Origin of the sequence: Pseudoalteromonas luteoviolacea DSM 6061, assembly GCF_001625655.1 — a bacterium.
GTDB classification, from domain to species: Bacteria; Pseudomonadota; Gammaproteobacteria; order Enterobacterales; family Alteromonadaceae; genus Pseudoalteromonas; species Pseudoalteromonas luteoviolacea.
Genome location: NZ_AUYB01000103.1, coordinates 1 through 57,671, shown reverse-complemented (window position 1 = coordinate 57,671; position 57,671 = coordinate 1). Strand labels below are relative to the sequence as shown.

The window sequence follows — 57,671 nt, the reverse complement described above, 5'->3', positions numbered from 1 at the left end:
GATAATGCCTGTTTTGCCTTCTCATCAATCGACTTAGTATGGCGCAATAAGATAAACGGGAAATTATCCGCTTCACATAATTGAATGTGGCTTACACTTTTGAATTGTGAATCGCTATTGAGGGCAACTCTTAATATAGAGAAGACCTCTTGATACACCTCATTTAGTACTGCACAGTCTCGCACCTCGACTATTTTTTTCGACTTTGAAGCGCGAAATCCGAGCTTTAATGATTTAGCGCTCTTGTCCAAATAAGTCGCTATTCTTCCGGCTCTGCGATAGTGAAGGCTTTCGCTAACAATCGCTTCGTGCCAAGGCAATGCTTGAATACCTGCAAACTTCGCAAAAAGCTTTTCTACCGCAAGCTGTTTGTGGCTTACTTGCGCGCTCTTTTCCAAATGCTGCAGCGAACATCCGCCGCACTCACGGTAATGCTGACAAAATGGTTTAACCCTATCAGCACTTGGTGTGACTACTTTTTCTATGACCCCTTCAAAAAGCTTGGCTTTTTGCTGCAGTACACGCACTTTAACTTGTTCGCTGGGCAATGCCCCTTCTATAAAGCCAACCTTGCCTTGGTGCTTCGTCACGCCGCGTCCAGTATGATCTAAAGACTCAATTGAAACTTCAAAGACCTGCCCTTTACCTGTTGTTTTTTTAGCACGAAAAAATTGTGCCATGTATCGCCCCTTTTACATTGCTAAACACCAGTGAACTCGCTACTCTAGAGTTCATAATTATCAAAGTTTTATGTCGCTAAATATGTCCAAATTGAGCTTACGCGATAGCGTTTTATTGCTTACTCTGATCCCGACGGTGTTAATCGGTCTAATACTTGGCGGGTATTTTACTATAAATCGCTACGTAGAGCTTGAACAAATCCTGAAGCAACAAGGTACCAGCATTGCCAATGCACTAGCGATGACTGTAGAGCAGCCACTTGCAACCAAAGATAAAGCCAAACTACATGGCATTATCACTAAAGCACACAATCAGCATGCCTCTTTAGTTAACAGTATCGCGGTTTTTGACAAGCATAATCAGCTCGTTATGACGAGTAATTATCACGGTGACTTTAATAATCTCCACTACAGAGGTAATGTCGTTGCACTTCATGCCACAGAAGTGCAGAAGCTGCGTAACAATTACGTGATATTTTCTCCCGTCAAACATTATGGCACCAGTGATACGTGGCAAGAAGCACATGCGCAGACCACCGCGGTGCTGATGGTGGAAATCAGCCAAGATCAGGCCATTATAGGTCAACAAAAAGCACTGTTATTTAGCAGTGCAATTATTCTTGTCGCGTTATTTCTGAGTGCCTTGCTTTCGACACGGCTGAGTCGCATGTTTTCAAGACCGCTGTCACAGCTTCAGCTTGCTACAGACAAACTCATTGAAGGCAAAACAGATATTGGTGTTGATAACCCAATGCAGGGGGAGTTTGACATGATGCGCCAAGGTCTGATCACTATAAGTGAGAAGATGGTTGGGCAAAGGGACGAAATGCAAAAGCATATCGATCAGGCGACCAGCGACTACCGAGAAACGCTGGAACAGTACGAAACACAAAATATCCAATTAAATATCGCCAAAAAGGAAGCACAAGTAGCAAACCGAGTAAAATCAGATTTCCTTGCCAAAATGAGTCATGAGTTAAGAACACCATTAAATGGGGTTATTGGATTTACTCGACAGCTATATAAAACGCCTCTTAATAAACATCAAAAAGACTATTTAGATACCATAGAGCTCTCTGCAAACAGCCTCTTAACCATCATTAGCGATATTTTGGATTTCTCCAAACTTGAAGCTGGCGCAATGGAGCTTGAGAACATTCAATTCCAATTACGAGACGCGGTGAATGAGGTTATGACGCTGCTCGCCCCCAGTGCGTATGAGAAACAGTTAGAACTCTCCATTGCAGTTAACCGGCAAGTACCAGACAACTTGGTCGGTGACCCAACGCGCTTCAAGCAAGTGCTCATAAACCTAATTAGCAATGCCATCAAATTTACCGAGAAAGGCTCCGTTAAAGTGGACATTAGCCACCGCTTAAAAGGGGACACTCAAACTTCTTTATTAGTCTCGGTAAGTGACACCGGCTTGGGTATTGCCCAAGAAAAACAAGACACCCTATTCACGCCTTTTGCTCAAGCAGATACCAGTATTACTCGTAAGTTTGGTGGTACAGGCCTAGGTTTGATCATCACCAAGCATATTGTAGAAGTCATGCAAGGGCGAATCACATTAAATTCAGCACTTGGCAGCGGCTCTTGTTTTACCTTCAACGCAATATTTAATTTACCAAACCGATTATTTAACGACGACTTACCTTGTAAACCTTTAGAAAATAAACGCGTGCTTTATTTCGAACCGCAAGAACATACACGCAATGCGGTGTGTGCCCAAATAGAAAGCTGGCACATGCAAGTGACGGTATGTGACAGCGATGAAGCCTTCCTAAACGCACTCTCTCAAGAGTTTAGCTATGATATCTGCCTAGTTGGTAACATGGCCACAGTCGATGATATGCAGACAGTAAAAGGATACATTAACCAAGCTCGTAATAAGGCCGACTATCTGTATTTAATGGTTAATACTATTTCTCACAACATGCGTGAGTCCTTAATAGGCAGTGGCGCCGATGCTTGTATCAGCAAACCTCTTCATCATAGAAAACTGTGTGAAATGTTGGCTGCACCGTATCGCTTAGACCACCCTGACTTATCAATTGAAACCGACAACCCAACACATCTGCCTTTAAAAGTCCTGATTGCTGATGACAACGATGCAAATCTTAAATTGCTGTATACATTACTTGAAGAGCAAGTAGAAACGATAGAAACAGCCCATAATGGTGCGCAGGCAGTCGGGTTATGTAAAACTCACAAGTACGACTTAATCTTTATGGATATTCAAATGCCTATCATGGACGGTATTACTGCGTGCAAAAGCATTAAAGAGTCGTCAATGAATGATGATACGCCAATTATTGCCGTTACAGCTCACGCACTTGCCGGAGAGAAAGAGCAACTGGTAAAAGATGGTTTTAGCGGCTATATGACGAAGCCCATTGATGAGGATATGCTTAAGCAAATCATTTGTGATCACAGTGCAGCTTCACCTGTTGAAAGGGAGCAAAAAGAAGAGCTATTGGTAAGCAGTGTAGCACCATTTGAAAGCCACTTATTAGACTGGAGTTTGGCACTCCAACGGGCGGGCAATAAACCTCACCTAGCGCTCGAAATGCTCAATATGTTACTACAAAGTGTGCCCGAGACTATAGACTTACTCAATGCTGCAAGCGAGTGTGAAGATCCAGAACAATTATTAAAAATTGTTCATAAGTTCCATGGTGCATGCTGCTACACAGGTGTACCTAAGCTTAAGCAACTTGCTGAAACAATTGAAACAGCATTGAAACAAGATAAAGGGTTCAATTTCGTTGAACCAGAGGTTTTAGACTTGATAGACGAGCTTACCAACTTAAATAATGATGCTGAAATTACAACGGTATCAAGCTTATAGTGCTGATTTTAGGAAATAAAAAAGGCGCCTAAGGCGCCCTTAACATTCCGATTTTTCAATTATAGTGCAGCGAATACTTCGTCTGTTTTAGCAGCACAAATGAAATCGTTCTTGTGAAGACCTTTGATTGAGTGGCTCCACCAAGTTACTGTCACTTTGCCCCACTCGGTAAGTAGACCTGGGTGGTGACCTTCTTCTTCAGCCATATCGCCTACTTTATTAGTAAACTCCAATGCCAGTTTAAAGTTTTTGAACTTGTAAACTCTTTCTAGTTGCATGATCCCGTCACGTACTTCAGGTACCCAATCAGGGATCTGTTTAATTAATACGGCTAACTCTTCATCTGACACTTTAGGCGCATCCGCACGACACGCTTCACATTTTTGTGCACTTAAAGACATGGATGGTTCCTTAACTTGCTAATTTGTTTTTAGGTGGAAATTTAGGTTCAAACAGACCCAGCTCTTTCGCTCTTTGTACCAAAGACATAATGTCCATTTGAGAAATATCAAACAGATCATCAATCGAGTTTATTGTGTAGTACAGGGGCTGCATTATATCAATTCGATATGGAGTACGAAGTACATCTAATACTTCTAATTTATTTATCTCTGGTTTGTCAGAGTAAACATATTGAGTTTCACCTGGGCTAGATAAAATCCCGCCGCCATAGATGCGTAAACCATTGTCGGTCTGCATCAATCCAAACTCAACTGTAAACCAGTATAGACGCGCTAAATAAACACGGTCTTTTTTCTCAGCGGCATAGCCTAGCTGACCGTACTTATGTGTAAATTCAGCAAATGCAGGATTAGTTAGCATTGCACAGTGACCAAAAATTTCATGGAAAATATCTGGTTCTTGCAGGTAATCAAATTCTTCACGAGAACGAATAAAGGTCGCTACAGGGAATTGCTTGTTCGCCAATAAACGGAAAAACTCGTCGAAATCAATTAACGCTGGCACTGGGGCAACTTGCCAACCAGTTTCTTTTTCAAGCACAGCATTAATTTCATGTAGCTGTGGAATACGGTCATGTGGTAAGTCTATTTTTTTAAGACCTTCCATATACTCATCACACGCTTTTCCTTCAATACATTTCAGTTGTCTAGCAACCAATTCGGACCAGATCTTATTCTCTTCTTCGCTCCACTCAATGACGCCTTGATCGTTTGGCTGCTTGGAGGTGTATTTACTAGATTTAGCCATAGTAACCTTCTTAAATTTTGATCCCCACTTCTGCTGGTGGAGCCTTCAAACCTGTTATCTGGATACTATGTAAAAGTGAGCAAAATATTAATAGTAGGGACGCAAATGCCCCTACTCAAAACCCGGCTTTTTGTACATATAAAATTACACTTTTGGACAATAAATAATACACACCTTATTTAATAGTGCCTACAGACATCTACAGTGTAAATCTTTATATACACAAAAATGCTTTTTCAAGGTCTTCAATAATATCCTCCGCGGCTTCTAACCCCACTGATATTCGGATCAGCCCGTCGGAAATACCAGCTGCTAATCGCTCTTCTTGTGTATATGGTGAGTGTGTCATTGATGCTGGATGTTGGATTAGCGTTTCTGGATCACCGAGACTGACAGCCAATGTACATAACTCTGTTGCATTGATAAATTGCTCTCCATCTGAAAGTGTTCCTTTGATTTCAAAGGCTATTACACCACCTGCAGCTTTCATCTGATTACCAATAAAACGATGCCCTGGATGAGATTCAAGACCCGGATAGTAAACACGCTCAACTTTGGAGTGAGACTCAAGGTATTGGGCAACCTTTTGTGCGCTTTCACAGTGCCTTTCCATACGAATGTGCAGCGTTTTCAAGCCACGGTTAATAAGCCATGCGTCGTGTGGACTGATTGTCGCACCAATGTCTTTTAAAACTGTCAACTTGATTGTTTCGATATGCTCTTTGCTGCCACAAACAACACCCGCAACCACGTCACCATGGCCATTTAAATACTTAGTGGCACTATGAATAACAATATCAATTCCGAAATGCTTGGGCTTTTGAAGTAAAGGCGTCATAAAGGTGTTGTCTATAACGCTAATTAATCCGTGCTGCTGGGCAAATTGACCTAGCATAGCTAAGTCTAACACTGTCATGTTTGGGTTAATTGGGGTTTCAGCAAACAGCATTTTACTATTTGGTTTAAGGGCAGCTTTGACTGCGTCGAGATCAGTCATGTCCACAAAACTGACTTCGATACCAAATTTAGGCAACATATGAGCAAAGAGAGCAAAGCTACACCCATACAAAGCACTAGATGCGATTAGATGGTCACCTTGTTGTAAAAAGCTCAGTACCGAAGCCGATACGGCTCCCATTCCTGTGGCCGTTGCCGCGGCATCTTCCATTTCTTCTAATTGCGCGAGCTTTTCCTCTAACTCCCGAGTCGTAGGGTTACCTAGTCGCGTATAAATATAGCCGGCCTCTTCACCTGCGAACCGAGCAGCACCTTGTGCGGCATTCGCAAATTTGAATGTTGAACTTTGATATAAAGGCGCGGTCAGCGCACCATGTGGATCTTCAAAGTGGTTGGGACCATGGATACAATTAGTTTGATCGTGTAACTTCTTCATTGCTTGCCTGTTGTTATTATTCAAAATTTAAATATCTTATGTAATTAGATATTCTATGAATGATAATTGCACAAGCATGCCGGAAGTTCAGATGGCCATGTGAGAAAGATTAATATTCGAAAGCTGTACACATATCTTGTCACTTAAGCAGGCGCAAGGTATGTGTACATTGTTTATTAGTTTTGCTTAAGCAGCTGATTGGTCAGTCTTTTGGCCAGTGTTGTTAGGAAGTTTGCCTTGTTTTCTAAACGAGGAATTGGTCTACATAGCTCCATCGCTTTGTAACCAAGCCTAGCGGTAAATACCCCCGCACTGAGGCCCTGTGCAGAGCGCGCAGATAACTTTCCGAGTAACTCGGCACCTAAACTTGTGGCAGCCAAATCACTGAGCAACTCCGCAGCCCCCACAAATACAATCTGCTTAGCCAGTAGCTTATATAGCTTAATACGGCTACGGTATCCTAGTTCAATGCCATAGTGTTGGCTGAGTTTTTCCACCAAACTTACACCGCGCCACAAAACAGCGAGCATATCTGTAATGGCCATAGGACTTAGAGCAACCATCAAAGCAGAAGTTGTCGCATATTCAGAGATGATGTTTTTTGCGTCATCATCTTGTTTTTTTAAAACACTTTGTTCATATAGCTGAATAACTTCTTTGTCTGTGTAGTGACTCTTTAAACTGGCTTCAAACGCACTTACAGTCTCTTTTGGTAACTTTTTTAATATTGGAGTAAGCCAAGCCTGTGCTTCACCAATTTGATTACTATTGAGCAGCCGTGACGCCTGCTCTCGCCTCGCTTCTAGGCGTTTCAACGTGCGTAGTGCACTAACTTCCTTTACTAAAAAATTACCAGCCCAGCCGATTGCTGATACCACGCACACAATGTAAATACCTGCCAGTAAAATACTCTGCTGTAACGCTGTATAAACAGCCATTCCCATCTCTATTGGAATAAGCACTAATAAACTTAATAGTAAAACATGGCGCCAACCGAGGCGTTTCTTGCCCCCTTGCAAACTAGCTTGTACTTGCTCATCTACCTCTTTATTATCAAGTTCACTAATATCTGCAACAGAAAATACCTGGTCATTCTCAAACCTTTCGCTTTGACGACTAAACTTTTTTTCTGTGGTGGCTTCTTCTGTATTTGGTTCAAGATCAATTCTACGCCCTGCCTGCCATTGTTTTGATTTCGTCATCTAAGTTTATCTCCAATCAAAAACTCTAATGTGTGGTCTAGACGAATATGCTCAAGTTGCCCTTGATATGCAGGAAACGGATAAAATGATAAAAATTCAAATCCTTGCTCTGGCCAGTTCGAGGGCGACAACACATGGTCAGGCGGTTCAGGTGGCAAAAATGTTATAAATTCAGACTCTTTCAATGGCTTTCCATAAACACAATTCAATGTACTGCCTTGTTCTTTTATAGACTTATGTTGACAACTTTTTACTGAAGAAATCGTCATTGTATCCACCTCTACACCTGCAAACTTGAGCTCATTTTCATGTTCGCAGAGTAGCTCGTGCAATAATCGTGTTAAGTTGTCTTGCTCCGTGATAGCCACCGCATCACATTTGTTGGCAGCGAATAACACTTTATCAATTTTAGGCCTAAATAACCTTTGCAACACACCACTTTTACCATGCTGAAACATCCCCATAGTCTCTCTCAAAGCATGCTGAGTTTGGGTAAGTGTCGCAGGCCCATCATTCAACGCGCCAAGCAAATCAACAAGAACTAGCTGCCTATCAAATTCACAAAAGTACTCCTTATAAAAAGGCTCAATTACTTGTTTTTTATAGGCTTCGAATCGCTGCTCAAGCTGCTGGTATTGCGTTCCATCTTTGTCAATTAAATCATGATCAGGTATTGGGAAGAATTGAATGATTGGTGCACCAGCCAAATCACCTGGGATCAACATCCGACCCGGCTGTAACTTAGCCACCTTGGTTTCACGCTTTAGGGTTTGCAATAACTCACAGTACTGCTCTGACAGCGTATTTAAGGTATTTGTGTCAACGGGCGCAATGACGTCAAACTCGTTTAACTGCGATAATAACGGCTGACTATATTGACTATATGCTGGCTCTGACAAAACGGCTAATTGAGAGCGGCTCCACTGCTCATAGTTCATATTGAGCATTGGTAAATCCATAAGCCACTCACCAGGATAATCAATCAATTCCAAGTAAACGGTGTGATCAGCGGAAAAATGTTGGCGAACACCACTATTACTTTGGAATTTAAGTGCCAACGTCAATGTATTGATCCGCTCAGTTGAAGGCGGCCATATGGGTTCCTCTGCCAGCAAACACCTCGCTGCACTCACATAATCAAAAGTCGGAATATCTAATGCTTTTTGTGGCACTAGTTTGCATGCAATTAAACGTTGTTCACGTACAACTTCAAAAAAAGGTAGGTTTTGGCTATTTGCTTGCGTGGTAAGATGTTTTACCAGCGCGGTGATAAATGCTGTTTTACCGCTGCCGCTAAAGCCCGTTACGGCAAGCTTTATATGTTGGTCTAGCGAGCGTTGTAATGTTTTTTTCGCCTTTTGCTGAATTTTTTCCAACGTTTTTCTGGTTGCTAATTTTACGCTCATTTAAAAGTCGTTTCCTAACACAGTCGGCGTGGCGAATAGTCGCCACTTGCCGTTAAAGCTTATTAATTTCCCTTTTTACAGTAAATTCAGTCGACGTCACATGGCGTTCCATGTTCTGAATCCTGCTATCTAGTCGGCCCAGTCTATCTTTAAGGTCAAACAGTGCTTGCCTTGGTGGCTCACCCTTTTGCCAAACTTTAAACTTCACTGAAACCGGGTCGGTGTCATGATCGTGGGCAACGTGTTCAAGCTCAGCTTCCTTTTTATCCAAAATAAACCAGCATGCAATGTAAATGACCACAAATAATGGTCCACCTGATAACAAGACCGCAGTCACAAATAAGATTCGTACTAACCACAGCTCCATATTGAAGTAATCGCTTAGCCCTGCACAAACTCCAGCTAACTTACCTCGTTTGGGGTCTCGATATAGCTCTCTTCGCTTCTGACTCATACCTTACGTCTCCATTCTGGTGACTCTTGATCTAGTAGTGCCTCTAATGTTTCGACACGCTCAGCCATTTTTTCAGCCTTGTGAGCAAGCTCAAGCAACTGGCGGTGCTCATGCTCACTTAAACCCTGGCTCAATTGTTTTTTGCTTTTGTAATGAAGAATGAGCCACAGCGGTGCTACCACAATTAAAAATAAAACAACTGGGGCAACTAGTATTTCTGCGTCAAACATAATCTTCTCCTGTTTATTTCGGTCTTGGCAGCGTAGTTATTATTCTAAGCACCTACTTTAACAGTAGGTGCATCTAGGTTCACTTATTTGCCAGTTTTTTCTTTAATGCTTCTAATTCATCATCTACTTTTTCATTTTTTTGTAGATCTGCAATTTCATCAGCTAATGATTTTTTACCAAGATCATACGCTTCTACTTGAGACTCTAGACCATCAATTTTGTTCTCGTAACGTTCAAAACGGTTTAATGCATCTTCAACTTTTGAGCTATCTAGTGCCTTTTTGACATCTAATCGAGACTCCGCTGAACGCTGTCTCAATACAATTGCTTGTTGGCGAGCTTTCGCATCAGCTAATTTTTCTTGTAGTGTCGTAACTTCTTGTTGCAATTTTTCAATGTGTGACTCTACATGGCTTAATTCGTCAGCAACGCTTTGCGCAGCATCAGACGCTTTTTGCTTTTCCAGTAGCGCAGCACGTGCTAAATCTTCACGGTCTTTAGTCAATGCAAGCTCTGCTTTTTCTTGCCAATCATCAGCTTGCGAATTTAACTGTTCAACTCTTCTCTCTAGCTCTTTTTTCTCTGCTAGCGTTTTCGCTGAAGTAGAACGTACTTCTACTAACGTGTCTTCCATTTCCTGAATGATAAGACGAACCATTTTTTCAGGATCTTCAGCTTTATCTAAGATGGCATTAATATTAGAATTAACGATGTCAGCAAAACGTGAAAAAATTCCCATAATCTTTTACCTCGTTGGTTATGATTTGTGTTACTGGGTACTATGTATCAAATAGCTTGCCAACTTTACAAAAAGAATTAAACATTAAATTTCAATAACTTATAAATATAACAAAAAGCTTCCTATCACTATTTTTTTCAAATAAACTATAACTTAGTCAAAAACACTAAGAGTTAGGCAAATATGAGTCAGTTCCGCCAACAAGATAATCTATTAGGCCAATCAGACAGCTTTTTAGCCGTACTTGATCAAGTCTCACAACTTGCACCACTGGAAAAACCAGTACTCATCATAGGTGAGCGCGGAACAGGTAAGGAATTGATTGCCGCTCGACTTCATTTTCTGTCTGATAGATGGGATCAAAACTATGTCAAACTCAACTGTGCAGCCCTCAATGAGAATCTGCTAGAGAGTGAGTTATTCGGACATGAATCAGGCGCATTCACTGGCGCAAGTAAGCGCCATGAAGGCCGCTTTGAACGCGCAAATAGTGGCACTTTGTTTTTAGACGAACTAGCCAATACCTCTGCAATGGTGCAAGAAAAATTGCTCAGAGTGATTGAATACGGTGAATTTGAACGAGTAGGCGGTAAACAAACTGTAAAAGTAGACACCAGACTCGTTTGCGCGACCAATGAAGACTTGCCGAGCTTGGCCGAAAACGGTGAGTTTAGGCATGACTTATTAGATAGACTCGCGTTTGATGTAATAACGCTACCGCCGCTTAGAGCACGTAAAGAAGATATCCTGTTATTGGCAGAGCATTTTGCCATTAACATGGCTCGGGATCTCGGATGGTCATTATTCAGTGGCTTTACTAGAAAAGCCACTGAAACGCTTTTGGATTACGAATGGCCAGGAAACATTCGAGAACTCAAAAATGTCATAGAGCGCAGTCTTTATCGCCATGGCAATGAAAACCTACCAGTGCACCAAATAAATTTTGACCCCTTTGATAGCCCTTATCGTCCGCAACAAAGGATTAAGGCTGTGAAGAGTGCAGAGCCAGTTCAGCACGAACCTTCTGTGACCCCTCTTCAAGAATCAACAGATTTAGGTGAAGGTAATATCTCCGCTAGTATGCAATTCGACTTCCCATGTGATTTAAAATCATTATCCAGTGACTATGAAATAGAATTGCTTAAAAAAGCACTGGAATTCAGCCAATTTAATCAAAAGAAAACTGCACAAAACTTAGGATTAACGTATCATCAGCTAAGAGGCTATTTGAAAAAATACAATTTGTTAGACTCACAACAAGAGGTTTAACTGTGGTCACTGCGATGACTGATTTAATAACTAAACACCAGCAATACATTAATCATTTATGGATTTCTACTTTTGCGTTATTTGCGACAGCTTGCAGTGACATAGAGCAAGTTGAAAGTGCCAGCAAAACGCAAGGGATAGTCTATTGTGCTGAGGCAAACCCAGTGTCGTTTAACCCACAGGTAACAACTACGGGTTCAACGATAGATATTATCGCCAACCAGTTATACAACTCGCTTATCAGCATAGATCCGGTCACCGCAGAGTTTAAACCTGAGCTAGCAACTGAATGGCATATCAGTGATGATGGCAAAAAAATCACTTTTAAGCTTCGTAAAGGCGTTGAATTCCACTCTACAGATTATTTTAGCCCAACCAGAACAATGAACGCAGACGATGTCATTTTTTCGTTTAGTCGCCTGTTCGATGTTTATAACCCTTATCACTTTGTTCAAGATGCGAGTTACCCGTATTTTCAAAGTGTCGGTATGGACCAACTGATCAGAAAGATTGTTAAAGTTGACGATTACACTGTGCGGTTTGAACTATTTAGTGCAGAAAGTAGCTTACTGTCGAATATTGCTACTGACTTTGCGGTAATTTTATCTGAAGAGTACGCTATACAACGTGCTTCAAAAAATGAAAAGCACCTATTTGACAACATGCCAATTGGCACTGGGCCTTATAAGTACAAACATTTTTTGCGTGATAATTTAGTGCGTTTTCATAAGCATGAACGCTATTGGAAACATGATTACGCAGTAGATCAACTGGTCTACGATATTACGACAAATAACACGACCCGCATCGCAAAAATGCTCACCAAAGAGTGTGATATTACATCCCACCCTAGCGCTACTCAGCTTGAAGCACTCTCTGCTCGAAAAGATATTGTGGTAGATAAAGCAGTTAATCTCAATGTTGGTTACTGGGCCTTTAACACAGAAAAGCCACCTTTTAATAATGTGTTAGTGAGAAAGGCGCTGGCCCATAGTATTGATTTCAATAAGATCATGCAGGCTGTATTTTATGGTAATGGGATCCCAGCTAAGTCAATTTTGCCACCTTCTTCTTGGGCGTTTGCCGCGCAAAACATGCCGGTCTATGACCCAGCAAAAGCAAAAGCGTACTTATCTGAGGCTGGGTTTCCAAATGGCTTTGAGATGACCTTGTGGGCAATGCCCGTATCTAGAATTTACAACCCCAATGCAAGGAAAATGGCCGAACTAATTCAAAGTGACTTACGCCAAATAGGTATTCGTACCCGTATTGTTGAATTTGAGTGGAACACTTTTATAGAGCGTATTGGTCGACATGAACACGATAGTGTTTTGCTTGGCTGGGCGGCTGACACCCCAGATCCTGATAACTTTTTTAGTCCGCTTTTAAGCTGTACTGCAACTTTTACAGGAAAAAACCCAGCAAACTGGTGCAACCCGGAATTTGATTTGTTACTGACACAGGCACTAGATACAAATGAACTGTCAATGCGCAAAAAATATTATCTACAAGCGCAAGCAATGCTTATAGAAGAAATGCCACTTGTTCCTATTGCTCATGGAGTTCGCTTTCAAGCCCGTGGTTCAGATATTCAAGGTGCACAGCTTAGACCATTTGGCGGTGTTTCGCTGGCTAACGTAAGGAAGGGCGAAAAGTAATGCTTGATTATCTTTTACGTCGCTTCAGCCTACTTTTGTTTATGCTTTTCGCCCTATCTGCATTTACATTTGGTTTGAACTACCTCTTTCCCGGCGATTTGTTAACCAACTTCAGTGGGCAAATCAATACCAGCTTTAGCCAATCCCAGATGCTTGAAGAGAAATACCGTATCAATGAGAATATCTTAGTTCAATATGGTGCGTTTCTCGGCCGTTTGGTAGAAGGGGACTGGGGAGTTTCTCTGTCTTCTGGGCAAACCGTATTCTCACATGTCGCCTTACTTTTACCTGCCACACTAGAATTGTGTTTTTACGCATTAGTAATGGCTGTTTTGTTGGGTATTCCAGCGGGGATAATAACCAGTGCCTACCACAAAAAATGGCCAGATAGGATAATCAGTTCCCTCACCTTACTTGGCTTTTCTATTCCAGTTTTTTGGCTGGCACTATTGCTCATCATGGTATTTTGTTTAGGCTTTGGTTGGTTTCCAATGTCGGGGCGAATCGGCTTGCTCTATGAAATACCAGCTGTGACCAATTTTATTCTCGTGGATATTTGGCTACTCAATTTTCCTTATGGCGGGCAAGCATTTCTTGATGCACTGCACCACCTAGCATTGCCGACAATCGTCTTAGCTATGTATCCAACAACAGTACTAACGCGATTTACACGCGATTCGATGCTTAATGTTCTAGAGCAAAACTATATAAAAACAGCCAGAGCAAAAGGCCTCAACCGCCGACAAATCATCTTAGACCATGCTCTACGCAATGCCTTACTCCCAGTAATCAAACAAATTGGATTACAATTTAGCACCCTCATTACACTAGCAATGGTAACTGAAGTCATTTTTTCTTGGCCTGGTATTGGCCGATGGTTGATCGACAGTATTTATCAACGTGATTATCCAGCAATTCAAGGTGGACTGTTGGCCGTGTCAATGTTTGTTATTTTCGCGAATATGTTAGCTGATTTGACACACTCTCTACTCGACCCTGTATCAAGGAACCAGTCTCATGGCAAAGTTTAGCTTATACAGTGAAGAGTCAAACCGTTCACCATTATCTCGACTTTGGCGCAACTTTAAAGCAAATCACCTCGCTCTTGTGGGGCTTTGGATGTTCATAGGCTTGACTCTGCTCGCTATGACAGCGCCTCTATTAGCTCCCTATGGTATTGACCAACAGCATAGCGATGCGTTGCTTCTACCGCCATCTTGGCATGACGAAGGGGATGTACACTTTATACTGGGCACAGATGATCTCGGACGAGATGTACTCTCTCGCCTAATGAATGGCGCTACATACACATTTGGTTTATCCATTATTGCGGCGTTGATGACGACTGTTATTGGTGTGGTACTCGGCACCCTTGCAGGTATAAACCGCGGGTTTAAATCTAGTATCCTAAATCATCTACTAGATATAACGTTGGCAATCCCTTCCTTGCTATTAGCGATTATTATTATTGCCATCTTAGGGCCTGGTCTGCTTAACACAGTTTGGGCAATTATTTTAGCCCTACTACCACAGCATATTCATTCAGTTCGCAACCTTGTAGTTGAAGAATTGAATAAAGACTATGTGGGCGCATACCGATTAGATGGCGCAAATAGAGCCCATATCTTGTTTAGAGGGATTTTTCCTAATATTTATGAACATATTGTAGTTATCTTCACGTTAGCGCTCTCTACAGCAATACTCGATATTGCCGCACTCGGTTTTCTCAAGCTTGGTGCGCAACCACCAACAACAGAATGGGGCGCTATGCTTGCAGAAAACCTCGGATTAATTTATATCGCACCTTGGACTGTAGGACTACCTGGTGCACTGTTGTTTTTGTCGGTTTTAGCCACTAATCTAGTGGGTGATGGGCTCAGAAATGCGCTGCAAGCAAGAAAGGCAACCTAATGCAATTACTAGACATCAAAAACCTCACCATAGAGCTACCTACTGAAGACGGTATAATACGCGCGGTCGATAAAGTTAACCTGAGCCTTAAAGAAGGTGAAGTACACGCTTTAGTTGGAGAGTCAGGTTCTGGAAAAAGTCTTATTGCAAAAGCAATTGTTGGTGTATTAAACGCACGTTGGCGGGTGACAGCTGACAGAATGCACTGGCAAGGTGTAGATTTGATGCGCCTAAGTCCCGAAAAGCGTCGTAAAATTGTTGGCCGAGATATGGCCATGATTTATCAAGAGCCAAGGCGAAGTCTGGACCCTACAGCCAAAATTTTTGAACAAGTTGCAGAATCTTTACCGGATGACTGTTTCAAGGGAGGCTTTTTTGGCAGGAAAAAAGAGCGACAAAACAAAGTAAAGGCACTGCTTCACAAGGTTGGTATAAGGGAAGATGAAAAAGTCTCGAGCAGCTATCCACATGAATTGTCTGAAGGAGTCTGCCAAAAAGTCATGATTGCCATGGCTATTGCCAGAAGCCCTAAGCTGTTGATTGCTGATGAACCAACAACAGCCCTTGAAAGTACCACTCGCGCTCAAGTATTTAGACTTTTGAAAAGCCTAAACCAGCTTAAAAACATGTCTATTTTGATGATTTCCCATGAACTTGAAGAAATCACCCAGTGGTCCCATGCTATGCACGTACTTTACTGCGGTCAAATGGTAGAAGCAGGTCCCACTAAAAAAGTATTTACAGGACCTTACCACCCTTATACGCAGGCACTGGTTAAGTCATTGCCAGACTATGCGCACGGTATCGGCCATAAAGCGCCTTTTTACGCACTTAAAGGGACAATACCTCCCTTACAACATTTGCCTATCGGTTGTCGCTTGGGGCCTCGCTGTCCACAGGCTCAAAAAGAGTGTGTTGCAACGCCGACGCTTGTTAAATCCCACGGTCATTCATATGCATGCCACTTTCCACTAAATAGAGAGAAAAAGAAATGCAACCCGTGCTAAAAGTGCAAGCACTGAACAAATCATTTAAAACGCGAGCTGGGCTGTTCAAACGTCAGAAAACTCAGGTTTTAAAAAGTGTTTCATTTGCAGTTACTCCAGGTCAGACTCTGGCCGTAATTGGTGAAACCGGCTCTGGAAAAAGTACATTAGCAAAAGTGCTAGCAGGTGCGGAAGAAGTCGATTCAGGACAAATTTTGTTGAATGGCAATATGATTGTGGACGATGGCATAAAAAATCGAGAGTGTCGTCATATCAGGCTTATCTTCCAAGATCCCACACGCTCTCTAAATCCGGGTTTAACGATTGGCGAAATGCTTGATGACTGCTTGCGATTTAATACCAAACTCACTGAGCAACAAAGAGAGAGTAAAATCGAATTAACCCTATCTCGAGTAGGCCTGCTGTCAGAACATTACGATTATTACCCACATATGTTTAGTGGCGGCCAATTGCAACGTGTGGCACTTGCAAGAGCACTGATACTCGACCCGAAAGTTGTAGTGCTAGACGAAGCGCTCTCATCTTTGGATCCATCAGTGCGTGCTCAAATCGTTAATTTACTCTTAAAACTGCAAAAAGAAACAGCCCTAAGTTATATCTTAATAACCCACCATCTCAGTCTCGTAAAACATATGAGTGACAAACTATTGGTGTTAGATAAAGGCGAGGTTGTTGAATACGGAGCCAGTGCAGCTATTTTTGGGAACCCAAAATCTAAAGTAACCCAGAAACTGCTTTCAGTATAAGCGTTTAAATTTTAGGTAAATCTCTAGTATAAAAAAAGGCGCCTAAGCGCCTATTTTTAATTTTCTTCAGTAATGTTGAAGGAACTTGGTTTGTTCACTTCAGCTGTACTTTCAAGCGCACTCAAAAGTGCTAAGTAATTTTTATTGACCTGCGTTCTGGTAATGCTCTGCTTTTGTTGAGGCTGAATTTCGTCCTCAATCTCAGCTCGTTTAACCGCTTTCACAACCAGTAACGCTGCATCACCATTGTTTAGCTCAACCATCGCTTTAGAAGCGTTATCAGCTGTAGGATGAGGCAATTTGAAAGCTTGGCTCACAAGTGCAGGCTGCACAGCATAACTTTGACGCGCCAAAGCTTCTTGCGATTGAACTTCTAATGACTGTTCAGCTGCAATATCCGCAAGCGCTGTACCCTGCTCAAGCTTGGCAAATAGTTCTGTCGCTTTGTCTTTAGTCAGTTCAGCAGCTCTGTCATTCTCTAAACGAGACTTAATTTGTGCAGTTACATCTTCAAGAGGTTTTACTGTTGCCGCTTTGTGTTCAGCCACACGCACTACAATCATATGCTCAGGTGCAACTTCAATTACCTCGGAGTTAACACCGTCTTCTAGAAGTTCTGGCGTGAAAACAATATTTGTTACAGCAGGCTGGTTAAGCGGCGCTGGAAGCATGTTGCGTGCAACAAGCGCTGTACTTTTCACTTCAAGGTTCGCCGCCACTGCCGCATCCTCTAATGAATCAGCAATTTCAAATGCAAGTTCACGGATCTCTTCTTGTTTACCATAGAAAACATCAATTTTAGCATTTTGCTCTAATTCAGTGCGTAGCTCACCTGCAAGCTCTTCATAAGACTTACTCTCTTGAGCTTGTAAATCAGTCAGCTTAATAATATGAAAACCGAATTCAGATTCAACAACCGGTGAGAAATCACCGATATTTTCCAGCGCGAATGCTGCTGTTTCAAATTCAGGGTCCATCATATCGCGTTCAATCCAATCTAGATCTCCGCCTAGCTCACCACTTGCGATGTCATCTGACTGTGCTTCTGCTAATTCAGCGAAGTCCGCACCACCTTGTAGCTGTGTGTAAAGCTCTTGAGCTTTCACTTTAGCAGCTTCAGCATCATCAGCGCTTTCAACTAAAATATGTGATACACGACGTCTTTCTTCTTCTAAATATTGTGCTTTATTCTCTTCATAGTAAGCTTTTACTTCGTCTTCTGAGATAGCTTCTTCAAGTTCAATATCAGAAGCTTTAAGCTCAATATAGTTAAGAGCTACTTGCTCTGGAGACTGGAACTGATCTTGGTTTAGATCATAGTAATCTTTAATTTCTTCATCCGTAATTGACACTTGGTCTTTTAACGAATCCTTGCTCAGAACAAGGTAATCAACGTCACGAGTTTGTTGTTGTAGCGCCAATGTTTGCTTTACTTCGTTATCTAGCACGAAATCTGATCCTGCCAATGCAGAAACAAGTTGGTTACGCGTCATTTCTTCACGAAGGTACTCACGAAACTCGTCAGGTTGAAAGTTCATTTGGCGGATAAGCTGTAAATAACGGTCGTTATTGAATTCACCACCAATTTGAAAATATGGCATTTCAAAAATGGCTTGTTTGATTTGTGCATCACTTACACGTAAACCAAGCTCTAGTGCTAATTGATTTTGAAGTTCTTGTTGTACAAGTCTATCAACCACACCTTGGCGGATTTGTGCCATGTATGTTGGGTCTGAGGCAATTTGCTCAAAGTACTCACCAAATTGCTGTTCTAATCTACCGCGTTCGTTTTCAAACGCTCTAGAAAACTCCATTTGGCTAATTTTAACACCATTGACTTCTGCAACTGGCTGCTCTGTGGTTTGACCTAGGTAACCACCGATCCCTGCCAGCGCAAAAGACAAGATAACTGCACCAAGAACGATCTTGGCAGCAAGGCCTTGCGAGCCCTCTCTAATCTTTTCAAGCATTTGTTCTATCTCTTATCTAAGTCAAAGCACCAAGGTACTTTGCATCAGTTAGCTCATGTAAAAAAAGCGTATCTTACCAGATACGCTTTTTATCTTGAAGCTTATCGCGTCCAATTACATCTGTTTAGTAACGGAGTAACTGTATTTGTATAAGCTATTCTTAGTTAACCGCGTCTTTTAGAGCTTTACCAGCTTTAAAAGCAGGGATGTTAGCAGCAGCAATGTCAATTGCAGCACCCGTTTGAGGGTTACGGCCTGTGCGTGCAGCGCGTTCACGAACAGAAAAAGTACCAAAGCCTACTAGCGCTACTGAATCGCCGTCTTTAAGCGCAGTGGTTACTGACTCAATGAATGAATCCAGAGCACGACCAGCAGCGGCCTTAGAAATATCAGCATCAGCTGCGATTTGATCGATTAATTGAGATTTATTCACAATATCATCCTCTTACATTGTTATTATCAAGAGCGATGGCGTTTTAAAACTAACATCACTTTTGTTGTTAACTACGAGAAATCTTTCGACTCTCTATTGCTTAAATGTTTTACAGCCTAGATACTACGGGGCTTTCCGAGAACTAGGCTTAAATCCAGTGCTTAACTTAGCACACCACTGGGATTTGAAAACCCTTTTTATCGACTTTTTTAAGCTTTCGCAGCAGTTTTTTGAGTTTCGACGGAAAAACTGTCCACAGGTTGAGCAAGCGCAATCGATAAAACGTCTTCAATCCATGTTACTGGGTGAATTTCCAGCCCCTCAAGAACATTGTCAGGGATCTCTTTTAAATCTCTTTCATTCTTCTTCGGGATGACAACAGTCTTAATACCACCACGATGTGCTGCTAATAGTTTCTCTTTCAAACCACCAATCGGCAACACTTCACCACGCAGTGTGATTTCACCTGTCATAGCAACATCACTGCGCACAGGGTTACCTGTTAAGCTAGAAACCAGACCGGTTACCATTGCAATACCCGCACTCGGACCATCTTTTGGCGTTGCGCCCTCTGGTACATGCACGTGAATATCGCGCTTTTCATAAAAGTCGTCGTTAATGCGAAGTTTGTCAGCACGATTTCTTACCACGGTCATCGCAGCTTGAATAGACTCTTGCATGACATCGCCCAACGAACCTGTGTATGAAAGCTTGCCCTTGCCAGGTACTGCTGCACTTTCAATGGTAAGTAAATCACCACCAACTTCTGTCCACGCAAGGCCTGTTACTTGACCTACTCGGTCACCATCTTCGGCTTTACCATAATCAAAACGCTGTACACCTAAGAAGCTTTCTAAATTCTCTCCGTTGATAACTACCTTCTTTTGGTCTTTATCAAGTAGGATAGCTTTGACGGCTTTACGACATAACTTCGACATTTCACGTTCTAAGTTACGCACACCTGCTTCACGTGTGTAATAACGAATTGTGTTGATGATGGCACTATCTTCAATTTCAATTTCGCCAGCTTTAAGGCCATTGCGTTTGATTTGCTTAGGAATCAAGTGTTGCTTTGAGATATTCAGTTTTTCGTCTTCTGTGTAGCCTGCAAGACGAATCACTTCCATACGATCTAGCAATGGACCCGGAATATTAAAGCTATTCGACGTTGCAACAAACATGACATCAGACAGATCGTATTCAACCTCAAGATAGTGATCTGCAAAACTGCTGTTTTGCTCAGGATCAAGAACCTCTAGTAATGCTGAAGCTGGGTCACCACGCATGTCAGATGACATTTTATCAATTTCATCTAGCAAGAATAATGGGTTCTTGACGCCAACCTTACTCATGCTTTGAATTAGCTTTCCAGGCATTGAGCCAATGTAAGTACGGCGATGACCACGGATCTCCGCCTCGTCTCTAACACCGCCTAGTGCCATACGAACGTATTTACGTCCAGTAGAGCGAGCTATCGACTGACCAAGACTGGTTTTACCTACACCTGGAGGCCCAACAAGGCAAAGAATTGGTCCTTTAAGTTTATTCGTGCGTTGCTGAACCGCTAGATACTCAATAATACGCTCTTTCACTTTATCTAAGCCGTAGTGATCTGCGTCTAGGATTTTTTGCGCATTGGCTAAATCTTTTTTCACCTTAGAGCGCTTTTTCCAAGGAACATTGATCAACGTATCAATATAAGAACGGACAACAGTGGCTTCGGCAGACATAGGTGACATCATTTTAAGTTTGTTTAACTCTGATGTCGCTTTTTCTTCCGCTTCTTGAGGCATTTGAGCTTCGCTAATGCGCTTCTTAAGCGTTTCAAATTCATCAGGTACATCATCTAGTTCACCCAACTCTTTTTGAATCGCTTTCATTTGCTCATTAAGATAATACTCTCTTTGTGACTTCTCCATTTGCTTTTTAACGCGAGAACGGATTTTTTTCTCGACTTGCAATAGATCAATCTCGCCTTCCATCAGCGCCATCAAGTACTCTAAACGTTCGGTCACGTTGTACAACTCAAGTACTTTTTGTTTTTCAGGTACCTTGATTGGCATATGTGCAGCCATGGTATCAGCCAAGCGTGCCGTTTCATCAATGCCAGATACGGAGGTCAGTACTTCAGGTGGGATTTTTTTATTGAGTTTTACATACCCTTCAAACTGACTCACGGCACTGCGGATGAAAATATCTTGCTCTTGTTCAGGAATATTTTCTGAAGCAATAAACTGCGCTTGTGCCAAGAAGTAATCTTCCGTAACCAAAAACTCATCGATTTTCGCTCGTTGTGTACCCTCAACCAACACTTTTACCGTGCCATCTGGTAGTTTTAGCAACTGTAATACCGTTGCAACTGTACCAACGTCATAGATATCGTCAGTACTAGGATCATCGATTGAGGCTTCTTTTTGAGCCACTAAAAATATTTGCTTGTCATTTTCCATTGCAGCTTCAAGACATCTAATAGATTTCTCTCGGCCAACGAACAGCGGGATCACCATATGAGGGTAAACAACCACATCACGCAGTGCCAACACTGGAATTTCAACTCGATCCGTTCTCTCAAGCGTCATTATATTCTCTTCGCACTTCATTTATTTTTAAGATTACAGAGGTATATGGGGATGCCCTCTATAAAGTTCAACTCTTCGACAAAAAAAGGAGCTCTAGGCTCCTTTTCTAATTATTCTGACTGACTACTCAGATGCAGCTTTATCTTGGCCACTGTTTTCATAAATTAAGATAGGATCTGACTCTCCCTTAATTACAGTGTCATCAATAACCACTTTGCTGACATCTTCAATTGAAGGCAGCTCATACATGGTTTCCAGAAGTACCGCTTCAACAATCGAACGCAATCCGCGAGCGCCAGTCTTACGCTCCATTGCTTTATGTGCAATTGCTTTCAAAGCATCCTCACGGAACTCAAGCTCAACACCTTCCATCTTAAAGAGCGCACCGTACTGCTTAGTAAGTGCATTTTTAGGCTCATTCAGAATTTGGATAAGTGCATCTTCGTCCAGCTCAGTCAGTGTAGCAACAACAGGTAGACGGCCGATAAATTCAGGAATTAAGCCATACTTTACAAGATCCTCAGGCTCAACATCTTTAAATGTTTCACTCAAAGACCTTTCGCTGTCAGAACTTTTCACTTCAGCACCAAAACCAATACCGGTGTTAGTATGACTGCGTTGTTCAATAACTTTATCTAACCCTGCAAACGCACCGCCACAAATAAATAGAATCTTTGAAGTATCTACTTGCAAAAACTCTTGTTGTGGGTGCTTACGACCACCTTGCGGTGGTACTGATGCAACAGTGCCTTCAATCAGTTTAAGTAGCGCCTGTTGTACGCCCTCACCTGAAACATCTCTGGTGATCGATGGGTTATCAGATTTACGAGAGATTTTGTCAATCTCATCAATGTATACGATACCGCGCTGTGCTTTTTCTACATCGTAATCACACTTTTGCAATAGCTTCTGAATAATATTTTCTACGTCTTCACCAACATAACCGGCTTCGGTCAATGTGGTTGCATCAGCCATTGTAAACGGTACGTCTAGTAGTCTAGCCAAAGTCTCTGCAAGTAGTGTTTTACCACTACCAGTAGGACCAATCAGCAAGATATTACTTTTACCAAGCTCTACCTCAGTTTTGATACCTTGATTTCTAAGACGTTTGTAATGATTGTAAACCGCTACTGACAACACCTTTTTGGCATGCTCTTGACCAATAACATAATCATCTAGATGGTTGCGGATTTCTTTAGGCACCGGCAGTTTATCAGACGAATCATGCTGCGGCGCAATATCCTTGATTTCTTCCCTAATGATGTCGTTACACAGTTCGACGCATTCATCACAAATGTATACTGATGGACCAGCAATTAACTTGCGTACTTCGTGCTGACTCTTACCACAAAATGAGCAGTACAAGAGTTTGCTATTCTTGTCGCCGTCTGTAGGAGTGTCTGACATTCAACTACCTCTTAAATTTGGTGAGTTACCATCACAGTGGTAACACAATACATGCTTTAACTATACCAAATAAAATTTCAGTTGGCATAGCTAAGCTGGCTCAAAATGAAAACTACTCGTACAAATGTCGTCATTTTGGCGTTAAACTTTAAAAAACTTGGACCTTCCTAAGATATAGATCCAAGTTTTATTATTTCAAGGTGTATATTGTCACCTAAAAAATAAACGTCAATTTTTATCGGCTTGTATGAACCGCATCCACTAAACCGTAATCAACTGCTTCTTGAGCATTCATGAAGTTATCTCGGTCAGTATCATTGGCAATTACGTCATACGGCTGACCTGTGTGATCCGCCATCAACCTATTCAATTTTTCTTTAATTGTTAGAATTTCTTTTGCGTGGATCTCAAAATCAGAAGCTTGACCTTGGAATCCGCCTAAAGGCTGGTGGATCATGACGCGAGAATTTGGTAAGCAGTAACGTTTACCCTTAGCACCACCAGATAACAAAAATGCCCCCATACTTGCAGCTTGTCCGACACACACAGTGCTCACATCAGGCTTGATGAAATTCATTGTGTCATAGATAGACATACCAGCAGTTACTGAGCCACCTGGTGAATTGATGTATAAATAAATATCTTTGTCAGGGCTCTCTGACTCAAGAAATAGCATCTGCGCCACAATCAGATTAGCCATGTGGTCTTCAACTTGACCAGTTAAAAATATAATTCTCTCTTTAAGCAAACGAGAGTAAATGTCATAAGAGCGCTCACCTTTAGCTGTCTGCTCAACAACCATAGGTACTAAAGCGTTTAGAGGATCTATCATACCGTCATTCATATTATTGGTTCCTTTGTATGCGAGGCAGGTTTGCTGCGCAGTTCAAGCGCTAATTATTGAACTCGCCTTACTTTTACTTCGTTATAATAACGAAAAAGGCTCGCAGCACTGCAATTAACAGAGCATTACGAGCCATTTAAGCGTTAGCTTAACAGTAAGTCAATGCTTTCCTCAAAGACGAGGGAAGAAACTTACTCTGCAGCTTGTTGTGGGTTCATGATGTCGTCAAAAGACTTTTCAACATCAGTAACCGTAGCGCTTGAAAGTACAGCTTCAACCGCTTGCTCTTCCATAGCTACATTACGCATTTGCTGCATTAGTTGATCATTTTCTTTGTAGTAGTTAACTACTTCAGACGGATCTTCATAAGCTGATGCTACATTTTCGATTAGTGATTCAACTTTTGCGTCATCAACTTTGATGTCGTTCGCTTTGATCACTTCACCAAGAAGAAGGCCAGTCTTAACGCGAGTTACAGCTTGCTCATGGAATAGCTCTGCTGGAAGCTCAGGCATGTTTTTAGCGTCGCCACCAAAACGTTGTGCAGCTTGTTGACGAAGTGCGTCGATTTCTTGATCGATAAGCGCTTTAGGCACTTCAACTTCGTTTGTGTCAAGTAGACCTTTAATCGCTTGCTCTTTAACCTTTGCTTTAACAGCTTGGTCAAGCTCACGTGTCATATTCTTCTTAACTTCTTCTTTAAGAGCGTCCACACCGCCATCAGCTACGCCGAATTTAGTTGCAAACTCGTCATTAAGCTCAGGAAGCTCTTGAACTTCAACTTTCTTCACAGTGATTGTGAATTGAGCTGGCTTACCTTTTAGGTTCTCTGCGTGGTACTCTTCAGGGAAAGTCACGTCAGCAACAACTTCTTCACCGGCTTTTTTACCAACGATACCGTCTTCAAAACCTGGGATCATACGACCTTGACCAAGCTCTAGAGGGAAGTCTTCAGCTTTGCCGCCTTCAAACTCTTCACCTTCAACAGTACCTAAGAAGTCTACTGTTACACGATCTTGCTCACCAGCAGCCGCGTCAACTTCAGTCCAAGTAGCGTGTTGCTTACGAAGCGTTTCTAGCATGTTTGCTAAATCGTCAGCTGTTACTTCTACAACTGGCTTTTCAACAGCAACTTTATCTAAGTCTTTGATTTCAACTTCAGGGTAAACTTCAAAAGTTGCTTCAAACTCAAGATCTTTACCTGCTTCTAAAGTCTTAGGAGCAAAGTTTGGAGCACCAGCTGGGTTGATCTTCTCAGAAACGATTGCTTCGATGTAGTTACGTTGCATTAGGTCGCCAGCAACTTCTTGACGAACAGCTGCACCGTAGCGCTTATTAATTACTGAAACAGGAACTTTACCAGGACGGAAACCGTCAATACGCTGGGTTTTAGACAGTTGTTGTAAGCGTTTTTTTACTTCAGTCTCAACGTTCTCTGCAGGAACGGTGATAGTCAGACGGCGCTCAAGGCCTTGAGTCGTCTCAACAGAAACTTGCATGATATACCTCAATTTTCATTTTTGGCGACAACGCGCCTTCCTTCACAAACAAGTCGACACTGAAGTGCAATTGGAACTCAAGCGAAAAGCGCTTAATACCGACCAATTACATGCCAGACTTGCTGCCTGCCCCATCAGGGCACTATGTTAAACATTAGACGCGGCATTATAACCTATAAAACTGTAGAGTCGAGCAATCAGCTGAAATAAATAAGATATAAGATAACAATAATGAATTTAAGGAGAAAATAGAGATTAAATGGAGTGAAGAGATGGTCGGCGATGCAGGATTTGAACCTGCGACCCCTTGGACCCAAACCAAGTGCGCTACCAAGCTGCGCTAATCGCCGATAATATATATTTTTTTGAAAGTGGTCGGCGATGCAGGATTTGAACCTGCGACCCCTTGGACCCAAACCAAGTGCGCTACCAAGCTGCGCTAATCGCCGAAACATTTTTTGAGTGTAGATGGGGCGACTGATGGGGCTCGAACCCACGACAACCGGAATCACAATCCAGGGCTCTACCAACTGAGCTACAGCCGCCACTACATGTGGACATAATTTAAATGGCGCACCCGGAAGGATTCGAACCTTCGACCCACGGCTTAGAAGGCCGTTGCTCTATCCAGCTGAGCTACGGGCGCAACACAAACAACACTTGTGTGCTATCCACCCACATCTTCAAGGAAGAAGTGGTCGGCGATGCAGGATTTGAACCTGCGACCCCTTGGACCCAAACCAAGTGCGCTACCAAGCTGCGCTAATCGCCGATTTTGTTACTTACTTAGAATGTTTTTGTTTAACACCCCTCGTTGGCAACGGGGTGCATATTAGAGATTTGAGTTGTTGAGGTCAAACATTTTTTTTAAAAAATCTTTCAACTGCCTATTTTTACCACAAAAGGGTTAAAAATCAGCTCAAACAATCAAAATTTACTCAACTTATTCTAGCTATCTGTACATTGGGTTGGGTTTATCGCGGGATCCAGCTTGGCTAATCACTTCAATTTTGCGAAAATATAGTCAGAACAGTTGTAGTCACCATAAAAACCTTTCGGTATTGTATGTGATTGCAAACTGCCATGTTTAAATAGAGTGACCCCATTTTAACTCTATAATCGTTCAAGTAACTAACCCTTATATATAAAGGTCACCCATGACGGCAAACATCATAGATGGCAAAGCAATTGCGAAACAGGTTCGCAGTACAGTCGCAAAACGTGTTGAGCAGCGAGTAGCTGAAGGACTAAGGGCCCCAGGATTGGCTGTGGTACTTGTCGGGCAAGATCCTGCCAGTCAAGTTTATGTCGGCTCGAAACGTAAAGCTTGTGAAGAAGTAGGCTTTGTTTCTAAGTCATACGATTTACCCAATGATACGAGTGAAGAGCAGTTACTCGAACTGGTTGACAACCTTAATGTCGACCCAGAAGTAGACGGTATCCTCGTTCAACTTCCTTTACCAGAAGGCTTAGATGCTGAGAAAATTCTCGAGCGCATTCATCCAAGTAAAGATGTAGATGGATTCCATCCGTATAATGTAGGGCGACTTGCACAAAGAATGCCTGCGTTAAGACCTTGTACACCTAAAGGCATTATTACGCTTTTAGACTCAACCGGCGTTCGTTATAAAGGTATGCATGCGGTTGTTGTCGGTGCATCAAATATCGTTGGTCGCCCAATGTCTTTAGAGTTACTACTCGCGGGCTGTACAACGACAGTGTGTCACAAGTTTACTCAGGACTTAGAGGCGCATGTTCGCCGAGCAGATTTGTTGGTAGTTGCAGTAGGTAAGCCTGAGTTTATTCCTGGTGATTGGGTTAAAGAAGGCGCAATTGTTATCGATGTGGGTATAAACCGACTAGAGTCAGGTAAACTTGTCGGTGATGTGCAATACGATAAAGCAGAGCAAAATGCCAGCTTTATTACGCCTGTACCGGGTGGCGTCGGTCCAATGACGGTTGCAAGCTTAATAGAAAATACGCTAGAAGCATGTGAAAACAGCAATAGCTAGCTAGCGAGTGGAGCACTTTAATACAAGGTGCTCCAGTTTTTTGCTTTTTTGTTAGTGTCTTCCATAGCTTTTAGTTCCTTCGCCATCATTGATTCAAGCATCTCCATTTGTTCATCAAAGTTTTCTTTATCTATTTTTCCACTTTCTAACTTTTCAATTAACTCTTGCATTTTTGCTTCAATTTCTTTGATTTTCTCTTCATTCACTCCCAAGCGATTAAACATAACGGTTTGTTTTGCTCTCGACAAAAAGTCGTTGTGCAACCTAGTGCTCGATAAATCCTTGTTCTGTAATGACCTAGACAAATCTGATTTTGCGCTCTGCTTTATTAATTCGTTTGAAAATTTTTCGCCACTTTCGGAGTTGGATGATTTGGATGTTTCACTATGGTGGCTGGTGTGAGAGGTCGCATTGGTTTTGTGTAATAGCATTTTACTTTCCTTTAAAATGGGCACGCTTTTGCCATTTAATACTGTCCTTTAAAGTTAAGCAAACTGCATGCCTTAATCACTCAAAAAAACACCAAGGTTTAAATCTTATATTCCCCAATTAGCCTTGCACCGATTGGGGAATAAGTTAGCTACTTGCAGGTCGACTTAATGATTTGCTCTTGACGTTTAAGTTCTTGTTGGTCGTTATTGGTAAGCGCAACCGCATGGTCTACTTTAGCATTTTTACATTTGTCGCTTAGTTCTTTGTCCATCAGATAGACTTTATCTTTCTGCGCCTGAACGGCTCCTTCAACGCCGACGTACTCAGTTCTATCTTGAGGCTCAGCCTCACTATCGTATGGCGCGCCTTCATTCACCTTACATCCAGTTAATATAAATACCGCACACATGCTAGCCAAAACTAATTTCATACTACAATAATTCCAATACAACGGTTAAAAACACAAAAATATCACAGCAATAAAAATCAATAAAACCATAATATTAAGCATAAATTTTTGAACAATAGAAAATCCTTAAATCATAAATGTGCCTTGTAGGGTTAATCAAGAAGATACCGTTGCAATGCACTCAACCTCTACACGCGCCCCTAAAGCTAGTCCATTCGTCGAAAATGCGCTTCTTGCAGGATACGGACGACTAAAAAATTTGGTATAGACTTTATTAAATTCAGGCCACTCTTTTATGTCAGCTAACATAATGGTGCATTTGAATATATCCTTCATACTCAAGCCATGTGCATTTAAACTCGCTCGTATGTTTTCCATCGTTTGTTTACTTTCAGGTCCAATCCCCCCTTCTACCAACTTAGTGGTGCCAGGCTGAATACCAATTTGGCCTGAGAGATATACCTTATCATTAACCTTTACAGCTTCTGAAAATGGTAAGTTGTGTCCAGCGGGTAACACTGCATAAGAATTCAGAAACTCTATATTCGACGTCGCTTTTGTATTAGCGTTAGACGAACCCGCGCTCAAAGCTAACAAGACCGCAGCAGCGTATTTATTCATAATGATTCCTTTTACTAAGTATTTACGTTCTCAAAATATCATTGTTCAGATAAAAACCAAATAATGATACTAAGACCCTACGGTAACTTGATTAATTTTCATATATTTTGATTGTTAATTTTATTCTCAAATAGGTAGTTACTCGACTCGTCGATACGCTTAACCTGTATTCTGGTCAATCAATACAAATTGAAATATATCATATCTGAATCAATAGATGGGAGATAACAATCATCATCAGTAGTATCTAAATACTTTTTGATTTGGGTGCTTTTTGACGTTGTGTTCTATTTATAGAGGTTAAATAAGAGAGATGAAAAGCAATGGGGTGAGTGTAGCAAAAAGAAGCAACTTTTTGCTTCTTTTTGCTTGGCCATAAAAACTTAAGCTTTACGCCATGTAGTTTTACCAGCACTGTCTTCAAGCACCACTCCCATTGCGGTCAGTGCATCACGGGCTTCATCAGCGGCTGCCCAATCCTTATTCGCTCGCGCAGTTTTACGCTGCTCGATAAGTGCTTCAATTTTAGCAACTTCGTCATCATCCTGTTCACCTTGCAAAAAGCTTTCTGGTGATTGCTGCGCAATACCCAGCACTTCAGCTAGCTTAACGAGAATGTATGCATGTTTACCAGCAGCTTCAGGGTCTGACTCTTTTAACAAGTTTACTTCTTTAGCCAGCTCAAAAATAACGGGTAACGCTTCAGGTGTATTAAAGTCGTCATTCATTGCATTTTCGAAGCGCTCAACGTACGGATTTCCAGCAAGCTCAACGTCTACCAGCTCGACACCACGTAAAGCGGTATAAATGCGCTCTAGAGAAGCACGTGCCTGATCTAAATTTTCTTGAGAATAATTTAACTGGCTGCGGTAGTGGCCATTGATCAAGAAGTAACGCACAGTTTCACGGTCGTAGGCTTTTAACACTTCACGAACCGTAAAGAAATTACCTAGTGACTTGGACATTTTTTCTTTGTTTACCTGCACCATACCGGTATGGATCCAAGTATTTACATAGCATCCATTATTTGCACAGCAAGATTGCGCAATTTCGTTTTCATGGTGTGGAAATTGTAAATCTGAACCACCACCATGAATATCAAAAAGGTCGCCTAAATGCTTTGAGCTCATTGCGCTACATTCAATGTGCCAACCAGGACGGCCCTCGCCCCACGGCGATGTCCAAGAAGGTTCACCAGCTTTGGCTTTTTTCCAAAGTACAAAATCAAGTGGATCGTCTTTACCCTCTGCAACTTCCACACGCGCACCAGCTTGCAGCATGTCCAAATCTTGCTGAGATAGCTGGCCGTAGTCTTTAAATGTAGAAACATCGAATAGTACATCACCGCTGTCACCAACATAAGCGTGACCTTTGGTAATTAGACGCTCAATCATTTCAATGATTTCGTCCATATGGCCCGTTACAGTTGGTTCGATATCCGCAGGCAGAATATTAAGCGCATCAAAATCTTCATGCATTGCCTTCGTCATGCGAACAGTCAAGTCATTGATTTCTTCTTTGTTCTCGGCAGCTCTTTTGATGATCTTATCATCTACATCTGTAATATTACGGACGTAAGTTACGTCGTAACCTAAATGACGGAAGTAACGGTTGATCACGTCAAAAGACACATATGTGCGGGCGTGGCCTACATGGCAGAAATCGTAGATTGTAATACCACACACATACATGCCGACTTTGCCTTCAACGAGAGGTTTAAATGGTGATTTTTGACGTGTCAGTGTGTCGTATATCTGCAACATGTAGTTATTTTCCTAAAGTTGTATTTAAAACTTGGGCATCATAACACTTGCTCAAGCTCGCCTCTACTGTAAAAACACTAATTTTCCCTAGTCTAGGTAACAAAATTTACACACTAAAAGTGTCAAAGTAATTTCAACACTTTGTAGTTCTGCCGTTGTAATATAAAATAGCGTTTTAATCTTTTTATTGTAATTCAAGGACCCATTATGGTTGTTTTACAAACAAACTTCGGCGAAATCAAAATCGCACTATTTGAAAAAGAAGCGCCAGCAACTGTCGCAAACTTCAAAAAGTATGTTGAAAGTGGTTTCTACACAGGCACTATTTTCCACCGTGTAATTGATGGCTTTATGATCCAAGGCGGTGGCTTTGAATCTGGCATGAGCCAAAAAGAAGTTGAAGCACCGATCCAAAATGAAGCAAACAATGGCCTAGCTAACAAAGTTGGCACATTGGCAATGGCTCGTACACCGGATCCTCACTCTGCAACAGCGCAGTTCTTCATCAATGTAAATGACAATGACTTCCTTAACTTCTCGAGTGAAACATCACAAGGTTGGGGTTACTGTGTATTTGCAGAAGTTGTTGAAGGCATGGACGTTGTAAACAAAATTAAAGGTGTTGCAACGGGTTCTTCAGGTTTCCACCAAGATGTGCCTTTAGAAGACGTAATCATCGAGAGTGCTGTAATTACAGATTAATCCCGAGATTAAGTATGAGCGCTGCGGCGCTCTTATTTTTGACAAGAGACCCCATGCGCAAAACCTATTTTATTTCAGATTTACACCTAACAGAACACCGCCCGGACATCACCAACGCATTTTATTTGTTTCTCGATAGTTGCATCGATTCAGACGTTGACGCCCTCTATATACTTGGCGACTTTTTCGAAGTGTGGATTGGCGATGATGAAGGCGACCCTCTGGCACTAGAAATTGCGCAGAAACTAAAATCAATCAGTACTAGCGGCACCAAACTATTTTTTATCCATGGTAATAGAGACTTTTTAATTGGCCAAAAGTATGCTGATTTATGCGGCATGACATTATTACCTGAGCAAACTGTGATTGATTTATACGGTACGCCAACAGTTATCCTACATGGCGACGAAATGTGTACACAAGATCTCGAGTACCAAAAGTTTCGCAAAAAGAGCCGAGGCTGGTGGTGGCCACGCCTGATGTTAGCGATGCCTCTTTGGTACAGACGCCGCGTAGCTAAGAACGCACGAGAAAAGAGCAAGCTAACTCAAATGGGTAAGGCACCCAGCATTTTAGATGTTACACCAGACGCTGTTCAGGACATGTTTGAGAAGTTTAACGTAACACATATGATCCATGGCCATACACACAGACCATGCGTACATCAATACGACCATCGAATTCGTACAGTACTGGGAGATTGGTATAGCCAAAGCTCATACCTCATTGTCACAGAGCAGGGCCAATCTTTGGAACAACATGGGTACAGTGAGCACAACAAATAGCTTATACTCACTGTACTTGATTAAGCATTTTTGAACTTGTTTAAGTATGCCATGGGCAACGCTACAAACTTATAATAACTCCAATGTAGGGGCTTTTTACGTGACGCAGGGTGCGTAAGTAATTGCGCCGCATACTCGATTGAGCGATGTTGAATATGACGCTTTGCTAAATCACATATGTGCGCCCCCACGTATTTTAACACCATAGGTTTTAGCTTTTCAGCCACCCTACCTTCTTTCACATCATCTAGAAGACGCTCTGCAAAAGGACATAGCTCTTGTGGTGGAGCCTTGTCACAAGCACTATTTTGAGTGCCTTGGTAATAAAAACTCTCAATTACTGGCGTGTATGCAATACGAGAATACATGGCAAAGTTAATATAAAAGCTCTGATCTTCCCCCATCCACTCTCCACATGGAAATCCACCCAAGTCGTGAAATACTGGCTTACTGACCACGATGCTCGACATCGTAAATGGCAGATCTCCACTGGCAGCGACGGCAAAATAGTTATCCATTTCGTAGCCGCAAGCGTCCCAGCGCGTCAAAGCAATTTTGGCATCTAAAAACTCATTATCGCCATAGACCTTTTGATAGCGTGTTGCATACAGCCCCATGTTTGGAAAGCGGGTAATCAAGTCAGCAATGCGAGATAAGAAAAATGGTGTCCAAGTATCATCTGCATCAAGAAATGCCATAAAGTCATTACTGCAATGTTGCGCGCCAGTGTTTCTTGCAGCAGATACCCCTTGGTTCTCTTGGCGAATAAGCTTTAGATTAGGCACCTTCAGCGCTTCAACTTTTGCCACACTGTCATCTGTCGAGCCATCATCTATCACCACAATTTCATCGGCTGAATAAGACTGCTGCAAAACGCTATTAATTGTGCGCTCGATACACTCACTCTTATTGTAAAGAGGGATTACGACTGAAAACTTGATGCTGTTCATATTCATTACTCCAATTCTTCATTGATAACGCGATGGCTTGCTCGACAGGTAGGGTTGGGGCAATACAGTGCCCGGCCACCAGCTGGTTTATGGTGCTAATAATGTTTTCGGTCTCATACTCGTTTGCGTCAAACTGATAATCTTGCGCCATGCCAATTTGCTTTGACCACTGCTTACATTTGCTGTGATATTGCAAGCTTACAAACGGTGTATTCATCATATAAGCGTAAATAGCGGCATGAAGCCTCATACCTACCACGGCTTTAAACATTGCGATGCTTTGAAGCATACGAAGCGGGTTGATGGTGTAACGTATCCGCTTTATTGGCACGTAACTGGGTAGCTTACTTATAATTTGGTCATGAATGAGGTTATCACCCAATACCCCATGATCATTAAGCTCCATCAGATAGACATCCTCTCGAGTCGTTTCCCAAACTGCAGTAATAAGCTTCACAGCCTTACGCACTCGAGCGCGTTCATTCAAAGCATCAGTCTCCCCGAATGCATTGGTAGCTTGTTGGCAGAAATTAAATGCGACCCCTCTTCTATCGATTGTTCTGATTGAGTTGCCAAAGTAGTGCAGCAATGAGGGCGCCAGATCAAAGGTCAAAGCAACATTGGAATTTGGCGCGATTGACTTAGCAATCTCGTAACTTTGTGCGTCCCTCACCCCCACAAAGTGACATTTGTTCAAAAACTTAATACATTGCTTTTCGTCTTTCGTCGTTTTAAATGCTTCTATGCCTACACCCACTGCGTAGCTAGACTGTTTACCGCACAGAGATATCATGTGGCACTTTTGTGCAATATCTTTACTCGAGTGCAGCACTGAACCACCACCGAATACTATTTTCTGCGCATCGTATGCTTGCTTGTAGTTAGCGATGCGTTGATGCCCTCTAAACAGCATAGGTCCCTGACCTTGCAGCTCTAACTGTTTTACAAGAGAATATTGGCGGCTTGCATTGACGGCTACTTGATTGGAGCCAAATGCTTGCTTGGCCCCCTCAACACTGGCTAGCATCAATGCATCATCGCCGCTATTGCGCATGCCGTAATATCCCACTACAAATATGTCGCTTTTGCTTTGCATGATTAGTCCTCAATTCTTAATGTCTGAGTAACTAATTGCAGGCAGTGTGCCAATAAAAATAATTTTTTAATATTCTGATATATATGGATTTTTATATTTAAATAAGGTTTTAATGCAGAATACAAAGGGGATTTTTGCATTTCGAAAATGCGAAATAGCGAATTTTTCTAAAATAAAAAAGCCAGCACGATATGTGCTGGCTCGTTGAAGTTCATACTTAATTAATATGCGCCTTTGGCTCCCAATACACAAGGCACAGTCTTAAACAATATTTTAATGTCACTGGTGATACTTTGCTCTTCGATGTATTGCTCATCCAATTGAACTTGCTGTTCAAAGGTGGTGTCTGCTCTGCCCGTCACTTGCCAAAGTCCTGTTAAGCCCTGTTCACTATTTAAGCGTGACAACTGGCTTGGGTTATATTGTGCCACTTCTATTTCCAATGCAGGTCTTGGGCCGATAAGCAACATATCCCCTTTCACAACATTAAGTAATTGTGGCAATTCATCGATTGAGTATTTACGAATAAAACGGCCGATGCAGGTAATACGAGGATCGTGGATATACTTTTGACAAACCCCTTCTCTCGAACTGTCTTTTTGGTCAGGCGCTTTGAAGCGAGGGTCATCCTGCAAGTACATAGAGCGGAACTTATACATAGTAAAGCGACGACCATATTTACCCACACGCACTTGTTTGAAAACGCATGGTCCTTTGCTTTCTAACTTGATAGCTAACATAAGCAGTGCCAAAAGAGGGCTAATAGCAAGTAAGCCGAGCGTTGCTACTGCACGTTGAAACCACACAGGAATACCATGATGTACACCATCAATATTCGCTTTTTTTGCATTGTTGCTACGCATAGCGCTGATTGAACTTACCGTGGCTGATGTTGAAATTTTATTTGTAATTTCCATGATTAAAGCCCTCTGATAGATTGTTTTAAAACGTAAACTCGAAAAAGAAAAACTGGGTTGCCAATGACATAGCGATTAAATTTGGCTTTAGGCTCTTGCATCAGACGCCAAATCCACTCTAGTCCTAGCTCTCTCATCCAAAGTGGCGCTCGTGGAATTGCACCAGAGAAAAAGTCTAATAATCCCCCGACAGCTAATGCACAACGGCAGTCAAGGCGATGTCTATTTTGTTCTAACCACATTTCTTGACGTGGCGAGCCTAGCGCCACCAACAGTATCGTCGCACCGCTATTGTTAATTTTTTCAATGATCTCATCATCGCTTTGGAAATAACCGTGGTGTGTGCCGCGTATGTCTAACCCTTCAAATTGACTTTGTAACGCTTTGCCCGCTTTTTCGGCGATACCTTCTTTTGCTCCCAACAAAAAGAAGGAGCTGCCAGTTTCACAGGCCTTTTCGCACAATACCGGTAACATATCAGTCCCGTTTATGTTGTCAGCGAGGTCTATACCTGCGTGTCTTGCAGCGAGTCGCATGCCTGAACCGTCAACAAAATTCTTGTTACTCTGAGATAGTGTGGTTTGCAGCGCCGAATTGTTTGCGGCGAGGTTAATCGAATTAGCATTTAGGAAATAACCGATTTGGCAGTAATTTTTATCTGTATGTGGGTCACAAACCCAACTAACTGCGTCGGCCATTTTGGCGTTTTCAAATGGTATGCCGAAAACCGCGGCTTTAGCGTGTTTTATACCGCCATGTTTGTACAACAAGCGACAAACGATGATTTTCATAACCATCACGCAATCTTTTACCAAACTCTGCTCGTCTTGTTTCTTTAGCAAACTAGCGGTATCACCAGCAACAAGCCCAGTTAAGCGATGAAGCTGCAAGCAGTCGAACAAGCCCGCGCGTTCACAAGGCGACTTAAATCGACGTATATTGGGAACGGTGGTGTCCTCCCAAATAATAGGAGTGCCAACAAAGTTTACATGTCCAGCAGCTACGTTGATAAGCGACGCGCTATTTTTTAACAGCCCACAGCGCCAGCTATATAGTTCAACTACGTCACCACCGATGTCTAACCACTTTCCTTTTTTTAAAGGGGCACGTAAAAGAATACAGCTCCAGACGATGTTGATTGCCATAACTGGCAGTGCAGCAACCATCAAAGAAGCTGCTGCAAAACGTCTCACATAGCTTCTCAGTGAATGATATTGTGTTGTATCAGTATTTTGAGGTGTTCCATTATTGTCCAACATAATCAAGCCCCGAATATTTATCTTGTAGGGATGATTGCGAGGACTATGCCAATCACATTAAAAAATTTAAAGCAATGATTTGTATAAAGAAAATATATTCAGCACCGTTAAATAAGAAATAGCTTTTCTATTTTGCAAACTAATTCGAAAACCTTTTTTTAAAATAAAAATTAATTTGATCGTGAGGTATAGATAATTTCTTTTTGTTCCATTTATTTTGAAAATTCAGGGTAAATCCTTACAACCTGGTTGAACAATTTGGGCAGTTTATGCTGCACTACTTGCAACTTTTTTTCCTGTTGACTCAAGTCATTCAAATCACATTTGAGTAAAATTTTGCTCACCTTAAATATGACTTTATGAACGATTTTATCAGACCAACTGTTTTTTAACGGCCCAAAATTAAAGTGACGTATATAATCGCTCATCTCTTTTGCATAAGTATTATTCCACTTAGGTGATATCAACTGGAAACCCTGCCAAGTTTTGGCAAAATGGGCAACATGACCATTCTCTCCCCAGCCGATCCCCTCGGATTCAGCAACAGGTGTACAAATTGAAGACAAAACATCATTCAGCCAATCAAGGGATGATTGTGACTCCTGCATTAGCATAACGCCGGAATTTATCTCTCCACTATAGCCGTGTGCCATATACAAATACTTGTCATCAGTAATCAACTGCTCCACAGGTGGACATGTTGGTTGAATAAATGCATCAGCATCGACAAAAAGGACTTTGCTATAGCCTGCCTCCAGTGCAGCTTTTAGTAGTAATAGCTTCAACCAACAACACTCAACGCCTAGCGATGTAAATATAGGACGAGACACCACGACATATTGGTAATTCATTTTTTTCGCGTATTGCTTTTGACTTTTTATACAATGGCTATAGCGCCACTGATATCCATTCAAGGCAACACTAAAAACGAGTGTAGTACTCGGTTTATTCATTAATACACCTCCAAATAATGCTTGGTATTATTTATTAATAAAGCAAAAGAAATGTAATTTGCCCAAAAGATATTTTTCTCAATTTTAAAAATGAGAAAAATATCACTTGCAATAATGCGAAAAAAACCTCTATATTCCCTGAACAAAAAACATAACCAACTGTTAATTAAGGACATTGTATTTTGGCATGTTTGCTGCTCTCTCAGAGTATCATCAACTGAATACAAGGTTCTTACACTATGAACTACCTAACTAAGATGTGTCTTAGCGCAGCCTTATGCGCATCGGCAGCACCAACATTTGCTGTGCAACAAGTTGACGGTCAATACGTATGGCAATTCCAGTCAGGACAGCCATGGCCAATCGGATACAATCAAAACACGGGCAAACCCGACGACCTCATATACACCCGAGACCAATATAGTAGTGATTTCTTTCAGCGTATTAGTAATGCACTTCCTGAAGCCAAAGTAAACGAAGCATTCATTACTGGTGACGCGGGGTCTACGATTCACTTAGACGAGGAAGCGGAAGTTTTCATTACCTTTATTCACGAAGGTGCAGGATACAAAAACTCCTTTGGTTACTTTACGTTTGATCCAGAAAACCCACCCACCACACCGGAAGAAGTGCAAGAAACAATTGTATTCCCAAACTTGAGCTACCCACACCTTACAAATGGGCATCGCGTGAGCATTGGGACCTTCCCAGCTGGTACAAGTATAGGTTTCTTTGTCGCTGCGAATGGCTTTTGGTACTACACCGGAGTGAAAAACTGGCAAATTCCTTATTACTATTCATTGTCGTCACTTAACCCAGAACCAACAGAAGACTTAAGACAGCACTGTGTATTGCTTTATGATGAGCAAGAGCAAGAAGTTGTCATTGGCTTTGAAGACTTACCTCGTACATGGGGTGACAATGACTTCAATGATGCTGTATTCAGTGTGACTGCCAGCCCAGGTACAGCTATCTCTTCAAACAATTTAGTCACCATGCCAGAAGCGAACGACAGTGACGCCGATGGTATTGCGGACGAGCAAGATGAGTTCCCTAACAATTATCGCCGCTCACACAGCCAGTATTTCCCTTCTGCAACGGGAGTTTCTACACTCGCTTACGAAGATAATTGGCCACAAAGAGGTGACTATGACATGAATGACTTAGTCGTCAAACAGCGTATTCAGACCACATTTGATGCCAACAACCTTGTGAGTGGGTTTATTGTACATGGCTGGATCACAGCCCGAGGCGCAGCATATGAGAATGGATACGGGTTACGTTTAATGGGTTCAACGCCAGATCTAATTGAAAGTGCAACTATCACAATAGATGGACAAAATTTTGAGAAGTCAGCTGAAGAATTCCAAAGCAATGCCGTGCTACAACTGTGGAGCAGTACACAAGTATTCACTCAAACAGGGCAATCTGGGCAATGTTCGCACTTCAATACCGTCAAAACCTGCACTTACTTTGAACCAGTTCCATTTACACTGGATGTGACATTCGCTGAATCTCAACCCTCACTCAGCATTACTGATATGGATTTCTTCATTTTTAGAACCGCAGACAGAACAATCGAAGTCCATATGGCTGACTATCCACCTACTGACTTATTCGATCAAACTCGCTTTGGAAAAGTCGATGATACCTCTGATGCAGCTGCCAATCGCTACTTTAGGACTGCTGACAACCTGCCATGGGCTTTAATGGTCAGTGAAGAATGGCACTACCCAAGAGAATATATCGACGTACTGTGGGCATATCCTGATTATGAAACGTGGGTAGAGTCTAGCGGCGAACAAGCACAAAACTGGTATCTCACCAGCGACAGAGACACACACTACTATATGCCAGAATCTGAGTAATGTTAGGAGACCATCATGAATACACTGCAAAACTTAAAATCAGCTATCAGTATGGCCTTATTCGCTGGCGTCATTACCGGATGCGGCGGAGGTGGTGGTGACTCATCATCACCAAGTAATACAAGCCAAGCAAACACACAGCAAACACAAACTACGAGTACAACAAGTCAAACTCAAACATCAGGTGAGACCTCAAGCACCAGTGAATCAAGTTCTGAAGGTGCAATGCCACCACTGAGCTATGAACCACAAGAAGAGCTCTTGCAAAGCGCAGCAACAGCATCAACTGAATTGTATGTTGAACCAGACTTTAAATTTCGTACTAGCGATGATGTATCGCTAGAACTGAATGGCCAAGATGTTTTTGGAGAGTCCCTTGCTGGCAGAGCAATTAAGATTTACTCGTTTAGTGTGGATGTTCCTTCAGTTGAAGACGAAGTAATGGGCCAGAAGCAATTAATTGCAACTTTGAGGTTTAATGCAGCAGGCCAATTACAACATACATTAACGGTGCCTCAAACCGCACAGACAATGTTGATCAGAGTGGATGGCATGCTCGAAACAAACCAAGTCTTGTTCAAGCTCGATTCCGATGAAGCAATTACACATACATTTAATTAAACACTTCAAGGGCGCGTATCGACCATGATGCGCGCCACTGTATATCACCAACCAATCATGCGACTGCACACTTATTAGAGAAATTCACTTATAACTTCTTCGCATCGGTGACAACTTTAGCTATCCTTTTGGCGGATCATTTCTCATTTTTTAAGTTTATAAACAAGTCTTTTGCATTTTAGTAAAAGTCCTTGGAACTCTTACAGTTAGACTGCTATATCTTAATAGAGAACTAAAATGAAAAAAGGAGCGCGACCATGGAAAAGATAACGGGATTACACATCCTACTTGTAGATGATGAACCACATATATTACGCTCTTTGAGTCGTGCGCTGCGCTCCGACCAATATACGATTCATACTGCGCAGAGTGGCCATGATGCTTTAGATGTGTTGGCGCACGAACCCATTGATGTGGTTGTCACAGATAAAAACATGCCGGGTATGACGGGGAACGAGTTGCTTGCGATAATCGCTGAAGACTACCCGGATACTATTCGCATCATGCTAACTGCATTTACAGAGCAAGCTGCGCTTATCGACGCTATTAATCAAGGTAAAGTCTGGGGATATCTACAGAAACCGTGGGAAAATGACAACTTACGCATTACCATTGAGCAGGCGCTACAAACTAAAATGCTTATCGCAGAGCGAAATATGTTGCGAGCAAGTCTTAAGAGATATAAACGCGAGCATCGTTCTCAATTTCAGCGTTTTATTGGTAGCTCACTGGCCATGCAAGTCGTCTATAAAGCCATCGACAAAGCGGCGCCTAGTCGCGCCAATGTTTTTATTACAGGGCCTAGTGGTACAGGTAAAGAGCTAGCAGCAGAAGCAATCCATAATCTCAGTCCACGACGTGACCAAGAGCTTATCTGCATCAACTGCGCTGCCATTCCTTCTGAGCTTATGGAGTCAGAAATATTTGGCCATGTAAAAGGCGCGTTTTCCGGCGCCACCAACAATAGAGATGGCGCTGCAAGCCTGGCAGATGGCGGCACCCTATTCTTAGATGAGATAGGTGAAATGGATATGGCATTGCAAGCCAAGATATTACGCTTTATTCAAACAGGTACATTTCAACGAGTCGGTAGCGGTAAAACTGAGCGTGTCGATGTACGCTTTGTCTGTGCAACCAACCGTAACCCTCTAGAAGCAATTGAACAGCAGTTACTTAGAGAAGACTTGTTTTATCGCCTCAATGTCATTGCCATTGATATGCCTGCGCTTTGCGAACGCGACCAAGATCCATTGCAAATCGCATTGTTCTATCTTAATAAATATAGCGAACTCGAAAATAAACTGTTTGTTGGCTTTTCTAAACGTGCCGAACAACTGATATTAAACTATGGATGGCCTGGTAATGTTAGGCAGCTTGAAAACTTAATTCACAGTGCCGTTGTCATGTCTGATGGGCCGATGGTGAGCGAAGAGACACTAATGCAACAATTGCATCTCAAGCCGGACGAGTCACTGTTTATACCTAAAGAGAAACAACAATCGACTCCTGCGGTTCAACGCGCAATCGTCTCCAATACGGAATCAGTAGATCAAAGTACAGGTATGAATATCATTCCTCTATCTGAAGTAGAACGTTTCGCAATTGAACAAGCTCTGCAAGTATGTGACGACAATGTAGTCAAAGCGGCCGGTTTACTGGAGGTTAGCCCGTCAACTTTGTACCGAAAAATACAAAAATGGGAACCATCTTAAGCAAATTAGCCTTTGCAAATTGCTAACCCTTTGCTTCGCATTTTGCAATCAACTCCAAATTAGAAAATAAGGATTTATAAAAAACAATAAAAAACAAAAGTTTAAATAATTTATTGTTTTGGCCTGATTATTGATTAGTAAAGTTACTAACTAATCAGAGGCGAACACCATGCAGGCAAGCAAATACTCCATCACACACCTCATCAGGAACACTTCTTGGCTAGTGGGTGCTGAAGTTATTGCCAAAGCATCACGACTTGCAAGCATCATGGCCATGGCTGCATTCCTGCTTCCAGTGGAATATGGTGCAGCTATGTTGGCGTTGAGTATTCATGAAGTTCTTCGTCTGTTACTTCGCTCTGGTGCAGGGGCACAGATAATAAGAGCAAATGACCAAGAACTCCCTCAGCTACTTGCCAATGGCTTGTGTGTGCAATGGACAATATGTATTGGTCTTTTCGTTGTGCAAATTGCTGCAGCGTACAGCACACATTGGCTTTTCCCCGACCACGACATTTTTGAGCTCGTCGCACTCATGGCGCTGACTTATTTAGTATTTCCGATCGTGAGCACCAAAGCCTTCCTTGTCCAGCGGGACAATCGAATGGCACTGTTCAGTATCATCAGCAGCGCATGCATTATTATTGAAAACTTCGCTATCGCTTTGGGTCTATATCTGGACGCAGGCCTCATGGCTATCGTATACGCTAAGTGGGCATTCGCAATCATTTGGCTTGGGGCTTTTATGATGGTTGAAACTCAGCCACACCGTATCGGGTTTGAACGTCTTGTATTTGTTCGCTTACTTTTGACATCAACTCAACTAGCCACAGCAGAAGCTCTACGCTCACTGAGAATGAACATGGACGTATTCATTGCAGCAAGACTGATGACTCCAGAACTGTTTGGCTTGTACAGCTTTGCTAAAAGTGCAGGGATCGGGCTAGCTATGTCCATCAGCCAAGCTTATATCACAGCCTTATACCCATATATTTGCCAGCAACAAAAAGTAAATTCACACAACAGTTTAGCGAAAAAAATTACCATCGTAACAGGCCTAGTTTCGGTTTTATTCATCTGCCAATCTGCCTTAGTGCCAATTTACGTGCCGTTCTTATTTTCTTCAGAGTGGCAAGCTAGTTTTCTAACTACCAGCCTACTGTGTTTGGTTGCAATTACTACGGTTTGGACTGATGCCTACAGTGCCGTGTTACGTAGTAAAGGCCAATTTCGTATAGAGACGCAGCAATGCGCGTATTGCCTATTGGTATCGCTTGCTGGTGTATTTGCAATGGCTCCGCAATCACCTGAGTCGTTTGCACTTGTCTTACTGTTATCCAGTGTTTTATGGCTAGTATTTCCAGCCGTAAACATGTTTATAAATTTTAAAACTATCAAGCCCGCATAAGGAGCCGATTATGAACAGCTTAATTCACCCAACCGTGAGCGTCGTTATCCCAATGTATAATGTTGGTAAATACATCGAGCTGAGCATTAACTCAGTGCTCAATCAAACTTATCAAGATTTTGAATTGATTTGTGTAGATGACGGATGCAGCGATGACACATTAGCAAAAGTAGCCCAATTTGACGATGCACGAATCAAAGTTATCTCGCAACTCAATAGAGGCCTCGCCGGAGCGAGAAACACCGGAATTAGAGCTGCACAAGGTGACTATATTGCTTTGCTTGATGCCGATGATTTCTGGACCCCAGAAAAACTAGAAAAGCATGTAGCACACCTTGAAGCCAATAAACAGCTTGGTATTAGTTACTGCCCTTCATTATTCATGGATGAAGATGATGCCCTGATTGGTATTGGCCAGTTTCCTAAACTAAAAGGTATTACCAGCAAAGATGTATTTTGTCGTAACCCCATTGGCAACGGTTCAGCTCCGGTTATCCGTAAAGAGGTTTTAGAGGCGGTGGCATTCCAAGATGGTATGCGCGGCTGGGTACAATATTTTGATGAAGAGCTTCGTCAATCTGAAGACATTGAACTATGGTTACGCATCACATTAGATACTGATTATATGATCGAAGGCATTGAGCAACCACTTACTTACTACCGAGTAAACGCATCTGGTTTATCATCAAATCTACACAAACAGTTTACGAGCTGGCAATACGCCGTAGATCAAAACCGTATCGGTCACGATGCCTTCTTTAAAAAGTATGCCTCGTTGGCAAAAGCCTACCAACTTCGTTATCTGTGCCGCCGCGCGATACAATCTCGCAATAGCACACAGGCAATTAAACTAATGCACGAAGCATTAAAAACAAACTGGCGTATCTTAAAAGAAGAGCCAAAGCGTACACTTGCAACACTGGCATGTACATATTTGTGCACCCTGCCTGAGAGTCTATATAACGCAATTGAAAACGCCGCCATGCGAGGAGTTTCGTTCCTACAAAAGTCACATTAAGCTCTGATGTCTAATAATAATGAAAAACCAGCACTCGCTGGTTTTTCTGTTTTGCAAACACAGCGATATGCAAATTGCAAAATACACCGCAAAAATCTAAAAGAAAAAACATAAACATCTGATTATTAAGGATTTAGACAACTGGCCTAATTAATGCTTTATTTAATACAGCAAACTTCTTATTAAGGAATAAGCCATGACAGTCACTCACTTAAAATCAAAGCTAAGCATGTTGGCACTTATATGCCAAATCGCTGCGATTTCTGGCTGTGCACATATCGACGGAACCGTAGAGTTAGAAGATAAAGACGACCGTTTTTATGGCCATCCAAATGCACAAGGTACAGTAATCGCGCCGTCTAAACCGGGTACAGTGTTTGCTGCTGGCATTGACTGTTCTGGTGCCAACGAGTTTGCAATAACCAAACAATACCGTGTGGACAGAGCCATTAAAACGCATCCGAACAATCAAGCTCCAGTCCCTGTGCTAGGAGGTAAAGATGCCAGTTCTTTACCTCTAAGTCCCGGTGATTTAATCGAGATAAGTATGGAGTTTGGTGAAGGGTTCAACGGAAACTATATTCTAGACAGCTCTGGCTTGCTTGAGATGCCAGCTATTGAACCTATTTTCGCTGCTGGCTTAACAACACAGCACCTTAGCGAGCGAATAGAACTTGCTTTAATCAGAGCAAATATCTTCAAGGCTAGTACACTAGATGTAAACATCAGAGTATTAAATTTAGCAGCAATTGAAGTGCCAGTATCTGGAGCCGTTTTTGAACCAGGACGCGTCACTATTAACGCTTCCATTCCTTCCCAAATACACAAAGACCGCATTGTTGCCTCCGGCGACCAAACTAAAAAACGTCTGCTTTCAGAAGCGGTTAGAACTGCATCGGGTATACGTCCTGATGCCAAGTTGGACCAAGTTATTTTAATTCGCTCAGGGTGGCAAGTGGAAGTAGATTTGACCGGCATCTTAACTGGCGAACCGGTAACGGACTATGCACTTATCGCTGGCGATCAGGTGATAGTACCAAGCACAGGCTGCTTTCAGCCACACTTGGTTCGCCCGTCACAAATCACGCCAAAAGGGTTTAGAGTATTTATGTCGAACTTAATTGACTCAGCAGAAAGTAACTCCAACGCCGCAATTGGTCGCTTTTCAAGCAACCTTCCTTATGGCACAAGACTTTTGCAGGCAGCTGTTTCAGCTAACTGCGTGGGGGGTAAATCCTACACCAATGCGCCAAGACGCGTTGTTCTAGTTAGCACTCACCCGATCACGAAACAAACACAAGTAATAGAACGCTCAATTGAGCAGCTTATGCGTATGCCTTATCGCGACCAGATAAACCCATACGTTATGCCAAATGACGCCATCGCCTGTTATGACTCGGATATCACGAATTTAAGAGACGTAGCTCGCACTGTTTTAGACATTGTAACACCATTTAAAGTGTTTTAAGGAGGTGTAGCATGGGTACTGCACTTACAGTCACAACACCTTATAGTCGCTTCAGAGCAAGCATATATAGAGCTTTGCACAGACCTTACTTAGCGGCATGCCTAGTAAGCTACTTGGTCATTATCGTATTGGTCATCGCATACTTGCAAAAAGCACCTACATTCAAAAGTGATTTGGATATCGTATTGCCAGGCACAGGTGCAAACAGCCAAGTATCAATTGATGAAGTAGGTCAAGTCGTGTCTTCTACTAGTGCGCCATTTGGTAAAGGTTATAACCCACGGGTTAATTACAAAGAAATGCTTATGAGCCGCAATTTAATAGAAAATGCAGCGAAGTCGTTAAATCTTCATTTTCGTGATTTTGGCAACCCAAAAGTTAGGTTAACCGAGCAAACCTCAATATTGAATGTCGAGACAACAGCTAAGTCGGCAAAAATGGCACAAAAAAAGGCTTGGGCACTATATGATGCACTACAAGCACAATTGGACCACTTGCGTGCAGACGAAGTAAAACGCCGTGATGAAAGCATCAAAGCTGTATTGGATCAGTACCGCGAAAGGTTGAACGCAACACGTAACAATATCATCGACTTCCAGCAACGTTCGCTTCTTGTGTCTCAAGAACAATTACAACGTGAAACAGCAACGCTATCGACCATTAAAGAAAGAATGGTCATGATCCAAGCTGAAATAGGCCAAAGCGATGACTATGTTAGCCAATTAAGCGTGGATTTGGGTGTTTCACCTGCAATGGCTGGACAAGCATTTGTGCTTCAATCTGACGGTGAATTTCGTGGCTACTTATCGGAGCTCACCTCAAGCGCATCTCAATTGAGTGAATACCGCTCTCGTTGGGGCGAAGGCCACCCGAAAGTAAAAGCAGAGTTTGCGCGTTTTGAGCAATCAAAACAGTCATTAAGAAATCGTTCTCAAGGCCTAGTAGGTCCAAACGCTGCGCATATTTTTACCTCACTAGATTTAAAAAATAATCCCAAGCGCGCTCAGCTATTCGCTGACTTAATAAATGCTTACGCCTTGAAAAAAGGCAAACAGGCACAACTCGTTGAACTAGACCAAGCGCAAACTTTACTGAACGAAAAAATTAAAATTTATGCACGCGAAGCCGCAGAATTAGAAAGATTACAACGTGAGTTTGACTTAGCTGAAGCAGTATTTACCTCTGCTGCTGCACGACTAGAAGCGGGCAAAGCAGACGTGTTTGCCTCATATCCAATCGTACAGCTTATGACACCACCGTCTGTAGCAATGAAACCAGTCAGTCCTAAAAAAGGCCTAGCAATTGCTGCCGCATTGTTTGCAATGATTTTCACGTCAGCAGCCATTCTTATGGTAAACAAGCGCAGAGAAATTGTCGCGCTTGTAATCGAAAAGCCTAAGGCTCAGGCGTAAGCTATGCTTTTACTCTCAGCGCTACCGGGCGAAAAAAAAGAATTTATTAGCTCTGAAGAGTTCGTTGTTTGGGCGGGGCTCGTTCTGACCTACCCTGCATTTTTAACTGGCACTTTGTACGTATTAGGCTCTGTTATTGGTTGGCTGTTGTTCGCCATGGTCATCACTCGCATGTACTTTGAAGTGGATAAAAAGCAAGCAGCTATAAGCCCGATGGTTTGGCTATGGACAATTGCCATGTTAGTGATGCTGGTGGCATTGATCATCGCCCACTTTAATTGGTCTCTTGGAATAGGTAAAACCATAAAGTCCTCAATTGGCTGGATGAAGGGCTGGGCACTGTTAGCGCTCTTTCCATTTATCGCCAATATGATCCAAATAAGAAAAGAAGTCATCATTCGCGCGGTGTGCATCATCGCTATACAAACGCTTATCTTTGCGGTTGTATCATTCATTTTTTATCTAGGGCGACTACCTGGCGATATCTTTCTTTCTCCTTTGAAAGTCATTGGTGGACCGGGGGAGAGCTTTTTTATGGTGAGCTTTTACGGTATCAACCCTGAAACAGGCGCTGGCCGCTGGCGGTTTTTCACGCCTTGGGCTCCTGCTGCAGGGTTTATGGCGTGTGTCTATTTGGTTTTTTGTTTGCAAGAACAAAGTGCTCGGATCCGTCGATGGGCTATCGCAGGCTGCTGGGCAATGCTCTTACTGTCTCAGTCTCGCGCGGGTATCGCTATTTTCATTATGCTATTCCCCATGGTGATGTTTAGCGACAAACTTAAAGAGCCATGGTTTTTATTGATGCTTGGTTTTGTTGTGCCGGCTGTACTATTACTTGGCGAACCGGTGTATAACTGGATAATGGACTCTTATGAAGCCATTAAACAGCAACGTCCGGGCTCGACAAGAGTTCGACAAGCACTTGCTAATATTGCGATGCAACGCTGGGAAGCTGAAGCGCCTATTTGGGGTCATGGTATTGTAGAACGTGGGCCAAAAATTGTTGAACGCATGCCAATAGGTTCACACCATAGCTGGTACGGGTTACTGTTTGTTAAAGGCATTGTTGGTGCAATTGCACTAGCAGTACCAATGGCGATCACTATGGTCTACTTTTTAGTCAAATCACAAGACTCGAAGACAGCCCAAACCGCACTGTGTTTGATGACTGTATTTATCTGCTATAGCTTTTTTGAGAACTTAGAGATTTTATCTTTCTTATACTGGCCAGCCTTGTTGTGGTTTGGACTGGTTTTCAAAGGAGATGGAGAAGACGATACACCAATACGTAAAAAACGTCGTCGCAGGAACCGCAATAACAACGCAATCGAGCGATTCCCAAATGGACGATCGTTTAATTAAATAAGCAGCTAGATGCAGCTAGGCAGCGACTGGTGCACCACTGTGAAATTTAAAATCTTCATCAGGCGCAGAAATCAGCGCATTCTCGATGTCTTTAAACTCAGCAACTCGCGCAGCAACATCGAAACGCGCTGGATCCGTTGCTTTTGCAACTTGCTCTGCCAGTTCAATATAATCTTGATAATGCCTCGCTTCAGAGCGTAAAAGAGACACATAAAAACGCCCTAAATCATCCTCTAAAAAAGGAGCTAGCTTCGCAAAACGTTCGCAGGATCTCGCCTCAATAAAAGCACCAATAATTAGTTTATCAATTAACGCAGCGGGCTCAAATGTGCGTACATGCTTTATCATGCCTGCTGCATATCGAGATGCATTGAGACTCTGCACTCTCAAGCCTCTAGATTGAATTATTTCCAATACTTGCTCAAAGTGATGTAGCTCTTCTTTGATTAAGCGCACCATTTTATCAAGGATATCTTGATTATATGCATACTCTGGTTTGGCTGTTAAGCTACCAATCAATTCATTTTTACTTGCACTGAATTGGCCATCACCAATTTTGCGATAAACAAAATCTTCATAGGGTTTAACCCAGCCTAATAATGTTTTTGCTGAGGCATCATCAACGGCATATTTACGGATCAAAAACGCAGCGCTTTGTGCAGCTTTTAGCTCACAGTGCATATGATCAACAAGTAGTCGCTGTAAATTCTCGGGCTTTTTAGCCTCATCAATCCAGCTGTCAGGTGTACTCGTACCCAAAAATTCATAGATAGGCGCAAGTAAATCTGCATATTTTTCTAGCATAATCATCAAATATTACCAAACCAGGCGCGCATTCTAGCACAACCTAAGCACCCGCCTCCATCATGGATATAGGTTAAACACCATCACTGTTGCGACCAGTCAAAGGATTAAGATGTTCAACTCTAGTTTCTTGACAAAATTTAACCAATATTTCATAAATAAATTGAAGCTGTGTAAAAAACACCCAAATATAAAAGAGAGGCTTTTATGATTTTAAACCATTTGTGGGGGCTCTACGCGCATCCAATTGAAGAATGGCAGACGATTGATAACCATCATGAAAGTGCCACATTCAGTTTGTCTCATATGTTTTTAATAGCCCTGATACCGTGCATCATGGGGTATGTGTCGTCTGTACATATTGGCTGGCAAGTCGGCAAGGGAGATGTAGCATACTTAACCCATGACAGCGCGATGTTAATCGCTTTTGCGATGTACTTTGCTCTGATAATTGGGGTATTTTCCCTGGCTTATTTAGCTTACTGGATGGCAGTAACTTTCGGGGCTCAGCCGACATTTACACAAACGATCGAACTTGCGGCTTACACCGCTACACCCATTTTTATGTCAGCCATCGCAGCCTTGTATCCTGAGTTGTGGTTTGTCGTCAGCGTGGGCATAGTATCTGTCGCATACTCGGTTTACTTACTGTACACCGGCGTACCAATAATTATGCATATACCCGAAGAACGCGGCTTTATTTATGCAAGCTCTATGGTGACATGTGGACTTATCTTATTAGTGATAATTCTAGCTGCAACGGCAATTTTGTGGACGAATGGCATTATTAGCCCTACATTTACATAGGGAGGTGGCATTCACTGCGCTTCCTTTGCTTTTATCCTAAAAAACGAAATCAAACAAAAGGGCGATGATTTGCATCATCGCCCTTTTTTATTCAAAACTGCAGAGGGTGAGTTATTCGCCCTCACCAGTCTCTTGGTTGTGTAACTCAAGGCTGGCTGACATCGCTTGCTCTCGTGTTGACTTCGCAGAGTCATTGCGTAGCGCGTCTATGCGGTTTAAATAATCCTGATCAACATCGCCAGTTATATACTGTCCATCGAATACCGACGTTTCAAAGTGACTAATTTCAGGATTCTCGATACGTACAGCTGCAATCAAATCTCCAATAGACTGATAAACTAGCCCGTCAGAACCTATGCTGCGGTTAATATCTTCTAATTCTCGACCGTGGGCAATAAGTTCTGATGCCGATGGCATGTCAATACCATACACGTTAGGGAAACGTACTTCTGGTGCCGCAGAGGCAAAATAAACATTCTTCGCGCCAGCCTCTCTTGCCATTTCAACAATCTGAGCAGATGTTGTGCCACGTACAATTGAGTCGTCCACAAGTAACACGTTTTTGCCAACAAACTCTCTATCAATTGCATTGAGTTTGCGACGCACAGACTTTTTACGTTGCTCCTGGCCTGGCATGATGAATGTACGGCCAATATAACGGTTTTTAACAAACCCTTGGCGATACGGTAGACCAAGCACTGAGGCAATTTCAAGTGCAATATCACATGATGTCTCAGGGATAGGAATAACAACGTCAATTTCTTTGTCAGCCCATTCGCGCTGAATTTTCTCGCCGAGTTTAGTACCCATATTTACACGGGATGCATAAACCGACATATTGTCCATCGTCGAATCAGGGCGAGCAAAGTAAACAAATTCAAAGATACATGGTGCTAAAGTTGTTTTATCCGCACACATCTTAGAGAAAAACTGGCCGTCTTCAGTGACATAAATTGCCTCACCAGGTGCGACATCACGAACGAACTCAAAACCATCTGTCGCCAATGCAACACTCTCAGACGCAAACATGTACTCAGTGCCTTTTTCTGTGTCTTTTTTACCAAACACAATTGGACGAATACCATGTGGGTCACGAAATGCAAGCATACCGTGATCAATGATCATCGCAATGCTTGCGTAACCACCTGAACACTGCTCATTTACGGCTTCGATGGCAGCAAACATATCTTCCGCTTCTAGCTTCATTTTGTCACTGCGACCTAATTCATAAGCTAGAATATTCAGTAACACCTCTGAGTCTGAAGTGGTATTTACATGGCGTCTTGCCTTTGTAAATAAACGCTCTTTTAACTCTGCAGCATTGGTTAGATTACCGTTATGCGCCAGAGAAATACCAAATGGAGAATTTACATAGAAAGGCTGAGCTTCCGCAGAGCTAGAAGAACCTGCCGTTGGATAACGCACATGGCCAATGCCAATATTGCCTTGTAAGCGCTTCATATGACGCGTATGAAATACGTCTTTCACCAAGCCGTTCGCTTTGCGAAGGCTAAACGTATTGTTGTCAATGGTAATGATGCCAGCAGCATCTTGACCGCGGTGTTGCAAAACAGTTAAGCCGTCATACAAAGCCTGATTAACAGGAGAAGTTCCGACTATCCCAACGATACCACACATTAAAAAATTCCTCGCCGATTAACGGATTGCTGAATTTAAAAAGCTCGAATTATTTTCTAAATAAGAAAAAAACCATTCAATAACAAATCCAAATTCAGGGATTACTACCGATGCCTTCCACCAATTTGTATCTGGGGCTTTGGTGAAAGCATCGAGAAAAAACAACAGGGCGCTTACTACAAGCACTCCGCGCATAGCGCCAAACAAGATGCCTACAATGCGATCGGTGCCTGACAATCCTGTACGCTGTACAAGCTCACCCAATATAAAATTAACTAGTCCACCTAATACCAGCGTCGATATAAACAGTATGGCTATCGCCGCAGCGTTTCTTAAAAGGGGTTCTGAAACAAAGGTAAGGAAAGTGGATAGATATTGATAAAATAGACTGGATATGAAGAAAGCGCCAACCCAAACTACGAGGGACATAGCTTCTTTTACAAAGCCGCGTATCAGCCCAAAAAAGGTAGAAATACCGACAACTGCAAATATGGCGTAATCAACCCAAATCATAATAACCAACAAGTCGTTAATTTGGGGCGCATTTTATAAGACACGCCCTAGAATTGCCAGATCAATTTGCAACCTTAAATTGAGTCAACCTACCATTTAGCTTAGTTAATTTCTTTAATTCCGGTAACTTAGCTTCAAGTTTTTGTTTATTTAAGTCAGGTCCAACAAATACTTTTGTTAGTGTACCATTAGGCGTTTTTACAGGGCGCGTAAAAGTTTTAAAGCCATTTTTCTTGAGCTTATCAGTCAGAGCTAATACGTTAGCTTTGTGAGAAAAGCTACCCAGCTGAATTACATACGCCATTTTTGTGAAATTTGAAGAGTCAGGACGCTCAAGTTTTGGCTTTGCTTCAAGCTTCGCAGCCGCATCCTGTTTAGTTATAGATTTGTCATTTGAAGCAATTGAACTTGCTTCATTACTTGTCTCTTCAATTGGCTCTTTGATCTCAGCTTTGGTTACTTGTACTGTTTGTTCCGATATGTGAGTTTGAATCAATGAGCCCGAATTTTTTGCTATTTCTTCACCACTTTGTGCTTTATCATCAACAGACATATTTTGATGCTTTGCATCATTGACGTCATCGGCAATAACGTCTTCAATAACCTCTTCTTTGGGGTCCAGCGCCAAAGAAGCGCGATCATCTATGTTTTCTTGCAAATCAATAGATGTAAAATCAGGTCGCTCAGGAATTTGTTTAAATCCTTCTTTGTAGTGTACTTTCTCGCCATCCAAAATATTTGGAATAAATACGATTGCAGCAATGACAATGATACTGGTACCGACAAGGCGATTCACAAATCCTGAGTTCAAAATCTTACTCTCTATTTTTTCCAATATTGAATGGCATCAGCCACAGTGAAGAAAGACCCAAATATAATCAGCGCAGTATCATCCGACTGTTCTGGCAATATTACATCTAATGCTGCTGAAACACTGCTATATGTGCGTGTACTAGCCTGCTTGTCATGCGGTAGTGCCGACAGCATGTTTTCAGCAGATTCAGCTCTTGGGCCACTCAGAGCTGCACATGTCCAGCTATCAACAACTTTATCTAGCTCATTAATTACACTGGCTTTGTCCTTATCAGCAAGCATAGCGACTAAGACGTTAATTTTAAAGCCCTGATTTTTTAAATCGAGCAACTTAGTGCGCAAATAACGCGCCGATTCAGGGTTATGGGCAACGTCAGTATAAACGAGAGGTGAATGACTTAGCTGTTGAAATCGCCCCTCTACTTGAAGGCTTTCTAACGTCGTTCGAAGTAATTCTTCATCCGGTAATAGATCTAATTTCGCCAAGGCAGTAAATGCTGTTGCGACATTTTGTGCTGGTATAGCTGGATTGGAAAAGTGCATATCATAATTCTGATACTGCCACCTTAATCCATCTTTAAGAGGCGTGAAATGAAAATCTCGCTTAGACAAAATCATCTCAGCACCAATTTCATCACCATAATCTGTCACTGTATGTGGTATGTTTAGGTCGCCGACAATGGCAGGTGTATTTGTGCGGAAAATCCCTGCTTTATCATAACCTACCAGCTCGCGTGTATCACCTAAATACTCTTTATGGTCAAGGTCAATTGTTGTGATCACACTCGCATAGGGGGTGACGATGTTTGTTGCATCATATCGCCCTCCTAACCCCACTTCTAAAAGTACAAACTCAACAGCATAGCGCTTAAATAATGCCAGTGCCCCAAGTGTACCGTATTCAAAGTAGGTAAGCTGGGTCTCACCGCGACCTTGCTCTAACTCACAAAAAGCATCCACATGATCTTGATCGGGAAGTTCTTGGCCATTGATCCGCACTCTTTCATTGTAACGAATCAAATGAGGGGATGCATAAGTGCCTACAGTATGACCTTGAACCAATAGCATTGCTTCCATACAGCGCGCTGTTGTGCCTTTGCCATTAGTACCACCTATTAAGATGATTTTACTTGGGGTATTTAATAAATGAATATTATTAGCGACTTGGGCAACACGCTCTAAACCCATTTCTATATTGGCAGGATGCAGTTGCTCTAAATAACAAAGCCAATCATCTAAACTCGATGATTGGCTAGGTTTGATGTGTGACATAGCTAGCTCAATTTCGAAAAATTTACGCTACTCTATGCTCTTGTTCAGTAGAAGGCAAGTCCATAAACTTGGAAATCATACGTGCTAATGAATCACGCATTTCACGACGATCTACGATCACATCAATTGCACCGTGTTCTAGTAAGAATTCACTGCGCTGGAAACCTTCAGGTAGCGTTTCACGTACAGTTTGCTCGATAACTCGTGGACCTGCGAAACCAATCAGCGCTTTAGGTTCTGCAACATTGATATCTCCAAGCATCGCTAAAGAAGCCGATACACCACCCATCGTTGGGTTGGTAAGCACAGAGATAAATGGCAGACCTTGCTCGCTCATTTTTGCCAATGCAGCACTAGTTTTTGCCATCTGCATCAGTGAAAACAGCGCTTCTTGCATACGTGCACCACCCGAAGCAGAGAAACACACCAATGGCATATTATGCTCTAAACACTCGTTAACGGCTTCAACAAAACGCGCACCAACAACCGATGCCATTGAACCACCCATAAATGAGAATTCAAATGCAACAGCTGCTACAGGTACACCTTTAAGACGGCCTTTCATTGCAATTAAAGCGTCTTTTTCACCACTCACTTTTTGTGCAGCAGTGATACGATCTGAGTATTTCTTAGAATCTTTAAACTTCAGCACATCTTGAGGTTCAAACTGTGCACCCAGCTCAACAACCTCACCGTCGTCTAAAAAGCGCTCTAGACGCTGACGAGCCGAAATACGCATGTGATGATCACATTTAGGACAGACGTACAGTGACTTTTCCAACTCAGCTTTATATAAAATTGAGTCACAAGATGTACATTTAGCCCAAACCCCTTCTGGGACTTCTTTCTTACCTGCCGATTTAGCAGCTTTAGGCAAGATTTTTTCTAACCAACTCATTGGCAACTCTCTTGTCTTTATTCTGTAATGAGTCTGTGCACACAGACAGATTTTCCCAATTAAAACATGTTTAAGGCAACAGCGATATAAAAAACTGGTCTTAGTAGTCTTAACCACTAATAGACGTTATACAAACGCAATTTTTCATGCCTACCAGCTCAATTTATACCAGACTATTTATTGAGCAACCTTGATCAAAACTGGGTTTTACAAATTATTTTCTAATTTCAACTTCTGGTAAAAATAGTGGCCCAACTGGCATCTTAGGAATCCCCCACTTTTCGGGATAATCTACATCCACCAAGTACAGACCGTTGGGTTTTGCAGTTGCGCTTGCTTGCGTGCGGTCTTTAATTTCGAGCAGCTCCCCCATCCATTGTGGCTTTTGCTCGCCTATCCCAATATCTAACAAACAGCCAGTGATGTTTCTCACCATGTGATGTAAGAAAGCATTGGCTTTAACATCAATCACTACATAGTCGCCAAACCTATCTACCTGAAGATGATGTATATTGCGAAATGGCGTATTGGATTGGCAATGAACCGCACGAAATGAAGTAAAATCTTGTTCGCCTAACATGAAAGGGCAAGCGGCCTGCATTTTTTCAACATCAAGTGGGTGATGATAATGGGTCACCCCATTGCGTAAAATACCAGGTCTGTAAGTATGATTATAAATCACATAACGATAGCGCCTAGCCGTTGCACTGAAACGCGCGTGAAATTCATCATCTACCTGCTGAGCAAATCGAACCGCAATATCATCAGGCAGCTGAGAATTCATGCCCAAAGTAAATGCACTCATTTCTCGCTCTGCATCAGTATCAAAGTGAACAAGTTGTCCTGTAGCATGCACACCAGCATCCGTACGCCCTGCACACACTATGTCAACTGGATGGTTACAAATCCTCGACAGCGCAGTTTCAATTTCTTCTTGAACACTACTAACATGACTTTGACGCTGCCAACCTGAGTAGTTTCCACCGTTATACTCAATACCTAGTACTACACGCATACACTTGCTAACTCTTCACTAAATTATGACCGGGCATTTTATGCTATTGACGCGGGGAAGAAAAGCAAAGGGCGCTATATCACGCCCTTTGCCTTATTATTTGATTTGTTCTTTTAAGATTCGAGCTTCTTCTTGAACTGACTCAGGGCCATTCTCCATTACTTCATCAAGCGCCGAAACCGCCGAATCAAAATCTTCGATTTCCAAATAAGCACGCGCTAAATCTAATTTTGCTGCAAACCCATCTTCTTCAAGATCAACATCTGTTGGATTATCACCAGCTAAAAGATCCTCAAAATCATCAAGACCTACATCCATATTAGGCTCTTGATACGGTTCATCTTGAACCAAAATATCATCACTTTCAGCGATTAAATCGTCAATATTTAAAAAGTCTTCAGAAACTAATTCAGTTTCACTTTCAGTGCCAACTTGCTCATCCTCAATCTCAAATGGCTCATCCAGTTCTTCACTTAACAGTGCATCAAAATTAACTTCTAGTTCTGGTTGTGATTCAGACTCAATAGCTTGCGGCTCGGCTTGTTCATCCAAAAGAGACTCAAAATCTGTTTCTTCTAGGTCAGCCATAAACTCGTTTTCTATAGCACTTTCATCGATTTCAACCGGCGCTTCCATACTGGTATCGTCTTCAACTATCTCGTCGAGTTTCTCTAAAAAGCTTTCAGGATCAATGTCGAGCTCAACAGATTCTTCAGTATCTTGAGTTGTCTCTGCAACTGGCTCACCTAAGCTACCAATGGCTTCGTCTGCTGCAGCCATCGCTGCATCTTCATCAAACGATGCATCTAAATCTTGTGTGAGCTCTTCAAATGTGTCACCTACATCATTCGTTTCAACAAGCTCATCTGTCAATTCTAACCCTTCGTCCATCGCAGCCATCGCTGCCGCTTCATCAAAAGGCGTATCCAAATCGATGCTCAAATCGTCAGGCGTATCATTGACTTCACCTGACTGACTTACAGGCTCTGACACATCGTCCATAGCTGCCAATGCTGCTGCTTCATCAAATGGCGTATCTAAATCCAGATCTATATCGCCAAGAGAGTTCGTAACGTCTAATTCGTCATCAACCTCAAGTGTTCTTTCATTTTCAAAGCTTTGCTCATTTACAGAAGAGGCATCATCAAGAATCTCATTGCCAGTCTCAATCTCACCAAACAAATCATCTTCAAATGGTTCTTCTAATTCATCTTCCAACTGTAAATGCAGATCATTTTGACTACCCAAGCTTTCAGTCAACTGACGTTCTGTCTCACTCATATCTTGGGAAGTGTCGTCATCCAAAGATATTGCGAGTTCTTCACCATCATCTAATTCAAGTTCTGGGTAGCTATCCAACTCAGCACTCGGAGTTACAAAATCTTCTTCAGGCTGCTCTTCTTCAGCGAGTAAATCGACTTCATCACCTAGTGGGTCGTCACCTAAATCAATTTCTATTTCTTCTGCAAGAATTTCATCATCTAATGCAGCAAATTCGGACTCCGCTTCCAAAGCCTCCAACATATCCCCAACATTTTGAGCGGCGATATCTTCTAGCTCAGGCTCTGCTTCTAGTTCCGGCTCTGCTTCTAGTTCCGGCTCTGCTTCTAGTTCCGGCTCTGCTTCTAGTTCCGGCTCTGCTTCTAGCTCAGG

Annotated in this window: 51 protein-coding genes and 5 tRNA genes (1 of these 56 running past the window's edge); 19 read left to right on the top strand and 37 right to left on the bottom strand. The window is 42.2% G+C overall.

From position 1 onward, the window contains the following. Nucleotides 1-680 carry the 5' portion of a 23S rRNA (uracil(1939)-C(5))-methyltransferase RlmD gene (gene rlmD, locus N475_RS12060; RefSeq protein WP_063359554.1) on the bottom strand. The gene continues 625 nt to the left of window position 1, outside the view, so 680 of the gene's 1,305 nt are visible here — the first part of the coding sequence; it begins with the start codon at nt 678-680; its stop codon lies beyond the left edge, outside the window. An 82-nt stretch (nt 681-762) separates the two neighbouring features. On the opposite strand from rlmD, the gene barA reads away from it, so the two are divergent. After that, nucleotides 763-3,531, top strand: a complete 2,769-nt coding sequence (barA, locus tag N475_RS12055) for a two-component sensor histidine kinase BarA (RefSeq protein WP_063359697.1) — start codon at nt 763-765, stop codon at nt 3,529-3,531. A 59-nt stretch (nt 3,532-3,590) separates the two neighbouring features. On the opposite strand, the gene N475_RS12050 is transcribed toward barA, so the two are convergent. The 8 genes from N475_RS12050 to pspA all read right to left on the bottom strand — a co-directional run bounded on the left by N475_RS12050 (nt 3,591) and on the right by pspA (nt 10,164). Beyond that, nucleotides 3,591-3,932, bottom strand: coding sequence for a 4a-hydroxytetrahydrobiopterin dehydratase (locus N475_RS12050; protein WP_063359553.1), 342 nt, complete (start codon nt 3,930-3,932; stop codon nt 3,591-3,593). A 10-nt stretch (nt 3,933-3,942) separates the two neighbouring features. Next, nucleotides 3,943-4,740, bottom strand: a complete 798-nt coding sequence (gene phhA / locus N475_RS12045) for a phenylalanine 4-monooxygenase (RefSeq protein ID WP_063365352.1) — start codon at nt 4,738-4,740, stop codon at nt 3,943-3,945. A 214-nt stretch (nt 4,741-4,954) separates the two neighbouring features. Next, on the bottom strand, nt 4,955-6,133 hold the full coding sequence (gene megL, locus N475_RS12040; RefSeq protein WP_063359551.1) for a methionine gamma-lyase: 1,179 nt from the start codon (nt 6,131-6,133) through the stop codon (nt 4,955-4,957). A gap of 176 nt (nt 6,134-6,309) precedes the next feature. Continuing rightward, nucleotides 6,310-7,335, bottom strand: coding sequence for a YcjF family protein (locus tag N475_RS12035; protein ID WP_063359550.1), 1,026 nt, complete (start codon nt 7,333-7,335; stop codon nt 6,310-6,312). Further along, entirely contained in the window at nt 7,332-8,741 is a 1,410-nt protein-coding gene (locus N475_RS12030; protein WP_063365351.1) for a YcjX family GTP-binding protein, read from the bottom strand. Before N475_RS12030 ends, N475_RS12035 begins: the two co-directional genes overlap by 4 nt. 52 nt (nt 8,742-8,793) lie before the next feature. Then, on the bottom strand, nt 8,794-9,195 hold the full coding sequence (pspC, locus tag N475_RS12025) for an envelope stress response membrane protein PspC (RefSeq protein WP_063359548.1): 402 nt from the start codon (nt 9,193-9,195) through the stop codon (nt 8,794-8,796). Continuing rightward, nucleotides 9,192-9,425 (bottom strand): envelope stress response membrane protein PspB, encoded by a 234-nt coding sequence (gene pspB / locus N475_RS12020; protein WP_063359547.1) that lies wholly within the window; start codon nt 9,423-9,425, stop codon nt 9,192-9,194. The genes pspC and pspB overlap by 4 nt, the downstream gene beginning before the upstream one ends. A 79-nt stretch (nt 9,426-9,504) precedes the next feature. Then, nucleotides 9,505-10,164, bottom strand: a complete 660-nt coding sequence (pspA, locus tag N475_RS12015) for a phage shock protein PspA (RefSeq protein WP_063359546.1) — start codon at nt 10,162-10,164, stop codon at nt 9,505-9,507. A 183-nt stretch (nt 10,165-10,347) separates the two neighbouring features. Between pspA and pspF the strand changes: the two genes are divergently transcribed. The 6 genes from pspF to N475_RS11985 are packed head-to-tail and all read left to right on the top strand — an operon-like array spanning nt 10,348 to nt 16,755. After that, on the top strand, nt 10,348-11,433 hold the full coding sequence (gene pspF / locus N475_RS12010) for a phage shock protein operon transcriptional activator (RefSeq protein ID WP_063359545.1): 1,086 nt from the start codon (nt 10,348-10,350) through the stop codon (nt 11,431-11,433). Nucleotides 11,434-11,447: 14 nt separating this feature from the next. Continuing rightward, the gene (locus N475_RS12005) at nt 11,448-13,091 is read left to right on the top strand and encodes an ABC transporter substrate-binding protein (RefSeq protein ID WP_081216131.1); all 1,644 of its coding nucleotides are present in this window, start codon (nt 11,448-11,450) and stop codon (nt 13,089-13,091) included. Beyond that, on the top strand, nt 13,091-14,122 hold the full coding sequence (locus N475_RS12000) for an ABC transporter permease (protein ID WP_063359544.1): 1,032 nt from the start codon (nt 13,091-13,093) through the stop codon (nt 14,120-14,122). Before N475_RS12005 ends, N475_RS12000 begins: the two co-directional genes overlap by 1 nt. Continuing rightward, on the top strand, nt 14,109-15,002 hold the full coding sequence (locus N475_RS11995) for an ABC transporter permease subunit (RefSeq protein WP_063359543.1): 894 nt from the start codon (nt 14,109-14,111) through the stop codon (nt 15,000-15,002). The genes N475_RS12000 and N475_RS11995 overlap by 14 nt, the downstream gene beginning before the upstream one ends. Then, a complete protein-coding gene (locus N475_RS11990; RefSeq protein ID WP_063359542.1) occupies nt 15,002-16,009 on the top strand; it encodes a peptide ABC transporter ATP-binding protein in 1,008 nt (335 codons plus the stop codon). Before N475_RS11995 ends, N475_RS11990 begins: the two co-directional genes overlap by 1 nt. Continuing rightward, on the top strand, nt 15,994-16,755 hold the full coding sequence (locus N475_RS11985) for an ATP-binding cassette domain-containing protein (protein WP_063359541.1): 762 nt from the start codon (nt 15,994-15,996) through the stop codon (nt 16,753-16,755). The genes N475_RS11990 and N475_RS11985 overlap by 16 nt, the downstream gene beginning before the upstream one ends. Before the next feature lie 56 nt (nt 16,756-16,811). Here N475_RS11985 and N475_RS11980 read toward each other — a convergent pair whose 3' ends face one another. From N475_RS11980 to N475_RS11930, 11 genes are all read right to left on the bottom strand, one after another. Then, entirely contained in the window at nt 16,812-18,725 is a 1,914-nt protein-coding gene (locus tag N475_RS11980) for a SurA N-terminal domain-containing protein (protein WP_063359540.1), read from the bottom strand. Nucleotides 18,726-18,885: 160 nt separating this feature from the next. Beyond that, nucleotides 18,886-19,158 (bottom strand): nucleoid-associated protein HU-beta, encoded by a 273-nt coding sequence (gene hupB, locus N475_RS11975; RefSeq protein ID WP_063359539.1) that lies wholly within the window; start codon nt 19,156-19,158, stop codon nt 18,886-18,888. A 209-nt stretch (nt 19,159-19,367) separates the two neighbouring features. Continuing rightward, nucleotides 19,368-21,737 carry an endopeptidase La gene (gene lon, locus N475_RS11970; protein WP_063359538.1) on the bottom strand — a complete coding sequence of 790 codons (2,370 nt, stop codon included), beginning with the start codon at nt 21,735-21,737 and terminating at the stop codon, nt 19,368-19,370. Nucleotides 21,738-21,860: 123 nt separating this feature from the next. Then, a complete protein-coding gene (clpX, locus tag N475_RS11965) occupies nt 21,861-23,144 on the bottom strand; it encodes an ATP-dependent protease ATP-binding subunit ClpX (RefSeq protein WP_063359537.1) in 1,284 nt (427 codons plus the stop codon). Between the two features lie 235 nt (nt 23,145-23,379). Further along, nucleotides 23,380-23,988: an ATP-dependent Clp endopeptidase proteolytic subunit ClpP gene (clpP, locus tag N475_RS11960; protein WP_063359536.1), complete on the bottom strand. Its 609-nt coding sequence runs from the start codon at nt 23,986-23,988 to the stop codon at nt 23,380-23,382. Nucleotides 23,989-24,179: 191 nt separating this feature from the next. Then, nucleotides 24,180-25,487 (bottom strand): trigger factor, encoded by a 1,308-nt coding sequence (gene tig / locus N475_RS11955; RefSeq protein WP_063365350.1) that lies wholly within the window; start codon nt 25,485-25,487, stop codon nt 24,180-24,182. A gap of 273 nt (nt 25,488-25,760) precedes the next feature. Then, nucleotides 25,761-25,837, bottom strand: a tRNA-Pro gene (locus tag N475_RS11950). 22 nt (nt 25,838-25,859) lie between these two features. Further along, nucleotides 25,860-25,936 (bottom strand) — tRNA-Pro (locus tag N475_RS11945). Nucleotides 25,937-25,956: 20 nt separating this feature from the next. Then, nucleotides 25,957-26,032, bottom strand: a tRNA-His gene (locus tag N475_RS11940). Between the two features lie 24 nt (nt 26,033-26,056). Next, nucleotides 26,057-26,133: transfer RNA gene (locus tag N475_RS11935), tRNA-Arg, on the bottom strand. Nucleotides 26,134-26,182: 49 nt separating this feature from the next. Further along, nucleotides 26,183-26,259 (bottom strand) — tRNA-Pro (locus tag N475_RS11930). 385 nt (nt 26,260-26,644) lie between these two features. Here N475_RS11930 and folD point away from each other — a divergent pair. After that, a complete protein-coding gene (gene folD / locus N475_RS11925) occupies nt 26,645-27,499 on the top strand; it encodes a bifunctional methylenetetrahydrofolate dehydrogenase/methenyltetrahydrofolate cyclohydrolase FolD (RefSeq protein WP_063359534.1) in 855 nt (284 codons plus the stop codon). Nucleotides 27,500-27,516: 17 nt separating this feature from the next. On the opposite strand, the gene N475_RS11920 is transcribed toward folD, so the two are convergent. The 4 genes from N475_RS11920 to cysS form a co-directional block, all read right to left on the bottom strand. After that, nucleotides 27,517-27,930: a hypothetical protein gene (locus tag N475_RS11920; RefSeq protein WP_063359533.1), complete on the bottom strand. Its 414-nt coding sequence runs from the start codon at nt 27,928-27,930 to the stop codon at nt 27,517-27,519. A gap of 149 nt (nt 27,931-28,079) precedes the next feature. After that, nucleotides 28,080-28,361, bottom strand: coding sequence for a hypothetical protein (locus N475_RS11915; RefSeq protein ID WP_063359532.1), 282 nt, complete (start codon nt 28,359-28,361; stop codon nt 28,080-28,082). A gap of 135 nt (nt 28,362-28,496) precedes the next feature. Then, a complete protein-coding gene (locus N475_RS11910; RefSeq protein WP_081216117.1) occupies nt 28,497-28,961 on the bottom strand; it encodes a RidA family protein in 465 nt (154 codons plus the stop codon). A gap of 383 nt (nt 28,962-29,344) precedes the next feature. Next, nucleotides 29,345-30,724: a cysteine--tRNA ligase gene (gene cysS / locus N475_RS11905; protein WP_063359531.1), complete on the bottom strand. Its 1,380-nt coding sequence runs from the start codon at nt 30,722-30,724 to the stop codon at nt 29,345-29,347. Nucleotides 30,725-30,931: 207 nt separating this feature from the next. Here cysS and N475_RS11900 point away from each other — a divergent pair, with 207 nt between their 5' ends. Next, nucleotides 30,932-31,426, top strand: a complete 495-nt coding sequence (locus tag N475_RS11900; RefSeq protein WP_063359530.1) for a peptidylprolyl isomerase — start codon at nt 30,932-30,934, stop codon at nt 31,424-31,426. 53 nt (nt 31,427-31,479) lie between these two features. Beyond that, nucleotides 31,480-32,211, top strand: a complete 732-nt coding sequence (locus N475_RS11895) for a UDP-2,3-diacylglucosamine diphosphatase (protein ID WP_063359529.1) — start codon at nt 31,480-31,482, stop codon at nt 32,209-32,211. Between the two features lie 20 nt (nt 32,212-32,231). Here the strand turns inward: N475_RS11895 and N475_RS11890 are convergent, their stop codons facing one another. The 5 genes from N475_RS11890 to N475_RS11870 all read right to left on the bottom strand — a co-directional run bounded on the left by N475_RS11890 (nt 32,232) and on the right by N475_RS11870 (nt 37,386). Continuing rightward, nucleotides 32,232-33,161: a glycosyltransferase family 2 protein gene (locus N475_RS11890; RefSeq protein ID WP_063365349.1), complete on the bottom strand. Its 930-nt coding sequence runs from the start codon at nt 33,159-33,161 to the stop codon at nt 32,232-32,234. Continuing rightward, the gene (locus N475_RS11885) at nt 33,118-34,257 is read right to left on the bottom strand and encodes a polysaccharide pyruvyl transferase family protein (RefSeq protein ID WP_063359527.1); all 1,140 of its coding nucleotides are present in this window, start codon (nt 34,255-34,257) and stop codon (nt 33,118-33,120) included. Before N475_RS11885 ends, N475_RS11890 begins: the two co-directional genes overlap by 44 nt. Nucleotides 34,258-34,478: 221 nt before the next feature. Next, nucleotides 34,479-35,174 carry a sugar transferase gene (locus tag N475_RS11880; protein WP_063359526.1) on the bottom strand — a complete coding sequence of 232 codons (696 nt, stop codon included), beginning with the start codon at nt 35,172-35,174 and terminating at the stop codon, nt 34,479-34,481. A gap of 2 nt (nt 35,175-35,176) precedes the next feature. After that, the gene (locus N475_RS11875) at nt 35,177-36,433 is read right to left on the bottom strand and encodes a WecB/TagA/CpsF family glycosyltransferase (protein WP_063365348.1); all 1,257 of its coding nucleotides are present in this window, start codon (nt 36,431-36,433) and stop codon (nt 35,177-35,179) included. A 212-nt stretch (nt 36,434-36,645) separates the two neighbouring features. Continuing rightward, on the bottom strand, nt 36,646-37,386 hold the full coding sequence (locus N475_RS11870) for a hypothetical protein (RefSeq protein WP_063365347.1): 741 nt from the start codon (nt 37,384-37,386) through the stop codon (nt 36,646-36,648). A 239-nt stretch (nt 37,387-37,625) separates the two neighbouring features. On the opposite strand from N475_RS11870, the gene N475_RS11860 reads away from it, so the two are divergent. From N475_RS11860 to N475_RS11825, 8 genes are all read left to right on the top strand, one after another. Next, entirely contained in the window at nt 37,626-39,254 is a 1,629-nt protein-coding gene (locus N475_RS11860) for an LruC domain-containing protein (protein ID WP_063359522.1), read from the top strand. Nucleotides 39,255-39,269: 15 nt separating this feature from the next. Continuing rightward, nucleotides 39,270-39,875, top strand: a complete 606-nt coding sequence (locus N475_RS11855) for a hypothetical protein (protein ID WP_063365346.1) — start codon at nt 39,270-39,272, stop codon at nt 39,873-39,875. 257 nt (nt 39,876-40,132) lie between these two features. Beyond that, entirely contained in the window at nt 40,133-41,587 is a 1,455-nt protein-coding gene (locus tag N475_RS11850) for a sigma-54-dependent transcriptional regulator (protein ID WP_063359520.1), read from the top strand. Between the two features lie 169 nt (nt 41,588-41,756). Beyond that, on the top strand, nt 41,757-42,995 hold the full coding sequence (locus tag N475_RS11845) for an oligosaccharide flippase family protein (RefSeq protein ID WP_063365345.1): 1,239 nt from the start codon (nt 41,757-41,759) through the stop codon (nt 42,993-42,995). Nucleotides 42,996-43,005: 10 nt separating this feature from the next. After that, nucleotides 43,006-44,013, top strand: coding sequence for a glycosyltransferase family 2 protein (locus N475_RS11840; protein WP_063359518.1), 1,008 nt, complete (start codon nt 43,006-43,008; stop codon nt 44,011-44,013). A gap of 196 nt (nt 44,014-44,209) precedes the next feature. Further along, nucleotides 44,210-45,481, top strand: coding sequence for a polysaccharide biosynthesis/export family protein (locus N475_RS11835; RefSeq protein ID WP_227008444.1), 1,272 nt, complete (start codon nt 44,210-44,212; stop codon nt 45,479-45,481). Between the two features lie 11 nt (nt 45,482-45,492). Beyond that, entirely contained in the window at nt 45,493-46,893 is a 1,401-nt protein-coding gene (locus N475_RS11830; RefSeq protein ID WP_063359517.1) for a GumC family protein, read from the top strand. A gap of 3 nt (nt 46,894-46,896) precedes the next feature. Then, nucleotides 46,897-48,255 carry an O-antigen ligase family protein gene (locus N475_RS11825; RefSeq protein ID WP_227008445.1) on the top strand — a complete coding sequence of 453 codons (1,359 nt, stop codon included), beginning with the start codon at nt 46,897-46,899 and terminating at the stop codon, nt 48,253-48,255. A gap of 18 nt (nt 48,256-48,273) precedes the next feature. Here N475_RS11825 and miaE read toward each other — a convergent pair whose 3' ends face one another. After that, nucleotides 48,274-49,062 carry a tRNA isopentenyl-2-thiomethyl-A-37 hydroxylase MiaE gene (gene miaE, locus N475_RS11820; RefSeq protein ID WP_063359693.1) on the bottom strand — a complete coding sequence of 263 codons (789 nt, stop codon included), beginning with the start codon at nt 49,060-49,062 and terminating at the stop codon, nt 48,274-48,276. 207 nt (nt 49,063-49,269) lie between these two features. Here miaE and N475_RS11815 point away from each other — a divergent pair, with 207 nt between their 5' ends. Further along, entirely contained in the window at nt 49,270-49,869 is a 600-nt protein-coding gene (locus N475_RS11815) for a Yip1 family protein (RefSeq protein ID WP_063359516.1), read from the top strand. Nucleotides 49,870-49,980: 111 nt separating this feature from the next. Here N475_RS11815 and purF read toward each other — a convergent pair whose 3' ends face one another. From purF to N475_RS11780, 7 genes are all read right to left on the bottom strand, one after another. After that, nucleotides 49,981-51,507: an amidophosphoribosyltransferase gene (gene purF, locus N475_RS11810; RefSeq protein WP_063359515.1), complete on the bottom strand. Its 1,527-nt coding sequence runs from the start codon at nt 51,505-51,507 to the stop codon at nt 49,981-49,983. Nucleotides 51,508-51,525: 18 nt separating this feature from the next. Continuing rightward, a complete protein-coding gene (locus tag N475_RS11805; protein ID WP_063359514.1) occupies nt 51,526-52,020 on the bottom strand; it encodes a CvpA family protein in 495 nt (164 codons plus the stop codon). Between the two features lie 61 nt (nt 52,021-52,081). Further along, entirely contained in the window at nt 52,082-52,831 is a 750-nt protein-coding gene (locus N475_RS11800; protein ID WP_063359513.1) for an SPOR domain-containing protein, read from the bottom strand. A gap of 11 nt (nt 52,832-52,842) precedes the next feature. Next, nucleotides 52,843-54,105, bottom strand: coding sequence for a bifunctional tetrahydrofolate synthase/dihydrofolate synthase (gene folC / locus N475_RS11795; RefSeq protein ID WP_063365344.1), 1,263 nt, complete (start codon nt 54,103-54,105; stop codon nt 52,843-52,845). Between the two features lie 22 nt (nt 54,106-54,127). Next, the gene (accD, locus tag N475_RS11790; protein WP_063359511.1) at nt 54,128-55,003 is read right to left on the bottom strand and encodes an acetyl-CoA carboxylase, carboxyltransferase subunit beta; all 876 of its coding nucleotides are present in this window, start codon (nt 55,001-55,003) and stop codon (nt 54,128-54,130) included. 214 nt (nt 55,004-55,217) lie between these two features. Then, the gene (gene truA / locus N475_RS11785) at nt 55,218-56,018 is read right to left on the bottom strand and encodes a tRNA pseudouridine(38-40) synthase TruA (RefSeq protein ID WP_063359510.1); all 801 of its coding nucleotides are present in this window, start codon (nt 56,016-56,018) and stop codon (nt 55,218-55,220) included. A gap of 96 nt (nt 56,019-56,114) precedes the next feature. Continuing rightward, on the bottom strand, nt 56,115-57,671 hold a 1,557-nt coding region (locus tag N475_RS11780), incomplete at its 5' end, for a FimV/HubP family polar landmark protein (RefSeq protein WP_282955587.1).

What these genes read in the sequence shown, in the direction of transcription:
- cysS (WP_063359531.1), bottom strand. Translation starts at nt 30,724, where the DNA reads ATGTTGCAGATATACGACACACTGACACGTCAAAAATCACCATTTAAA.
- N475_RS11870 (WP_063365347.1), bottom strand. Translation starts at nt 37,386, where the DNA reads ATGAATAAACCGAGTACTACACTCGTTTTTAGTGTTGCCTTGAATGGA.
- clpP (WP_063359536.1), bottom strand. Translation starts at nt 23,988, where the DNA reads ATGAATGACGGTATGATAGATCCTCTAAACGCTTTAGTACCTATGGTT.
- N475_RS12005 (WP_081216131.1), top strand. Translation starts at nt 11,448, where the DNA reads ATGACTGATTTAATAACTAAACACCAGCAATACATTAATCATTTATGG.
- N475_RS11860 (WP_063359522.1), top strand. Translation starts at nt 37,626, where the DNA reads ATGAACTACCTAACTAAGATGTGTCTTAGCGCAGCCTTATGCGCATCG.
- accD (WP_063359511.1), bottom strand. Translation starts at nt 55,003, where the DNA reads ATGAGTTGGTTAGAAAAAATCTTGCCTAAAGCTGCTAAATCGGCAGGT.
- folD (WP_063359534.1), top strand. Translation starts at nt 26,645, where the DNA reads ATGACGGCAAACATCATAGATGGCAAAGCAATTGCGAAACAGGTTCGC.
- N475_RS11850 (WP_063359520.1), top strand. Translation starts at nt 40,133, where the DNA reads ATGGAAAAGATAACGGGATTACACATCCTACTTGTAGATGATGAACCA.
- pspA (WP_063359546.1), bottom strand. Translation starts at nt 10,164, where the DNA reads ATGGGAATTTTTTCACGTTTTGCTGACATCGTTAATTCTAATATTAAT.
- purF (WP_063359515.1), bottom strand. Translation starts at nt 51,507, where the DNA reads ATGTGTGGTATCGTTGGGATAGTCGGAACTTCTCCTGTTAATCAGGCT.
- truA (WP_063359510.1), bottom strand. Translation starts at nt 56,018, where the DNA reads ATGCGTGTAGTACTAGGTATTGAGTATAACGGTGGAAACTACTCAGGT.
- N475_RS12000 (WP_063359544.1), top strand. Translation starts at nt 13,091, where the DNA reads ATGCTTGATTATCTTTTACGTCGCTTCAGCCTACTTTTGTTTATGCTT.
- N475_RS11845 (WP_063365345.1), top strand. Translation starts at nt 41,757, where the DNA reads ATGCAGGCAAGCAAATACTCCATCACACACCTCATCAGGAACACTTCT.
- lon (WP_063359538.1), bottom strand. Translation starts at nt 21,737, where the DNA reads ATGACGCTTGAGAGAACGGATCGAGTTGAAATTCCAGTGTTGGCACTG.
- N475_RS11835 (WP_227008444.1), top strand. Translation starts at nt 44,210, where the DNA reads ATGACAGTCACTCACTTAAAATCAAAGCTAAGCATGTTGGCACTTATA.
- miaE (WP_063359693.1), bottom strand. Translation starts at nt 49,062, where the DNA reads ATGCTAGAAAAATATGCAGATTTACTTGCGCCTATCTATGAATTTTTG.
- megL (WP_063359551.1), bottom strand. Translation starts at nt 6,133, where the DNA reads ATGAAGAAGTTACACGATCAAACTAATTGTATCCATGGTCCCAACCAC.
- N475_RS11805 (WP_063359514.1), bottom strand. Translation starts at nt 52,020, where the DNA reads ATGATTTGGGTTGATTACGCCATATTTGCAGTTGTCGGTATTTCTACC.
- N475_RS11980 (WP_063359540.1), bottom strand. Translation starts at nt 18,725, where the DNA reads ATGCTTGAAAAGATTAGAGAGGGCTCGCAAGGCCTTGCTGCCAAGATC.
- pspF (WP_063359545.1), top strand. Translation starts at nt 10,348, where the DNA reads ATGAGTCAGTTCCGCCAACAAGATAATCTATTAGGCCAATCAGACAGC.
- N475_RS12035 (WP_063359550.1), bottom strand. Translation starts at nt 7,335, where the DNA reads ATGACGAAATCAAAACAATGGCAGGCAGGGCGTAGAATTGATCTTGAA.
- N475_RS11995 (WP_063359543.1), top strand. Translation starts at nt 14,109, where the DNA reads ATGGCAAAGTTTAGCTTATACAGTGAAGAGTCAAACCGTTCACCATTA.
- N475_RS11815 (WP_063359516.1), top strand. Translation starts at nt 49,270, where the DNA reads ATGATTTTAAACCATTTGTGGGGGCTCTACGCGCATCCAATTGAAGAA.
- N475_RS11855 (WP_063365346.1), top strand. Translation starts at nt 39,270, where the DNA reads ATGAATACACTGCAAAACTTAAAATCAGCTATCAGTATGGCCTTATTC.
- N475_RS11875 (WP_063365348.1), bottom strand. Translation starts at nt 36,433, where the DNA reads ATGTTGGACAATAATGGAACACCTCAAAATACTGATACAACACAATAT.
- N475_RS11990 (WP_063359542.1), top strand. Translation starts at nt 15,002, where the DNA reads ATGCAATTACTAGACATCAAAAACCTCACCATAGAGCTACCTACTGAA.
- N475_RS11985 (WP_063359541.1), top strand. Translation starts at nt 15,994, where the DNA reads ATGCAACCCGTGCTAAAAGTGCAAGCACTGAACAAATCATTTAAAACG.
- clpX (WP_063359537.1), bottom strand. Translation starts at nt 23,144, where the DNA reads ATGTCAGACACTCCTACAGACGGCGACAAGAATAGCAAACTCTTGTAC.
- N475_RS11915 (WP_063359532.1), bottom strand. Translation starts at nt 28,361, where the DNA reads ATGAAATTAGTTTTGGCTAGCATGTGTGCGGTATTTATATTAACTGGA.
- N475_RS11890 (WP_063365349.1), bottom strand. Translation starts at nt 33,161, where the DNA reads ATGAACAGCATCAAGTTTTCAGTCGTAATCCCTCTTTACAATAAGAGT.
- N475_RS11910 (WP_081216117.1), bottom strand. Translation starts at nt 28,961, where the DNA reads ATGAATAAATACGCTGCTGCGGTCTTGTTAGCTTTGAGCGCGGGTTCG.
- pspB (WP_063359547.1), bottom strand. Translation starts at nt 9,425, where the DNA reads ATGTTTGACGCAGAAATACTAGTTGCCCCAGTTGTTTTATTTTTAATT.
- N475_RS11825 (WP_227008445.1), top strand. Translation starts at nt 46,897, where the DNA reads ATGCTTTTACTCTCAGCGCTACCGGGCGAAAAAAAAGAATTTATTAGC.
- N475_RS11830 (WP_063359517.1), top strand. Translation starts at nt 45,493, where the DNA reads ATGGGTACTGCACTTACAGTCACAACACCTTATAGTCGCTTCAGAGCA.
- N475_RS11895 (WP_063359529.1), top strand. Translation starts at nt 31,480, where the DNA reads ATGCGCAAAACCTATTTTATTTCAGATTTACACCTAACAGAACACCGC.
- N475_RS12050 (WP_063359553.1), bottom strand. Translation starts at nt 3,932, where the DNA reads ATGTCTTTAAGTGCACAAAAATGTGAAGCGTGTCGTGCGGATGCGCCT.
- N475_RS11920 (WP_063359533.1), bottom strand. Translation starts at nt 27,930, where the DNA reads ATGCTATTACACAAAACCAATGCGACCTCTCACACCAGCCACCATAGT.
- tig (WP_063365350.1), bottom strand. Translation starts at nt 25,487, where the DNA reads ATGCAAGTTTCTGTTGAGACGACTCAAGGCCTTGAGCGCCGTCTGACT.
- phhA (WP_063365352.1), bottom strand. Translation starts at nt 4,740, where the DNA reads ATGGCTAAATCTAGTAAATACACCTCCAAGCAGCCAAACGATCAAGGC.
- N475_RS11840 (WP_063359518.1), top strand. Translation starts at nt 43,006, where the DNA reads ATGAACAGCTTAATTCACCCAACCGTGAGCGTCGTTATCCCAATGTAT.
- N475_RS11880 (WP_063359526.1), bottom strand. Translation starts at nt 35,174, where the DNA reads ATGGAAATTACAAATAAAATTTCAACATCAGCCACGGTAAGTTCAATC.
- N475_RS11900 (WP_063359530.1), top strand. Translation starts at nt 30,932, where the DNA reads ATGGTTGTTTTACAAACAAACTTCGGCGAAATCAAAATCGCACTATTT.
- N475_RS12030 (WP_063365351.1), bottom strand. Translation starts at nt 8,741, where the DNA reads ATGAGCGTAAAATTAGCAACCAGAAAAACGTTGGAAAAAATTCAGCAA.
- pspC (WP_063359548.1), bottom strand. Translation starts at nt 9,195, where the DNA reads ATGAGTCAGAAGCGAAGAGAGCTATATCGAGACCCCAAACGAGGTAAG.
- barA (WP_063359697.1), top strand. Translation starts at nt 763, where the DNA reads ATGTCCAAATTGAGCTTACGCGATAGCGTTTTATTGCTTACTCTGATC.
- N475_RS11885 (WP_063359527.1), bottom strand. Translation starts at nt 34,257, where the DNA reads ATGCAAAGCAAAAGCGACATATTTGTAGTGGGATATTACGGCATGCGC.
- folC (WP_063365344.1), bottom strand. Translation starts at nt 54,105, where the DNA reads ATGTCACACATCAAACCTAGCCAATCATCGAGTTTAGATGATTGGCTT.